Origin of the sequence: Shewanella sp. (assembly GCF_047975355.1) — a bacterium.
In the GTDB taxonomy this organism is placed as follows: Bacteria; Pseudomonadota; Gammaproteobacteria; order Enterobacterales; family Shewanellaceae; genus Shewanella.
On sequence record NZ_JBKEDJ010000001.1, the window covers coordinates 57,672 to 115,342 of the forward strand.

The 57,671-nt window shown below is 49.2% G+C and carries 49 protein-coding genes; 16 read left to right on the forward strand and 33 right to left on the reverse strand.

The genetic code is table 11. From position 1 onward, the window contains the following. Positions 1 to 67: 67 nt before the first annotated feature. Genes pstB through ACK5NH_RS00270 form a run of 3 tightly spaced genes read right to left on the reverse strand, consistent with a single transcriptional unit; the run spans position 68 to position 4,896 of the window. Positions 68 to 886: a phosphate ABC transporter ATP-binding protein PstB gene (gene pstB, locus ACK5NH_RS00260; protein WP_011623310.1), complete on the reverse strand. Its 819-nt coding sequence runs from the start codon at positions 884 to 886 to the stop codon at positions 68 to 70. Positions 887 to 919: 33 nt separating this feature from the next. Beyond that, entirely contained in the window at positions 920 to 2,578 is a 1,659-nt protein-coding gene (gene pstA, locus ACK5NH_RS00265; RefSeq protein WP_416917301.1) for a phosphate ABC transporter permease PstA, read from the reverse strand. A 59-nt stretch (positions 2,579 to 2,637) separates the two neighbouring features. Continuing rightward, complete coding sequence (locus ACK5NH_RS00270; RefSeq protein WP_416917302.1) at positions 2,638 to 4,896, reverse strand: ABC transporter permease subunit; 2,259 nt, start codon at positions 4,894 to 4,896, stop codon at positions 2,638 to 2,640. 199 nt (positions 4,897 to 5,095) lie between these two features. Here ACK5NH_RS00270 and ACK5NH_RS00275 point away from each other — a divergent pair, with 199 nt between their 5' ends. Beyond that, positions 5,096 to 5,596, forward strand: a complete 501-nt coding sequence (locus ACK5NH_RS00275) for a glycine cleavage system protein R (protein ID WP_011623313.1) — start codon at positions 5,096 to 5,098, stop codon at positions 5,594 to 5,596. A 59-nt stretch (positions 5,597 to 5,655) separates the two neighbouring features. On the opposite strand, the gene ACK5NH_RS00280 is transcribed toward ACK5NH_RS00275, so the two are convergent. Together ACK5NH_RS00280 and ACK5NH_RS00285 are read right to left on the reverse strand one after the other, a co-directional pair. Next, positions 5,656 to 6,543 carry a DMT family transporter gene (locus ACK5NH_RS00280; RefSeq protein WP_416917303.1) on the reverse strand — a complete coding sequence of 296 codons (888 nt, stop codon included), beginning with the start codon at positions 6,541 to 6,543 and terminating at the stop codon, positions 5,656 to 5,658. 96 nt (positions 6,544 to 6,639) lie between these two features. Further along, the gene (locus ACK5NH_RS00285; protein WP_416917304.1) at positions 6,640 to 7,800 is read right to left on the reverse strand and encodes an alpha/beta hydrolase; all 1,161 of its coding nucleotides are present in this window, start codon (positions 7,798 to 7,800) and stop codon (positions 6,640 to 6,642) included. 243 nt (positions 7,801 to 8,043) lie between these two features. On the opposite strand from ACK5NH_RS00285, the gene ACK5NH_RS00290 reads away from it, so the two are divergent. Further along, complete coding sequence (locus ACK5NH_RS00290) at positions 8,044 to 8,868, forward strand: DUF2797 domain-containing protein (protein ID WP_416917305.1); 825 nt, start codon at positions 8,044 to 8,046, stop codon at positions 8,866 to 8,868. Positions 8,869 to 9,090: 222 nt separating this feature from the next. Here the strand turns inward: ACK5NH_RS00290 and ACK5NH_RS00295 are convergent, their stop codons facing one another. Beyond that, a complete protein-coding gene (locus ACK5NH_RS00295) occupies positions 9,091 to 9,489 on the reverse strand; it encodes a VOC family protein (RefSeq protein ID WP_416917306.1) in 399 nt (132 codons plus the stop codon). A 219-nt stretch (positions 9,490 to 9,708) separates the two neighbouring features. Then, a complete protein-coding gene (locus ACK5NH_RS00300; RefSeq protein ID WP_416917307.1) occupies positions 9,709 to 10,311 on the reverse strand; it encodes a hypothetical protein in 603 nt (200 codons plus the stop codon). Positions 10,312 to 10,611: 300 nt separating this feature from the next. Here ACK5NH_RS00300 and ACK5NH_RS00305 point away from each other — a divergent pair, with 300 nt between their 5' ends. After that, a complete protein-coding gene (locus ACK5NH_RS00305) occupies positions 10,612 to 11,205 on the forward strand; it encodes a LysE family translocator (protein ID WP_416917308.1) in 594 nt (197 codons plus the stop codon). 27 nt (positions 11,206 to 11,232) lie between these two features. Then, positions 11,233 to 11,781 (forward strand): DUF1415 domain-containing protein, encoded by a 549-nt coding sequence (locus ACK5NH_RS00310; protein WP_416917309.1) that lies wholly within the window; start codon positions 11,233 to 11,235, stop codon positions 11,779 to 11,781. A 3-nt stretch (positions 11,782 to 11,784) separates the two neighbouring features. On the opposite strand, the gene ACK5NH_RS00315 is transcribed toward ACK5NH_RS00310, so the two are convergent. Then, positions 11,785 to 12,138 carry an NTF2 fold immunity protein gene (locus tag ACK5NH_RS00315; protein WP_416917310.1) on the reverse strand — a complete coding sequence of 118 codons (354 nt, stop codon included), beginning with the start codon at positions 12,136 to 12,138 and terminating at the stop codon, positions 11,785 to 11,787. Positions 12,139 to 12,687: 549 nt separating this feature from the next. On the opposite strand from ACK5NH_RS00315, the gene ACK5NH_RS00320 reads away from it, so the two are divergent. Next, positions 12,688 to 14,253, forward strand: coding sequence for a S8 family serine peptidase (locus ACK5NH_RS00320; protein ID WP_416917311.1), 1,566 nt, complete (start codon positions 12,688 to 12,690; stop codon positions 14,251 to 14,253). Between the two features lie 67 nt (positions 14,254 to 14,320). Here the strand turns inward: ACK5NH_RS00320 and ACK5NH_RS00325 are convergent, their stop codons facing one another. From ACK5NH_RS00325 to ACK5NH_RS00355, 7 genes are all read right to left on the reverse strand, one after another. Next, complete coding sequence (locus tag ACK5NH_RS00325; protein ID WP_416917312.1) at positions 14,321 to 15,151, reverse strand: SseB family protein; 831 nt, start codon at positions 15,149 to 15,151, stop codon at positions 14,321 to 14,323. Positions 15,152 to 15,395: 244 nt separating this feature from the next. Next, positions 15,396 to 16,682 (reverse strand): acetyl-CoA hydrolase/transferase family protein, encoded by a 1,287-nt coding sequence (locus tag ACK5NH_RS00330; RefSeq protein ID WP_416917391.1) that lies wholly within the window; start codon positions 16,680 to 16,682, stop codon positions 15,396 to 15,398. A gap of 238 nt (positions 16,683 to 16,920) precedes the next feature. After that, entirely contained in the window at positions 16,921 to 18,042 is a 1,122-nt protein-coding gene (locus ACK5NH_RS00335; protein ID WP_416917313.1) for an ABC transporter permease, read from the reverse strand. Next, on the reverse strand, positions 18,032 to 18,973 hold the full coding sequence (locus ACK5NH_RS00340) for an ABC transporter ATP-binding protein (protein WP_049770343.1): 942 nt from the start codon (positions 18,971 to 18,973) through the stop codon (positions 18,032 to 18,034). The genes ACK5NH_RS00335 and ACK5NH_RS00340 overlap by 11 nt, the downstream gene beginning before the upstream one ends. A gap of 95 nt (positions 18,974 to 19,068) precedes the next feature. Beyond that, on the reverse strand, positions 19,069 to 20,082 hold the full coding sequence (locus ACK5NH_RS00345) for an HlyD family secretion protein (protein WP_416917314.1): 1,014 nt from the start codon (positions 20,080 to 20,082) through the stop codon (positions 19,069 to 19,071). After that, entirely contained in the window at positions 20,079 to 20,780 is a 702-nt protein-coding gene (locus ACK5NH_RS00350; protein WP_416917315.1) for a TetR/AcrR family transcriptional regulator, read from the reverse strand. Before ACK5NH_RS00350 ends, ACK5NH_RS00345 begins: the two co-directional genes overlap by 4 nt. Positions 20,781 to 21,003: 223 nt before the next feature. Next, positions 21,004 to 21,351: a hypothetical protein gene (locus ACK5NH_RS00355; RefSeq protein WP_416917392.1), complete on the reverse strand. Its 348-nt coding sequence runs from the start codon at positions 21,349 to 21,351 to the stop codon at positions 21,004 to 21,006. A 498-nt stretch (positions 21,352 to 21,849) separates the two neighbouring features. Between ACK5NH_RS00355 and ACK5NH_RS00360 the strand changes: the two genes are divergently transcribed. From ACK5NH_RS00360 to ACK5NH_RS00400, 9 genes are all read left to right on the forward strand, one after another. Next, positions 21,850 to 22,707, forward strand: a complete 858-nt coding sequence (locus ACK5NH_RS00360) for a hypothetical protein (RefSeq protein WP_088210687.1) — start codon at positions 21,850 to 21,852, stop codon at positions 22,705 to 22,707. A gap of 10 nt (positions 22,708 to 22,717) precedes the next feature. Next, positions 22,718 to 24,049, forward strand: coding sequence for a DUF4785 domain-containing protein (locus ACK5NH_RS00365; RefSeq protein WP_416917316.1), 1,332 nt, complete (start codon positions 22,718 to 22,720; stop codon positions 24,047 to 24,049). A 420-nt stretch (positions 24,050 to 24,469) separates the two neighbouring features. Continuing rightward, positions 24,470 to 27,697, forward strand: a complete 3,228-nt coding sequence (locus tag ACK5NH_RS00370; RefSeq protein ID WP_416917317.1) for a winged helix-turn-helix domain-containing protein — start codon at positions 24,470 to 24,472, stop codon at positions 27,695 to 27,697. Positions 27,698 to 27,716: 19 nt separating this feature from the next. Continuing rightward, complete coding sequence (locus tag ACK5NH_RS00375; RefSeq protein WP_416917318.1) at positions 27,717 to 28,094, forward strand: DP-EP family protein; 378 nt, start codon at positions 27,717 to 27,719, stop codon at positions 28,092 to 28,094. Positions 28,095 to 28,324: 230 nt separating this feature from the next. After that, entirely contained in the window at positions 28,325 to 29,374 is a 1,050-nt protein-coding gene (locus ACK5NH_RS00380) for a transposase (RefSeq protein WP_416917319.1), read from the forward strand. 266 nt (positions 29,375 to 29,640) lie between these two features. Further along, complete coding sequence (locus ACK5NH_RS00385) at positions 29,641 to 30,660, forward strand: diguanylate cyclase (RefSeq protein ID WP_416917320.1); 1,020 nt, start codon at positions 29,641 to 29,643, stop codon at positions 30,658 to 30,660. Positions 30,661 to 30,720: 60 nt separating this feature from the next. After that, positions 30,721 to 33,411, forward strand: a complete 2,691-nt coding sequence (locus ACK5NH_RS00390; protein ID WP_416917321.1) for an FAD-binding protein — start codon at positions 30,721 to 30,723, stop codon at positions 33,409 to 33,411. A gap of 176 nt (positions 33,412 to 33,587) precedes the next feature. Beyond that, on the forward strand, positions 33,588 to 34,484 hold the full coding sequence (locus ACK5NH_RS00395) for a DMT family transporter (protein ID WP_416917322.1): 897 nt from the start codon (positions 33,588 to 33,590) through the stop codon (positions 34,482 to 34,484). Between the two features lie 103 nt (positions 34,485 to 34,587). Beyond that, complete coding sequence (locus tag ACK5NH_RS00400; RefSeq protein ID WP_416917323.1) at positions 34,588 to 35,118, forward strand: lipocalin family protein; 531 nt, start codon at positions 34,588 to 34,590, stop codon at positions 35,116 to 35,118. A 112-nt stretch (positions 35,119 to 35,230) separates the two neighbouring features. Here the strand turns inward: ACK5NH_RS00400 and ACK5NH_RS00405 are convergent, their stop codons facing one another. Together ACK5NH_RS00405 and ACK5NH_RS00410 are read right to left on the reverse strand one after the other, a co-directional pair. Then, positions 35,231 to 36,823, reverse strand: a complete 1,593-nt coding sequence (locus tag ACK5NH_RS00405) for an ABC-F family ATPase (protein WP_416917324.1) — start codon at positions 36,821 to 36,823, stop codon at positions 35,231 to 35,233. Between the two features lie 445 nt (positions 36,824 to 37,268). Then, a complete protein-coding gene (locus ACK5NH_RS00410) occupies positions 37,269 to 39,530 on the reverse strand; it encodes a heavy metal translocating P-type ATPase (protein ID WP_416917325.1) in 2,262 nt (753 codons plus the stop codon). 146 nt (positions 39,531 to 39,676) lie between these two features. On the opposite strand from ACK5NH_RS00410, the gene ACK5NH_RS00415 reads away from it, so the two are divergent. After that, the gene (locus tag ACK5NH_RS00415; protein ID WP_416917326.1) at positions 39,677 to 40,066 is read left to right on the forward strand and encodes a Cu(I)-responsive transcriptional regulator; all 390 of its coding nucleotides are present in this window, start codon (positions 39,677 to 39,679) and stop codon (positions 40,064 to 40,066) included. Between the two features lie 90 nt (positions 40,067 to 40,156). Here the strand turns inward: ACK5NH_RS00415 and ACK5NH_RS00420 are convergent, their stop codons facing one another. The 11 genes from ACK5NH_RS00420 to ACK5NH_RS00470 form a co-directional block, all read right to left on the reverse strand. Further along, on the reverse strand, positions 40,157 to 42,190 hold the full coding sequence (locus tag ACK5NH_RS00420; RefSeq protein WP_416917327.1) for a prolyl oligopeptidase family serine peptidase: 2,034 nt from the start codon (positions 42,188 to 42,190) through the stop codon (positions 40,157 to 40,159). A gap of 57 nt (positions 42,191 to 42,247) precedes the next feature. After that, positions 42,248 to 42,490 (reverse strand): hypothetical protein, encoded by a 243-nt coding sequence (locus tag ACK5NH_RS00425; protein ID WP_011623342.1) that lies wholly within the window; start codon positions 42,488 to 42,490, stop codon positions 42,248 to 42,250. 207 nt (positions 42,491 to 42,697) lie between these two features. Beyond that, positions 42,698 to 43,456 carry an SDR family oxidoreductase gene (locus ACK5NH_RS00430; RefSeq protein WP_416917328.1) on the reverse strand — a complete coding sequence of 253 codons (759 nt, stop codon included), beginning with the start codon at positions 43,454 to 43,456 and terminating at the stop codon, positions 42,698 to 42,700. Positions 43,457 to 43,471: 15 nt separating this feature from the next. Next, complete coding sequence (gene mmsB, locus ACK5NH_RS00435) at positions 43,472 to 44,377, reverse strand: 3-hydroxyisobutyrate dehydrogenase (protein WP_416917329.1); 906 nt, start codon at positions 44,375 to 44,377, stop codon at positions 43,472 to 43,474. A 101-nt stretch (positions 44,378 to 44,478) separates the two neighbouring features. After that, positions 44,479 to 45,630 (reverse strand): enoyl-CoA hydratase/isomerase family protein, encoded by a 1,152-nt coding sequence (locus ACK5NH_RS00440; RefSeq protein ID WP_416917330.1) that lies wholly within the window; start codon positions 45,628 to 45,630, stop codon positions 44,479 to 44,481. Continuing rightward, positions 45,630 to 46,403: an enoyl-CoA hydratase gene (locus tag ACK5NH_RS00445; protein ID WP_416917331.1), complete on the reverse strand. Its 774-nt coding sequence runs from the start codon at positions 46,401 to 46,403 to the stop codon at positions 45,630 to 45,632. The genes ACK5NH_RS00440 and ACK5NH_RS00445 overlap by 1 nt, the downstream gene beginning before the upstream one ends. 67 nt (positions 46,404 to 46,470) lie before the next feature. After that, a complete protein-coding gene (locus ACK5NH_RS00450; protein WP_416917332.1) occupies positions 46,471 to 47,628 on the reverse strand; it encodes an acyl-CoA dehydrogenase family protein in 1,158 nt (385 codons plus the stop codon). 145 nt (positions 47,629 to 47,773) lie between these two features. Continuing rightward, positions 47,774 to 49,273: a CoA-acylating methylmalonate-semialdehyde dehydrogenase gene (locus ACK5NH_RS00455; protein ID WP_416917333.1), complete on the reverse strand. Its 1,500-nt coding sequence runs from the start codon at positions 49,271 to 49,273 to the stop codon at positions 47,774 to 47,776. 135 nt (positions 49,274 to 49,408) lie between these two features. Beyond that, entirely contained in the window at positions 49,409 to 50,599 is a 1,191-nt protein-coding gene (locus tag ACK5NH_RS00460) for a thiolase family protein (RefSeq protein WP_416917334.1), read from the reverse strand. Positions 50,600 to 51,068: 469 nt separating this feature from the next. Next, positions 51,069 to 52,010, reverse strand: coding sequence for a homoserine O-acetyltransferase MetA (metA, locus tag ACK5NH_RS00465; protein WP_099457843.1), 942 nt, complete (start codon positions 52,008 to 52,010; stop codon positions 51,069 to 51,071). 69 nt (positions 52,011 to 52,079) lie between these two features. Further along, entirely contained in the window at positions 52,080 to 52,514 is a 435-nt protein-coding gene (locus tag ACK5NH_RS00470) for a YbaY family lipoprotein (RefSeq protein WP_416917335.1), read from the reverse strand. A 117-nt stretch (positions 52,515 to 52,631) separates the two neighbouring features. On the opposite strand from ACK5NH_RS00470, the gene ACK5NH_RS00475 reads away from it, so the two are divergent. Continuing rightward, positions 52,632 to 53,375: an SDR family NAD(P)-dependent oxidoreductase gene (locus tag ACK5NH_RS00475; protein WP_416917336.1), complete on the forward strand. Its 744-nt coding sequence runs from the start codon at positions 52,632 to 52,634 to the stop codon at positions 53,373 to 53,375. Positions 53,376 to 53,458: 83 nt separating this feature from the next. On the opposite strand, the gene ompW is transcribed toward ACK5NH_RS00475, so the two are convergent. The 5 genes from ompW to ACK5NH_RS00500 form a co-directional block, all read right to left on the reverse strand. Beyond that, complete coding sequence (gene ompW / locus ACK5NH_RS00480) at positions 53,459 to 54,106, reverse strand: outer membrane protein OmpW (RefSeq protein ID WP_416917337.1); 648 nt, start codon at positions 54,104 to 54,106, stop codon at positions 53,459 to 53,461. A gap of 462 nt (positions 54,107 to 54,568) precedes the next feature. After that, positions 54,569 to 55,156 carry a nucleotidyltransferase family protein gene (locus ACK5NH_RS00485; protein WP_416917338.1) on the reverse strand — a complete coding sequence of 196 codons (588 nt, stop codon included), beginning with the start codon at positions 55,154 to 55,156 and terminating at the stop codon, positions 54,569 to 54,571. Between the two features lie 76 nt (positions 55,157 to 55,232). After that, the gene (locus ACK5NH_RS00490) at positions 55,233 to 55,529 is read right to left on the reverse strand and encodes a hypothetical protein (protein ID WP_416917339.1); all 297 of its coding nucleotides are present in this window, start codon (positions 55,527 to 55,529) and stop codon (positions 55,233 to 55,235) included. 121 nt (positions 55,530 to 55,650) lie between these two features. Continuing rightward, complete coding sequence (gene maiA, locus ACK5NH_RS00495) at positions 55,651 to 56,301, reverse strand: maleylacetoacetate isomerase (RefSeq protein ID WP_416917340.1); 651 nt, start codon at positions 56,299 to 56,301, stop codon at positions 55,651 to 55,653. Between the two features lie 83 nt (positions 56,302 to 56,384). Further along, complete coding sequence (locus ACK5NH_RS00500; RefSeq protein ID WP_416917341.1) at positions 56,385 to 57,371, reverse strand: fumarylacetoacetate hydrolase family protein; 987 nt, start codon at positions 57,369 to 57,371, stop codon at positions 56,385 to 56,387. Positions 57,372 to 57,671 lie beyond the last annotated feature (300 nt).

A 57,671-nucleotide genomic window follows, 5' to 3' on the forward strand; every position in this document is an offset into this window, starting at 1 on the left:
GTTCTAGGCGGTGACTTATTTCGTTAATCGCTTATCACTCACGTCACCACTGCCAAAGGCAAGGTGATTAACCGTAACGGCCGGTAATATAATCTTCGGTTTTACGTTTTTTCGGTGTGGTGAAAATGGTGTTGGTATCGGCGTATTCCACCAATTCGCCCATATACATAAAGGCCGTTTGATCCGATACCCGCGCCGCCTGTTGCATGTTGTGGGTAACGATAACCACTGTGTACTTAGTCTTAAGCTCAGTGATCAGCTCTTCGATGGTTAAGGTTGAAATCGGGTCGAGGGCCGAAGTGGGTTCGTCGAGCAGTAACACTTCTGGCTCAATAGCAATCGCACGGGCAATTACCAGACGTTGCTGCTGACCACCGGATAAGCCAAAGGCGTTATCGTGCAGACGGTCTTTCACTTCATCCCAAATAGCCGCGCCGCGTAGCGAACGCTCGGCCGCTTCGTCGAGTTCACGGCGGTTGTTAATGCCCTGCAGGCGCAGACCATAAACCACGTTTTCGTAAATTGATTTAGGGAATGGGTTAGGACGCTGGAACACCATACCTACGTTGCGGCGCAGTGCGGCAACGTCGATTTTTTTGTCATAAATATTTTGACCGTGCAGCAAAATCTCGCCGTCGATATGGCAGTTGTCAACCAGATCGTTCATGCGGTTAATGCAGCGTAATAAGGTGGATTTACCACAACCGCTGGGGCCGATAAACGCCGTAACTTGTTTCTTTGGGATCTTCATCGACACATTAAACAGCGCTTGCTTGTCGCCATAGCGCAGGTCTAAGTTGCGGATCTCCAGTGCGGTATCGTTCTGGCTCAAGTTTGCTAAGTCAAAGTTGTTGGTTTTCATGGCTGTCGAATCTATAGAAATCATATTCAGTCCTAATACTTTCAGGATAATCGCTGATTAATGCTCAAGCGAACGATATTTTTCACGTAAGTGGTTACGCACACTAATCGCGGTTAAGTTCAGTGCCACAATCACTGTTACCAGCAAGAAGGAGGTGGCGTATACCAGAGGACGTGCCGCTTCAACGTTAGGACTCTGGAAGCCCACATCATAAATATGGAACCCTAAGTGCATGAATTTGCGTTCTAAATGCACGAACGGGAAGTTTAAGTCCAGAGGCAATGTCGGCGCTAATTTCACCACACCCACCAGCATTAACGGTGCCACCTCACCCGCAGCGCGGGCCACGGCTAAAATCAGGCCCGTCATAATGGCTGGGCTTGCCATAGGGATCACAATCCGCCACAGGGTTTCGGCCTTAGTCGCACCCAGTGCCAAACTGCCTTGACGCACCGCGCTGGGAATACGGCTTAAGCCTTCTTCGGTCGATACAATCACCACCGGCAGGGTCAGAATCGCTAATGTTAGCGCCGACCAAATCACCCCTGGAGAACCAAAGGTGGGTGACGGTAAGGCTTCTGCGTAAAACAGTTGGTCAATCGAGCCGCCCATCATGTATACGAAGAACCCGAGACCAAACACCCCGTACACAATCGATGGCACACCCGCTAAATTGATTACCGCGATGCGGATCATCTTAGTGATTGGGCCTTTTTTGGCATATTCATGTAGGTAAATCGCGGCAATCACCCCGAATGGCGTCACGATAATCGCCATCAACAGCACCATAAACACAGTACCGAAAATCGCGGGGAACACGCCGCCCTCTGTGTTGGCTTCGCGTGGGTCATCCATTAGGAAACGACCAACCCCAGTAAACCAATGACCTATTTTACCGATAACCCCTAAGTGATTCACATAGGTTACGTCCAGCACAGAATCAAGCTTAAGTTCTACCTCAACGCCGCGCATATCTCGCACTATGACAGAGTCACGGGCCGCTTCATCACGCAGGGCAAACAGCTCTTTTTCAAGCACTTTATAGTCTTGTTCGAGCGCCAGTTTCGCCGCGGCTAACTCCTGCTTACGACTATCGGTCAGTTCACCATCTAACTCGTAACGACGCTCTTTTAAACGCAGTTTTTCAATCTTGTAGTTAATCGCGCCAATATCTTGTTTTTGCAGCGATAAGGCTTTGTCAGACAAAGCAACGGCACGGTCGATATGCTCCATCAAGGAGGATTCAAGCGCATCGTTTTTAAGATCTAAGCGTTTACCGTTTTCAATCACGGCCACAGGGTAGCCATAAAAGTTACCGTTTTTGGCTCGCTCGAGCATTGCCACATCGGCAGGCTTGCTACGGCTGATAATGTCGGTCGCTAAAATCCAACGGAAATCTAAGCCCACAAACTCACGGTTACCGGTTTTCACTAAGTAACGCGTTACAAACTCACCGGGTGGCTGTTTAAACACATGGCCTGCGGCGGTTAAGCGTTCGGTCGGCACTTCTTCCCTATCGTAGATCTCACCAATTAAAGTTGAACGAGCGCCAGTGTTATCTTCGAGTTCCCATTGATAAATCGTTGCAGGCCAAAAGTAGCTTAATCCGCGCCATGCAATTAGCAGTAACAGGCCTAATACTGCAATCAAACTGATGCTCACCGCGCCACCTGTCATCCAAATCCATGGCGAGCCTGATTTTACCCACTTACCCATTGCACAAACCTCTCAAGGTCATTGGCGAAATAGTATTTAGTATCATTATCTTATCTCCATTACAGCGAGCTATAGCGGTCACGCAGGCGCTGTCTTACCACTTCGGCAATAGTGTTAAAGAAGAAGGTAAATACGAACAGAACGAAGGCCGCGAGGAACAGCACACGGTAGTGCGAGCTGCCAATAGCCGACTCAGGCATTTCCACCGCGATGTTTGCCGCCAGCGTACGCATACCTTCAAAAACGCTCCATTCCATGATGGCGGTGTTACCCGTTGCCATCAGTACGATCATGGTTTCACCCACAGCGCGGCCAAGCCCCATCATCACCGCTGAGAAAATCCCTGGGCTTGCGGTCAACAGCACAACACGAGTCAGGGTTTGCCAAGGCGTTGCGCCCAGCGCCAAACTGCCGTTCGATAAATGGCGTGGCACAGAGAAAATCGCGTCTTCGGCAATCGAGAAAATCGTTGGAATAACCGCAAAGCCCATGGCGATACCCACTACCAGCGCGTTACGTTGGTCGAAGGTGATGCCTAATTCGTTAGTGATAAATTGACGAGTGTTACCATCGAACAGTGCCACTTCGATCATCGGGCTGATGGCAAAGGAGAACCAACCCACAAAGCAGATAACCGGGATCAGCATCAGCTCCTGATAGACTTCAGGCAGACGTTGCTTCCATGTACCGGGTAGCTTGCTCCAAGAATAGGCCGACACCAGAATCGCCGTCGGCAGCAGGATCAGCAGTATTAGGATGCCCGGCAGATGTTCTTCAATCAGCGGTGCTAACCAAAGCCCCGCGAGGAAACCTAAGATAACCGTCGGTAAGGCTTCCATAATTTCGATAGTCGGCTTAACAATGCCGCGCACCTTTGGCGACATAAAGTAAGCAGTATAGATGGCGCCCGCAATCGCTAATGGTACGGCAAACAGCATAGCGTAGAACGCCGCCTTCATGGTGCCATAAGCCAGTGGCATTAAGCTGAGTTTGGCTTCAAAGTCATCGCTACCCGAAGTGGATTGCCACACAAACTTAGGCTCAGGGTAACCTTCGTACCACACCTTATTCCACAACGCGCTCCAAGACACTTCTGGGTGCGAGTTTTCCACGTGGAAGATATTCAGTTGCTTGTTCGCTTCAACCACTAGGCCGTTAGAACGGGGGCTAAAGCCCATCACACCTGGGTTTTTAAGGTCAAACTTTTCATCAAACAGTTCGCGCTCACTGGTGGTATACAGGAGTGATAACTCACCCTCTGGGCTCACCACGGCAAAGCTTTTACGGTAGAACTCAGAGGCAATCGAGGCCACTGGCGCTAAGTCGGTAAACTCACGGATCTCTTTGTATAAACGGCCTTTTGGACCATTCACTTGGAAGTACTGGGTTACCACACCCGTGTCGTAGCTCACCAGAATCGAGCTGGCACCAGCGAGTAAGGCAATGTTGTTAACCTTAGACTTTTCCTTTTCCGCATCAATTACCTGCATTAAATCCAGGCTCTCAATATCACGGATATTGTAGATAAACACCTTGTTGCCCATTTGCAACATCAATTGGCGTTGGTCTGGCGTCATCAATTGGTGCGCGACTTTTTTAGGTGCATCGGGCAGCAGCGCACTTGTGGTCGTCCATTCCACCTCTTCGGTCATCATGTTTTCTTGACCTTCGAGACGGCTTAAACGCCAAGCGCCATTGTCATCTTGGTAGGCGAAGCTTATTTTATCGTTGCTGTAACTAAAGGCTAAATGATGGATAGCGCTGCCCGACTCATCGATAGTGATCGGCGCTTCACCCGCGCTGTAACGCAGTTTTGGGGTAATGAGGCGCTTGTTGTTAGGGTAACTTAAGCCAAACTCAATCCCTACGATTAAGGCTTGACCGTTACTTAACCCCAGTGCGAAGCGTTGCTCACTCGGCGCGGCAATCGCGGCGCTGGTTACGTTCACACCCGCAGGTAATGGCTGTATAAAACTGGAGAGTAAGCTGCCATCGGCAACAGTGTAGAAATCCACTTGGCCATCGGCGGCCACGCGATACATAACCTCATTTTGCTCGTCGGCACCGACCATCAGGGTCGTGACTTCAGCATGTTGATAACTCACGCTTTTTACCGGAGTCACATCCGCGCTGTCGAAAATGGGTTTAATCACGTACAGCAAATAGAAGAAGATCAACAATAAGGCGACAAACACCATAGTGCCGCCAATTGTGACCCCAATTTGAGCCGCTTTATCCTTAAATGCCCTGCGACTTGAACTTCCGCCTTTCAGCATACTTTGCGGCGCAGAACCAGGTTGAATGACCTGACTTTCCATTAAGAACCTCTATTATTAAAGCCTGTGAGTTTTTTCGCTAGGAATTGCGAAATGCTATGCTTACACTGTTTGAGCATAAACTGAGCAATAACAACACCCTTCATTCTAAGTGCGTTGAATTATATGACGCAAAGATGACAGTTGTGTTACACCCGATTTTAAAACAGGTGCCTTTTACAAAAAATAGGAGTCAGTCGCCATGCTACGATATTTAATCACGCTTCAAGCACCTGATAGAAAAGGATTAGTCGAACAAATCGCCCACGCCGTGAGTCGCCATGGCGGTAACTGGTTAGACTCAGAGTTGCGCCATATCGACGGGATTTTTGCCGCCATATTGTTACTCGAGGTGCCGTCCCTGAAAATGGACGAGCTGATTGAAGCCTTGGAATGTATCGACGGCCTCACCCTCACCTATTCAAAAACCTCGGTCGCCCTCAAACCCGTTAAGCGGCTCACCTACAGCCTAGTGTCCTACGACAGACCCGGATTAGTGCTGGATATTTCCAATCGCATCACCGCCCTTGGTATCAATATCGAACAGTTTAGCAGCCAGTTTGAGACCGCAGGCCATACGGGTATCGCACTGTTTCGCGCCACCATTGGCTTGGGCCTAACCGATCTCGCCCAAGAGGAACAGTTAGTGCAGTCCCTCTACTCCCTCGGTGATGACTTAGTGCTGGATAAACTCAGCCGTTAATCCTCAACACCTTCAACAAAAACGCCGCGGGCAATCCCAGCGGCGTTTTTTATGGCAAGCTAACTGACTTTCTGGTGCCTAGACTTAATCAAATAGCGCAGCGGCACTTGGGAAATCAACATCCCCAGCAGCATCAAGCCGCACCCAAACAAGGCGCGTAGTCCTAAGCTTTCACCAAGGAACAGAATACCGCCGATGGCGGCAAACACGGTTTCTAAACTCAAAATAATCGCCGCGTGCGCAGGATGAGCATGCTTTTGCGCCAGCACCTGTAAAGTGTAGGCAATACCGACTGAAATTAGCCCCGCGTAGGCCAGTGAGCCCCAAGCAGCAATCACTTTATCGACAGTCGTCACCTCAATGGCCGCCGACACCAGCAGGCTTAATACGCCGCATACCAAAAATTGCATCATGGCGAGTAACACTGGCGAAATCCGCTTGGCAAAATGATCCACCGCCAAAATATGCATCGCCCAAAACAGTGCGCCAATCAATTGCAGCGTATCGCCATAACCGAGGTGAAAGCCGTCTTTAATGCTTAAAAAATACAGCCCCACCAAGGCGATACCACAGCCCACCCAGGTATTGGCGCCAGTAACATGTTTCAGGACTAAGCCCAATATCGGTACTAACACGATATAAAGCCCAGTGATAAAGCCCGCGTTAGCGGCCGTGGTATAAAGCAGTCCCACCTGTTGTAGCGATGCGCCAGCAAATAACAGTCCGCCCACCGCAACACAGCCAATGGCAAAATCTTTGGGCGTACCGAGATGAATTTTACCTTGCCGAGCCAAGTACCACACCAGAGGAACGAGTGACACAGTACCAATTAAGAAACGTAGCCCGTTGAATGCAAAGGGCGATAAATGCTCCATCCCTAAGGTTTGGGCAACAAAGCCAAAGCCCCAAATGGCGGCGGCGAGCAGGAGTAAAAAATTGGCAGGCAAGATACAGTCTCTGTTGTTAAAAAGGATGACAAGATTACCCAGATGCCGGGCTCTTGTCCAAATCTGTTGCGATACTGTTAGCGTTTAAGCCGCGCCCTACTGGCGAGTCTTGCGTTGTAGACTTTTGGCCTGACTCAAGATTTCATTTAAAAACACTGAATCGGATTGCTTTGCCAACATCACCGCTTTATTGGAAGCTTCAATGGCGAGTACGGTTTGACCATCAAGATCGTAGGCGGTTGCTAAGCTATCCCATAGCACCTCAGACATAGGAAACACCTTTGTCCCTTCCTGTAAAATCTCCACGCCCCACGCGGTTTTTTGCTCATAGCTGGCCTTGAGACCATAGACATTATATTGCTGGGCAGAAAGCGGAAACTCATATCCGAAGACCGCCGTTTGCTGGTGATAGAACTGCTTTAACGCCTTTAGCGGCATCACCGCGATTTCGGGCACCGCATTCCAATTCGCAAACAGCATCTTTAATGCCTCAACATTGCCAATAAGCGGGGTGCTGTCATGGGTTTCTTCGGGGAAGCGTTTATCAAACCATTGCAACATTTGGGCTGAAGGAGGCTTCACAGACGGGCTATTACCTAAGGTATTTTGCAATTGGGTGATTTGGGCAGCAAAGGCGCTGGCCATCTCGTTGGGTTCACTGGCCATACTCAAAAACCAGCGCATGGGTTTTGTCCGTTTGGCAACGGCTAACTTAGCGGACTCGCGGACAAGCCAATTATTGTCCCACCAAAGGCTTGGGCTGATGGATATCGCCGCATTAAACCGAGTATCGGGCGTCAGAGCCACATAACTGCTGAATAGCCCGCCCAAAGAGTGCCCCGACAGTATGTGGTAATCGGCAATGCGATATTTCTGGCCCAAGCTGCTGAGTAGTTCTGTTTCTAAAAACTGCCTGTAATTCTCTGCTCCGCCACTTCGGTCTTTAAACTGTTCTAATTGGGTCGGCGTAAACGACTTTAAACGATTATTCGAGCTGACCCCCACGACAATCAGCTCAGGGATAATGGCATAACCACTTAAAAAACCGACATTCGCGGCAATATGCTCAAATTGTGTCGAGCCATCCAAGACAACTAAAACTGGATAACGAAAATCGCTGGAATGACCATAGGTATCGGGGAGTTTGATTTGTAAGTTAATGTCATCATTCAATATTTCAGAATGGATCTGCATCTTGTCTGCCTGCGCCATCACCTGCATCGACAAGAAAAAAATCAGCCCTAATACTATCCGCATCGTTTACCTCCATGAATAATGTCAGCTAAGTTACTGGTTTTTATCAAGACACTCAAATTATTAACACTATTACGTTACGAGAAAGCCCAGATTAGCCACAAATGGCAGTAAGGTTCTCAATCGAAAATACCTATCTAAACTCGGCGGGATAATCTTGTATACTTCACCCCACGCAATGACGAATGCATAAGTGCGCTGGATGCCTTACCAACCCCAGTGACACCATAAAAACTAGGAACACCTATGTTAGGAACGCTAAAAAAGCTGCGCGCACACTTAGATGAGGCGCAACAAGTACAGTATCAACTGGTTGTTGGCGACGAGTTGCTGCCACTGAATCCCTTAATCGGCAAGCCGTTAACCCTGACCCACACGGGTAACATCTTCTGCTGTAACTGCGGTAAAAAGACCAAAAAGAGCTATTCGCAAGGCCATTGCTTTGTGTGTATGCAAAAGCTCGCCAGTTGCGATATGTGCATTATGAAGCCCGAAACCTGTCACTTTGACCAAGGTACTTGCCGCGAGCCAGAATGGGCGCAAAGCCATTGTTTTGTGCCGCATTATGTTTATCTATCCAATACTTCGGGCATCAAAGTCGGCATCACTCGCCACACGCAATTGCCTACTCGCTGGATAGATCAGGGTGCGACTCAAGGTTTACCGATTTTTAAAGTGTCGACACGACAAATCTCGGGTCTAGTGGAAGTGGAGTTAGCCAAACTCATCAACGATAAAACCCACTGGCAAACCATGCTTAAGGGCCACGCCGACGATATCGATTTAAATGCTAAGGCTGCGGAACTGATCCCGCAAATCGAAGCCAAGCTGCACGAAATCGGGATGCAAAAAGGCGATTACAGTATCGAGCGTTTAGATGAAACGATTCAGTCGATTCACTATCCTATCGACACCTTTCCGAAGAAGATCACTTCCCACAACTTAGATAAAAATGAGGTGGTAAGCGGGATTTTACAGGGGATTAAAGGCCAATATCTGATCTTCGATACGGGCGTTATTAATATTCGAAAATTCACATCCTATGAAGTCAGCGTAGCGTTAGCTAACTAATATCAGGTAAAACTCCTGTCAAATGAGTGTGTTGAACGCCGTTATGGCTGTCAGTACACTCATTGCTCTTATTGCAAAACCGTGAGATGAGCAAAGTGAAGCGGCTAGATAGCTTCACTTGGCATAGCGGCGTAGTGTAAAGCATAAGCCCCACGCAACGCTCGCCATTCTGGGATAAGCCTGATTCAGATGAGATTGAAGCTATTGAACTGAGGCTTTGCCCTAACCCACTTGCGCTGCCATATGAACAAGTTCCCAGATATGTCCATCGGGATCTTCAAACGCGTGGCCGTACATAAATCCTTGATCTTGCGCTTGACGATAGGCTTTGCCGCCATGCTGCTCGGCAAGCTTGACCAATTGGTCGACACGCTCACGACTGTCGCAATCTAGGCAATTGAGCACCTCTGTCGTGGTATGGGCATCGGCAATAGTCTTATCCGTAAATCCAGAGAAGAAAGGCTTCGCAAGCAGCATCACATAAATATTATCCGCAATCACTACGCAAGCAGCCTGCTCATTGCTGTATTGCTCATTGATACCAAATCCTAAGCCAGCGTAAAAAGCCCGTGATTGTTGAACACTTTCAACCGCTAAATTAACAAAGATACTTTGCGCCATCATAATCTCCCTTTATAGATCCTCAGCGGACGTCACATCCTGTCCTGTAAAAATACCTGTAACTGTAAATAGCTCAGAGAACAGTCTAGTCAATCATTGCGACATCCTAAACTCGTGTTCCTGCAACATCATAAGGCGAGTATTTTACTCGCCTTATCACTGTCACCTTATGACTGTCACTTTATAACTATCACTAATAATGTTGCCAAGATAACTGCGCTATTGCACCGCATGGGTGGCGGGTAGCGATAACAACATTTCATCGATTAAACCATCGAAACGGGCCTTAACTTCGTCCATATCTTTAATGTTGGCAAAGCCTTGGGCAAGGACTCGCCAGACCATTTCGGTAGGTTGACCTACGACTCCTGTCGGCTTAAAAAAGCTAATCAGCACTGAACCTTTGTCGTATTTTTTAGGATCGACACCTTGGTCTGACAGCCCCGGCACTAAGCCTGCGGCGGCGAGTATCTGTTCATCCGACATTTGTGTACCCATGGCAACCCCGAAACCCACTTGAAAGTCCGCAAGCTGCGGATCTTCGACCCAGCGATACCCTTTAGTCAGCAGTATTTTTTTAAGCGTATCCCGCATATGTTGCTGGACTTGCTGTTTATCGAGCCTGCGGTCAACAAAGATCTTCTGTAATGTGGGATGCCAGGTATAAGTCATGGCACTCGGCGGTAATTGACTTAAATCCCCCGATGTCACGACTGTGGTTCGCTGCGCCTGCGAATCATCCACACTCATACAGGCCGTCAGCGCGGCAAAGCCTATGGTTAATAGCGTCAATAAACGCCCAATCGTTTGTGGTAAAGACATACTTATTCCTTTATTGCGTTTTTTACAGCTTAAGGATAGTTGTTATTTTTCAGACTGAAAGTCGATATGCATCATAGTGTTAAATAATGGTTATCGACAAGGATTGCGGCAAATTAACCCCAAGGTACTCACCTCTGCCCAATTCGTTATGATTTGTTACTTTATAATGCCCGCAGGGCGTATAGGCGCGGCTCAATTTACTCGCTAAAATGCCTCGCCAAGCGTCTGTGCCGCTTGTTAGCCAAGGCTAAAATTCAATCACTATGCCAAAAACGACAACAAAAGGTGTGAAATAGATCTATGGAGTTAATACTCGCTATCGCGTTGTTTGCCTTCTCATCGGGGATCACCCCTGGGCCTAACAACATTATGCTGATGACCTCAGGGGTCAACTTTGGCGTTAAACGCAGTATTCCGCACCTGATGGGGATTAGCCTTGGATTTCCCACCATGATCCTCGCCATCGGCCTAGGCTTAAGTGCCATATTCCAAACCTATCCGATTATCCACCAAGTGATTAAAGTGATTGGGATTGTGTATCTCTTGTACCTGTCTTGGCTGATTGCCAACAGCAGTAGCAAGATGGAAGGCAAGAGTATCGCTAAACCCTTTAGCTTTCTGCAAGCTGCCGCATTTCAATGGGTTAATCCTAAAGGCTGGATTATGGCCGTGGGCGCGATAGCCACTTTTACCTCGGTACAACAGGATCTCACGCCGCAAGTCATCACTATTGCCACTGTGTTTTTATGTGTGGCCTTTCCCTGCGCCGTGGTATGGCTTGGGTTTGGCGTGGCGCTTAAACGTATTTTGAAAAACGAACGCCAGCAGAAAATCTTTAATATCACTATGGCCGTCTTGCTTGTGGCGTCTATCATCCCTATGATCGCCCCCTAATTTTGGCCGTAAGAGTTAAGCACTAGCATGAATGAGATAGATCTGATCATTGAACAAACCGATAACTGGGTGAAAAAAGTGATCATGAAATACAATATTTGCCCCTTCGCCAGACGTGAGGTCGAGCGTGGCAGTATTCGCTATCTCGTGGTCGAACAAACCAAAGTCAAGCTAGTGCTTAAGGCATTGATTGAAGAATGCCAATACCTAGATGCGCACCCCGAGGCCGAGACCTCACTATTTATTCTGCCGCGGGGTTTTGAGGGCTTTTACACTTACCTCGATCTCGTCGATATGGCGAACGATGCCTTATTCGACAACGACTATGAAGGCGTGTATCAACTCGCACATTTTCATCCCGATTATTGCTTTGAGGATGAACCACAGGACTCGGCCGCCAATTTTACCAACCGTGCGCCCTACCCAACCCTGCATATTATTCGTGAAGCCAGCATGGAGTTAGCCCTTGCTAACTACAACGACCCCGAATCGATTCCCGAGCGTAACATTCAGTTTTGTGAGCGTAAGGGTAGCGAGTTTTTTATTAAATTACTCGCTGAGTGCATGGGGAAATAGCCTTTATTTCAAAGCTATAAACTCAATAATCTCTAGACTTAGGCTTTGGAAAAGGTCGTACTGTTTTACACCCAGTGCTCTCCATTTCTCATTGCCATAGCGACGATTCTTATAGCTATCGATACGCCATTCATCGGCTTTTTTGAGGACGATAAACAGATACTCATCTTCAAAAGGAGTGTTGGTTTTAATATAGATTTCGGCTCTGTTTTTATTCTTAAAGCTCACTTGCAACTCAAGGGGATGGTCGCAGCCATTAAACTTTGAAGGAAAACCAAAGCAGTTGCGAACTTTACCGCCGTAAACACGGGGCTTATCGGTACAAAACCCATCGAATAAGGGGGGAGATTTGTTCATTGAGCAGTGCAAACCAATCGGTCCGCTCTGCATAGTGGAACTCAGTTTCGGGCACGGCCTTGCTTAAAGCTTCTTCCTCTGCTTGATGTTTGGCGTAGAGATTATTTTCAATGCCATTCCAGCTTGTGCAGAAAGATAAAATACGCTGTGTTAAATACGCTTTTAATTCAATGTCATCCGTGTCGATTATCTTGTCCTCTCCTAGGGATACTTACGGCCGACACTATAATCAAACGGCCAGTTCGTCACAAGTCTTGTCCTTGAGATACTATTTATAAAAACATAAATAGAATTCATTGGCTTAGAGTCATTTATCCAAAGCATTCTCCTCGGTATTTCGGCACTTTTTTCTCCTCTATCATTGTCACCCTTTTTTTACAGCTTAATATATTTACAAATTGCTACCTATGTTGTTTATTTGTTAAATACAGTTTCCTGTGTTAGGTTGAAATCGCCTAAGTCATCAGACGCCCGTCTGTCCATAGGAGCGCAAGTAGATGCTCCGTGTCGCTTAGGTCTTACAACCTTGATAACAATGGAGCAAGCACAATGAAATTAACCAAAATCGCCAGTGCCGTTATTGCCTTATCTGTGGGCGTTATTGCCCAAGCCCATGCAGATGACAATCGTTATGTCATTCAAGTCGAAGCGGGTCATAAAGGCATTGTTAAGGCCCTTGCTAAAAAGCTCGGTGGTGAAATCAATCTTGAAGGGGATGAATTTATTGCTGCGACTTTTACAGGTAAAGATCTCGCCCAAGTAAAAGGCCTGCTAAACAACCCGCATATCACCCTGATTGAGGAAGACGTTCGCCGTTATCCTATGGCGCTGTATAATGACGATGCGGGCAATCCAATGACCCAGCAAGTCACGCCCTATGCGGTATATCAATCCCATGCTAATCAAGTGACCTTTAACCCAAATGCGGGCATGAAGGTGTGTGTTATTGACTCAGGTTTAGATAGCTCAAACCCAGATTTTAACTGGAACAACATCACTGGCGACAACGACCCTGGAACGGGTAACTGGAATCAGAACGGTGGCCCACACGGCACTCACGTGGCGGGTACCATTGGCGCGGCAGACAACAATATCGGTGTAGTCGGTATGGCGCCTGGCGTACCTATGCACATCGTAAAAGTATTCAACGCATCGGGTTGGGGTTACTCCTCTGACTTAGCCTATGCGGCAAACAAATGTAGCAATGCTGGCGCTAAGATCATCAGCATGAGTCTAGGTGGCGGCGCAGCCAACAATACCGAAAAGAATGCCTTCGATGCCTTTACTGCTGCCGGTGGTTTAGTGGTCGCGGCTGCGGGTAACGACGGTAACTCAGTGCGCTCTTATCCAGCGGGTTATCCATCGGTAATGATGATCGGTGCTAACGATGCCAACAATAACATTGCCGACTTCTCCCAATACCCAAGCTGCGTGAGCGGTCGTGGGAAAAAAGCCGTCAACGATGATGGTATCTGTGTTGAAGTTACCGCAGGTGGTGTCGATACCCTATCAACCTACCCTGCTGGCATAGCAACGGCCTCAACCTTAACCGCCGATGGCGCGACAGTTGCGTCATCAGCAATGGAAAACCCAGGTTCAGCCACAGGCAATACCTACTTTATGGGCACGGCTCAGGCAGTGGATTCTGGCGCGAACGGTAAGATTTGCGTAATCGATCGCGGCGTGATTTCCTTCCACGATAAAGTACTTAACTGCGAAAACTCAGGCGGTGTCGGTGCAATCGTTATCAACAACGTCGCGGGCATGCTCTACGGCACTTTGGGTGATACCAACGCCACCACCATTCCTGCAGTTGGCGCTGCATTTGAAGATAGAGCGAGCCTAATCGCTGCACAAAACGCAACGGTTTCAATCGATTCGGTTGACTACGGCTTTATGAGCGGTACTTCAATGGCCACACCAGCAGTATCGGGTATGGCGGCACTGGTATGGTCTAACCATTCACAATGTACTGGTACACAAATCCGTAAGGCACTCAAAGCAACGGCAATGGATGCGGGCACTGTGGGCAAGGATAACTACTTCGGTTATGGTATCGTCAACGCGAAAGCGGCCGATGCTTACCTCACTACCTATGGCTGCTCTGGCAAATAGTATTTAGCCAAGATAATCCCAATAAAAAAACCAGCACTTGTGCTGGTTTTTTTATTATCGACAAGGTTTACTTAAACCAGCCTTTAATACTCGCAAGTAATGAGCGACTGTAAAAAGGCACGCTCTTGGCTTGGCAAAATGTCGCGATAGGCTCGACGCTGTCGCCATGTAAATGATGCACTTTGATAGGCCAGCTGTCCTGCCCCAGTTGACGCTCGAGCAACTTCACATCGCCACGAATACGATTAATATCCTCTGATTTTTCAGCGGGTAACTGGATCACTAGGCTTAAGGCATGGTCCGAAGTACTTCGAATAAAGTCCAAGCGTGACGATTCCAGCAGATAGGCCTTCTCGACGGTTTTATAGTTCGACAATAACCCTTTGAGCTGGGCGAAATGGGGATACTCATGGGGCTCGATATTACCAAATAACGAGAGCGCGCCCCTGTGCTCCACCAGCTCAAGCTGCGATGACAACATCAAGCGCACTTCGTGTGCATCCAAGGATTTCGACATATTGCTGTTAGGATTCAACGCCATATCGCTCCCCGATTGCAGCAACACTTGGAACAGCGTCTCGGCATCGAGCGTCATCACCCCATGGTGCGCAGTGCCTTCGCTCTTCATCAATTCGATGGCCTTATCGACGGCAGTTTGAGATGTGAAAATCGGCGTAAAAGGATGATCACTACCATCCTCGAGGGGGACATACCACTGGGTGATGCCGATAGCCATCGCACCTTCACCAGCCTCGGGCGCCTCAGTGCTACTCTCACTCAAGATAAACAGGGTTGATTGGCTAAGTTGTTGATAAAACTCGGCCGCAAAGAGATTGTCTTGGAGGGCCTTCACAAAACTTTGTTCGAGTGGAGTTGTCGCTTCTAAGGTGTACAACATTGGCAAACTTCCTGTTATTAAGCGGTTCAGTCCTTTACTATCAAAAAGTTAAAAATAATTTTTAACCATTCGATTCACACTGACCAGATTAAATCGCGTGGGCATGGTAAAACATTGAGGGCGTCGAATCGAGTAAAACATCCCACAATTGGAATCAAAGCAGGCACTTAGCACTATACCGAGCCTGCGCAGTCGCAAACTCGGCACTCACTGACTCGGCAATCAAGGATAAGGCTAGGATTGATTAGAGACTTAATCCCCACATCTCGAAGGCATCGCGGCAAAGCTGCTCACGAAAATCCGGATGGGCGATATTGATCAGAGCCTGCGCCCGCTCGTGCAGGGAGCTGCCACGCAGGTTCGCCGCGCCATACTCGGTCACTATGTAATGCACATGGGCACGCGTCGTCACGACCCCAGCACCGGGCGATAACACAGGAGCAATGCGAGAAATCTTGCCGCCCGAGGCGGTACTTGGCAAGGCAATCACTGAGCGGCCGCCTTCGGACAGCCCTGCGCCGCGAATAAAGTCCATCTGCCCGCCAACACCCGAATAAATCTTAGTGCCTATCGAATCGGCGCAAACTTGGCCCGAAAGATCGACCTGCAATGCCGAGTTAATCGCCATCACATTGGGGTTTTTACGAATGATGGCTGTATCGTTCACCTGCTCGATATCCATAAAAATGACCGCAGGATTATCATCCACATAGTCGTATAACTTCTGGCTACCTAAGGCAAAACCTGTGACCAGTTTTCCGGGGTAAAAACGTTTCTTGCTGTTGTTAATCACACCCTTTTCGACCAACTGCAAAATCCCGTCAGAAAACAACTCGGTATGCACACCTAAGTCTTTATGCTCGGTCAGGCAAGACAACACTGCATCGGGAATCGCGCCAATGCCCATCTGCAAACAATCGCCATCACGCACTAATTCGGCCACGTTTTTACCTATCGCCAAACTCACGGCATCGCCGGTGGCAAAGGCATGGATGGGTAAACTGGCGCTCTGTTCATACACGGCGGCGAAACGGTCGATATGAATGAAACCATCGCCGTGGGTGCGGGGCATTTGCGGGTTGATATGGGCGATAATTTTACCCGCCACTTGGCAGGCGGCTAAGGTGGCTTCCACCGAAATCCCTAAGGAACACATGCCGTGTTTATCGGGCGGCGACACTTGGATAATCGCGGTATCGATTTTTTGCTCGCCGCTGCGGAACAGTTTAGGCACTTCCGAAAGGAAAATCGGCACATAATCGGCGTCACCGCTTTGCAATAACGGCCGAGTCGGCACTCCACCAAAGAAACAACGATGGCGCAAATGACCTCGTAAATCGGGATGACTTAAGGACTCGGCGCCTTCGGTATGTAGCTGTAATAAGGTGAGATTTTCAAGGGTGAGCGCATGTTTTGCCAGCGCATCCAATAAGACTCTGGGGGTCGCCCCCATGGAATGGGTCCACAGGGTTTCGCCACTTTGAATGAGCGATACCGCTTCGAGGGCACTTTGACACACAATCGCAGGCATACTGAATTCCTTCGCTAAACTGATCCCCATCCCTTTGCGCTTCTTGTGGCGAGGATGCGCCACACGCTTTGCATCTCCGCTCCCCCAAGGGATCCGCAAAGCCAATACCGCAAAGGAACATTTTATTAGCAGCAGTGTAAGCGAGTTCTAAAGTAACTAACATCCATTTCAACGACTTAGTCCGATTCTTTACTAATACTTTGCGTTAAGTCAAAACTCGCACCCAAAGCGAGAGCCGTTAATCCAAACGTTTAGAGAATCGCAGGCTCGCCACCAGCAGGCCTAAACAGGTAAAGCCAATCATCCACAGCGCATCAAATTGCAAGTCACTCACCTCGGCATCCCTCAGCACAATCGCGCGGGACATGCGCATAAAGTGCGTCGCGGGTAACGCCTCGGCAATCCACTGCGCCGCCACGGGCATAGCCTCGTAGGGGAACATAAAGCCCGACAACAGAATCGACGGCAGCAGGATAAACACCGTCATCTGCATCGACTGTAACTGGGTTTTCGCTATGGTCGAAATCACTAGACCTAAGGTCAAACTGGCGCAGATAAACAACATGGCCGCCAGCGCAATCGAGTCCAAGCCACCACGAATCGGCACGGCAAACAGCAAATGTCCAGCGGTAAGAATAATAGCCAGTTGCACAAAACCCACTAATACATAAGGGGTGATTTTCCCAAGCATTAGCTCGAGTGGCCTCACCGGCGTGGTGATTAAAAACTCCATATTGCCCTGCTCACGCTCACGCACAATCGCGGCCGAGGTAAACATCACCATGGTCATAGTCAAAATCACCCCCAAGAGGCCGGGGACGATATTCACCACAGAACGCTGCTCAGGGTTAAAGTACTGCACCACCTCAAAACTGGGGGGATTCGATTTGACCGCCCTGCCCGCGATTTCATCCAGCGGCATTTGCCTTAAACTGCGAATAGTGGAGGCGACCACGGTATCCGAGCCATCCACTAACCATTGACCCACGGGCTCGGCAAAATAGGCCTGCCCCGCAAAGGTTGGATGCCGCACTAAACGCTCGTCGAGATTGGCGCCTAAATACAGCACGGCTTTCACTTCGCCCCGTGTGATGGCCGCATCCGCCTCGGCGGCACTCAGATAGCGATTTTTAAAATCAACGACTTGAGTCGCTTCTACCGCCTTAACTAAGGCGCGGCTATAGGCGGAGTCGCTTAAATTAACTAAACCTGCGGGCAAATGGCGCGCATCGGTATTGATGGCATAGCCAAACAGCATCAACTGCACTAAGGGGATCATCACTATCATGCCGAAGGTCATGCGATCCCGCGATAACTGCCTGAGTTCTTTGACCACCACGGCCCAAATTCTACGTAGCATCTTGAGCCTCCACTGTCGTGGCCTGACTGCCGTTTGGCGGCATTAGCTGGGCACGTCCACCCGTGCAGGTGACAAACACATCCTCAAGGCTTGGGCGCACTTCGGTCAGTGCTCGCCCCGCAACCCTTGGGCTTAACCAAGCCAGTGGATCTGCAATCGAACTTTGCACTAATACCCGTAAACGACTGCCAATCTGCGCCGCCGATAACACGTTGGCGTCGCTGATAAGCGACTGTTTAAGCTTACGTAAATCTTCCCCCGACACTTCAATGACCCGCGCACCCATGGCCGCCATTAATTGTTGCGGCGAGCCATCGGCACGTTTTATCCCTCTCTCTAGGATGGCTAAACCATGGCAACGCTCGGCCTCATCCATATAATGGGTCGAGACTAAAATCGTAGTACCTTGGGCGCAAAGATCGAATAAGCGCTCCCAAAACTCGCGGCGATTTTCAGGGTCGACCGCCGATGTCGGCTCATCGAGAAATAACAGCTCGGGGTGATGCAAGGTCGCGGCGGCTAGGGCTAAACGCTGCTTTTGCCCGCCACTCATGGAGCCCGCCATTTGCTTCTCGCGCCCCGCCAAATCGTAAAGGCTTAATAACTCGGCCAAACGCGCCTTGGTTTGGCGACGATTCAGCCCATAAATTTGCGCCACAAACTCGAGGTTTTCCCGCACCGACAGGTTGTCGTAGAGGGAGAATTTTTGCGTCATATAGCCAATGCGGCGGCGCAGTTTTTCCTCGGCACCGGGCAAGGTTTCCCCCAGCACCCGAATATCCCCTGAGGTTGGGCTGAGCAGCCCAGTCAACATTCGAATGGAGGTCGATTTGCCACAGCCATTGGGGCCTAAAAACCCATAAATCGTGCCCTTAGGGATCGCCAAATCAAGGTCTTCGACCGCATTGATGCCGCCAAAAGCGCGGGTCATACCGCGGGTTTCGATAGCAAATTCAGGAGTCGCGCTTGATGTTTCTGCCGCTGATGTCCCAGCGACTGATACCCCTGCTGAAACCTGTTGAGCACTCATGGCAGCTGTACCTCAAGGGCCATTCCGGTGGGTAAACCCTGCCCTTCTGGCGCAATATCGATATCGGTGAGATACATCAGTCTCGCCCTATCGCGTTCATTTAAGGCATAAAAAGGAGTGTAAGCCGGTTGACTGCGGATATTACGCACTGTGCCTGCAATAGGCTGCGCGCGGCCATCGACAAGGATCTTCACTTGGCTACCCGCCTTGACCCTATCGAGCCAAGTCGCAGGCAGATACACCCGCACATAGGGATGCTCAATTGCCAATAAACCAATGAGTTGACTGCCTGCGGCCACCCTGTCGCCCACCCGCCAAGGTAAGGTATCCACTACTGCGGATCTTGCTGCCACTAGGCTTAAATCCTTGAGGGCTTTTTGCTCTTGTGCCACGCCAGCCATGGCCGCCTCGACTGCGGCTCTGGCCTGTTCGAGTTGCTCGCTGCGGGTACCGTTTTGCAGCAGTCTTAGGCTCTGCTCGGCTTCGGCCTGCTTGGCAAGGCTGGTATCACGCGCTGCGCGCGCCGCATCTAAGTCCGCTTGGCTAAGCACCTTAGTCTTAAATAACCGCTGCGTGCGCTCAAAATTCTGCTGCGCCTCTTTCACGCTGGCATTGGCACCGTCGAGGCCGGCGCGGGCTTTATCTATATCTTCCGAGCGAGCACCCGTCACGGCTTCCTCTAGCTTGGCCTGCGCCTGTTTAAGTTCGGCCTGACGCTGGCCAAGGCGCGCCTGAGCGGCTGTACTATCCAGCTCGAGTAACACTTCCCCTGCCTGCACTTGCTGGCCTTCGACCACATTAATCCGCTTGATCAACTCCCCCACGGGCGCGGTGAGGGTTAACCTGTCACGCTCGACGGTGCCCAGCACGCGGGGCGATTCATCGCCGCAGGCCGTCAATTGCAGCAACAACGCCGCGCCCAATAGACTCGCCACCAGCTTGCCCCATCCTCGGGGAGAAGGTTGCCGCGCCTTAACCGACCTAACTATTAACCTATTGGTTAAAATCATAATTCACTCCTAGGTTCACGCATCACCCCCTGCGTGAATACCTGCATATTGTGTAGCGCTAACCGTTGTAAATCCGTGCCACTGGTACTAAACAGGCCAAACTGACGCATTAAAACCGGGGGCGCGATCAGCGGAAACACCATCAAACTGACAAAACTGAGGCGCACAAAATTTGGATCTAGCCCCTCCTTGAGAATGCCTGCGCTAACAAATGAAGCTTCGAGCCATTGGCGCGAGAGGGACAACATTTGCTCAAACACAGACAGCATGATCCGATAGGCTTCGGTGCCATCACTCTCCTGCAGCACACGGACAATCAATCGCGGTAATCCGGGGTTGGGCGCCATCACCCGATAATAGGTTTGCATTAAATCGCCCACATTATTAGGCGCTTGCGCCGTGGACACTTCTCGTAAACGGGTAATTACAGGCTCGAGGGTTTCGCGCACCATCTGCTCAAACAGCCCAGCCTTAGAGCCAAAGTAATAACGGATAAGCGCCGAATCCACCTCGGCCACTCGGGCAATTTCACGGGTCGACACTGTGGGATAACTGCGTTCACTAAAGAGGCTGACGGCGGCGGTGATCAGCCGTTGGCGCGCATCTGAGTTGCCCTTAGGGCGGCCTGCCGCCTGGGAGGTGTCGGCATGAGTAGCAAATGGAACCACCCCACGGGGGCGGCTGGGAATAAGCGACATAACCAGCTCCAGCAGAATGCATCTATTGATGAATATACTGAAAAGCTGCTGGAAAAGGCAGCAGTTAAATTCCTCATTTTGATTCAAATTGAGGAATTTAACCTAAAAGGCTTAAGGTAGAGGTTTCAGCCGCTTAAGCCACTTTTACCTCTCACTGAACGGCTTAAACGCAGGAGTTAAGCTTAAGGCTCAGGCTTGAAGGCTGAGATTTTAGCCCTACAGCTTATGCCCCTTTAACGATGGCGCTTAAACGTGCGATAAATTGCTGCACAGCTTCAAGGGTATCGAAACTAAACGCCAATCCGTAGTGGGTTTCGTTAAGGCTCTTATGTAACCGCTTGGGGAATCGCGTCATTTCCGCATTATGGTAATAGTCATACTTAGCATGTACGCCCGCTAAGGTGACTAACTCGCTGGAAAACACCTCAAAGGCCGGGCGAATAACCAACTGCGCGGTTTTGCCCTCCATATGCAGATAAAATGCTTCCTTGGTTTCCGGCAACATATATTCGGTAATGCTCTTCACCGAAAAATTGCTGCGACAATTTAGCTCGGTTAAACAGCGGCTCATTTCCTGTTGTGTAATAGCCAAAAGTGCCTCCTGAAAGTGTAAACATCTTGATATACAGAACAACAAACTGATTAGTCGTTCAGTGTTAATAAAAATAATTTCCCACAGCTTTAGGCAAATTTAAACAGCTTAATACGCCATGCGTTTTATTAGCGTTTACTGATCAAGTAATTAGCGTGTCCATCCACCCTATTAAAACACAGTCAAAAGATTGTCGCTATGTCATTAAATTGTATGGTGAATTTTTGCTTGCCAGCAGAAAATGTTGCGACTAGGTTAATAACCCAGAGTGGAAGTCGGGCCAGTTTACCCCCCGATGCTAAAGCCTAGTAATGATGTGTTTTCGGCTTCCATTCCCAAGGTTTCGCCGTATTGATTAAACCTGACAAAAGATTGCCATGCCGAACGCTGCGACTTAACGCCATTCACCCGACACTCAATGGCCATTAGCAATGGACTGCAAGGCCGTGCTCAATCACTAAGAGATGAGAAACACCCATGAAGATAAAAAACACCTTAATGCTCTTGGGTCTGTTAGCTGTCAGCCCCGCGGTATTTGCTGCAACGGGTATCGCCTTTGTCCACGGAACGGGGCACCAAACCAATGCGTTAGCCGACTATTGGACATCGGAGTTTGTTAACTCGGTACGCCAAGGTATCCCCGTTCCCAATAATTACACTGTTATCAACTGTGACTTCGACCAATATATGTGGGAAGAAACCGCCGCAGGCTGTCTTGCCACTCAGCTCAATAGCTTTATTCAAGCGAAGAATATTGATGATTTAATCCTGCTCACCCACTCCAATGGCGGCAATGTGGTGCGCTGGATTTTATCCAATCCCACCTGGGACAGCCGCTATCCAGCGGTGATCAACGCCACCTCCAGAGTCATCGCCCTCGCGCCATCGAGTGGCGGCACGCCGCTGGCCGATGCGGTCAATCAGGGCAATGTGTTCGAAACCAGCCTAGGTTGGCTCTTAGGCTATGGCAGCAATGCGGTCAAACAACAGCAAGTTGGCTGGATGGCAAACTACAACAACACCTTGCTCTACGGCACAGCTGGTCGCCCGAGTTTAGGTAAACCCTTCGAGGTGGTTGTCGGCTCGGATGTGGATTCCGCCATTTGGGACAGCGACAGCTACTGCGCAGGCTATCAATATCAGGTCGCCCTCGAAACCACCCAAAACTGGCTCGATAGCTGCTCCGACGGCTTCTTAAATTGCAGCTCCCAAAAAGCCGCAGGCACAGTCTGGTTTACCGATAAACAAAAGACTCGAGGCCAAGAACCGTTAAGCCATCAGCAGAGTCGCCGTGCCTGTTTTAACTTAGACACGCTGATCCGCAACCATATTTAAGGAGCCAACTATGCCACCTTTCACACTCCGCACCTTAAGCAAAGCGGTCAGCTTGGTCATCTTAGCTGGCCTGCTCGGTGCTTGTCAGGATGAATCGACCACGCCTGAGCCACAAAAAGAAGCCAGCCCAATGTATGCCAAGGGCTTAACCTTATCAGCGCCAACAGATAGCGATCTTGTCGATACCAATATCGCCGCTCCAACCCTCGCGCCGATTAACACCAGTACCGATTATGTCAGCTTTATCACCCCGCTCTATGGCGAATACCAAGCCAGTCAGCCCGTGCTTGAGCAGGCAAGCCAGAGTGATGAGTATTGGCTTAATGTCACCGGCGCCGAGCTGAATGCGGGCGTACAGCTTAACTTGAGCCAAGCGGGCAGCTTAGTGCGGATTGCGCCCCGCGGCGATGTCAGCACAGGCGCCTTAATGCATGCCGATGCCGTAGCCCCTGAGCGGGTGCAAATTCAGCGGATAGGCCACACGCCGCAGGGGAAAAACGCCAGCAGCCCGCAAGCAACAGAATCTTTAGTTAAATCGCTGGTGAGCGCCGACGCCTTAGCCAGCGCGGGACTCGCCGATGATTCCAGCGCACTGCAAATGTCTGAAAAAGCCACGGCCGGAAAATATCGCCTACAAGTCAGCCAGCCCTTGGTCGCTAAGGCCAACTATCTGGTCAACGTGAAGGAAAAAGGCTCGCCCTATCAACTGAGCATCAAGGCACCGAGCGCGATTGCGGCCGATGCCCAAACGCTTGGGGTAAAACTCGCCTTAAGCCAAAGCGATAATCAATTTGCGCCTCAGGCCAAACTCAAACAAGCCGATGGTACAGAGCAAGCGCTGGCCATGGTGAAACAGGGGGATGAATGGCAGGCTTTAGTGCCCGCAGACTTGCCCCTTGCCAGCAGTAATGCGGGGCTGAGTGAAATCGAAGTCACAGTCCAGACTCAGGTCGATGGCCGCCCAGTGCAGCGCACGGTGAAAACCGCCTTTAAGTCCTATGTGAACTCGGCCAGCATCAAGCCAGAAGTGCTGACCGTTTGGGACAAAGGCGTGCCGAATCAAGTCAACTTTGAGCTAAATGTCGCCGAGGCGGGACGCTTTGGTTTGAGTGGTGTGCTCACGGGCACCAATTCCGAGGGCCAAAAAGTGGCGATTATGCGCACCCAAGCGGCAACTTGGTTAACGCCCGAATCCCCCAAACTCAAGCTGATGTTTGACCCAACACTTATCCAAGCATCCGGTCTGCAACCGCCCTTTGAACTCAACGAGCTTGAGTTGCAAGACCAAGGGCAAATGGCGCGGTTAAGTTTTCAGGCCAACGCACTGGTACTTAGCCGCTAACGACTGTGTTTAGCCGCTAATTCACTTTTCATTTTCCACTTCTCCCTTCCCAACCGTTTTGAGTGCCCACCCGGGCACTCTTTTTTTTAGCTTGATGCTGTCAGCCTCAGTTAAAGCCACACAGACAAGGCACCAGATAAATGGCTAACAAAGGTTTCCAAAATGCCGCATGAGATCACAAATGAGTGATAAAGCAGGTGCCAGAGGACGCAATATAGTCACAATAACGATATAAAATTTACATTGATTACCGAAGGTTATTCCTTTTAAATAACAAAGTGTCTAGGCATAATGTCAATGTTTTGACGTCATGCAAATTGATGACACTCAATCTACAAAACGCGCTAACTATAAAAATAACAATGGCTAACGGCACCGCGATTCCCCCGCCTTAGTCGATGCTTAAGCAATGGAAATCCTATGAATGACAGCACATTTTTTTTGGGTGAATGGCAAGTCAATCCCAGTGCCAACAGCCTACTCCTTGGTAAACAAGTCAAACAACTTGAACCTAAGGCGATGGATGTATTGTTGTTTCTCTGCCAAAACGCGGGTGAAGTGGTCAGCAGCGACGAAATTGTTAGCCATTGCTGGCCGGGAGTCGACACGGGCGACAATCCACTGCACAAGATTATCAACCAGTTACGTCGCGCCTTAGGCGATAGCGCCACCGAATCCCGTTACATTGAGACCATTCGCAAACGTGGCTATCGCACCTTAGCCGAGGTTCGCTTTCCCGTCGGCCATGAGGCCAGCGCCACGCCACAAACTTGGCAAGGTGGCTCGCCGTTTCCGGGCCTGCAAGCCTACAGCGCCAACTATGCCGACGTATTCTTCGGCCGCAGCGAGCAAATTAGCACGCTGCTGAATCGCATTAGCCAACAAATCCAGTTTGGCCGCGCCTTCTGCTTAATTTTGGGCCCGAGTGGCAGCGGTAAATCCTCCTTAATTAATGCCGGTGTATTGCCTAACCTCATGGCCGCCAATGGCTTTAATGGCGTTGGGGTTGTGGCCTACAGCAGCCTCGATTTTGCCGATGTCAGTAAGGGACAACTGCTCACCGTACTGGCCAGTGCCATGCTCGACTGGGAGCTAAACAACACCCCAGTATTTGAGGGAATGAGCGCAGACTCGCTTGCCGCCAAGCTTGAGCAAGATCCACAGAGCATTGTCGACACATGTAAACAAAGCCTTAAAAATCATGCCTTTGCTACACCACGCTTCGCCTTATTTATCGACCGATTAGAAGTATTATTATCATCGCCGCTGTTTAGCGACGCCGAGCGCAGCGCCTTTATCGAGCTATTAGAGTGCCTTGCCACTTCCCATGCGGTGTTAATTTTAAGTGCCTGTCGCAACGACTTTTATCCGCTGTTGGTCAATTATCCCAGCCTGATGGCGGGCAAAGCGCGCGGCGCCCATTTCGACTTAGCGCCGCCCACTCGCACCGAGCTGTTGCAAATGATCCGCCTGCCAGCCGTTGCCGCCAATTTAACCTGGGAAATCGATAGCGATACTGCCATGCCGCTCGATGAAATGCTCTGTAGCGATGCCGCCAGCAACCCAGATGCGCTGCCTATGTTGCAATACACCTTGCAGGCGCTGTACTTACAACGCAGTGACGATGACAAACTATTAGTCTCTGTGTATCGCACCTTGGGCGGCATCGAAGGCGCTATCGGTAAAAATGCCGAGCAGGCCATCTCCCATTTAACCGAGGCCGAAAAAGCCAGTCTGCCGCGGATTTTGTCCCTGTTAGTCACCCTGCGTGAGGATGAAAAATCCATCACCAGCCGCACCGCCCGCTGGTCACAGTTGCAAAGCACGGCCGAAACCGCCCTAGTGCAAGCCATGGTCGATAGCCGCTTATTTGTGTCCCATCTGCAAAATGGTGAACCCTGTTTTAGCATCGCCCACGAAGCCCTGCTGCGCCGCTGGCCAAGGGCGACGGCGTGGATCAGCGAACATAGCGACAGCCTTAGCATTAAGAGCAGACTACAGCATTTATCCCAACGCTGGCTCAGCGAAGCCAAACACAGCGCCTACTTATTGGCTGAGGGTAAACCCTTAAAAGAGGCCCAAAGCCTCAGGCAAAACCCCTTATTTGACTTAGACGAGCGGGAAACCGACTTTATTGCCGCCTCCAGCAAACGCGCCACTATGCTGCGCTGGACGAGACGCGTTACCGTCGCCCTGCTGTGCGTACTCACCTTAACCTCAGTCATTATGAGCGTTCGCAGTATCGAAGCCGAAAAGCTGGCCCAGCAAAAACGCCTCGCCGCCGAAGATCTGCTCGGGTTTATGGTGGGTGACTTCGCCGATAAGATGCGCGGCATCGGCCGAATGGACTTACTCGACGGGATCAGCAATAAGGCATTGGAATATTTCACGGATTTCTCCAGCCAAGACGATGAGAAGTACTTAAGCTTCGACGCCCGCTTCCAGCATGGGCAGACCTTAGAGGCCATGGGCGAAGTCGCCTATTCACGCAATAAAATCGATGAAGCCCGCAGCGCCCTACTCGCCGCACAGGAAAAAATGCTACCGCTGCTCGAATTGCAGCCAGAAAACTTAGCCCTGCTAAAAACCTTAGGCGCCAATGCCTTTTGGTTGGGTCAGCTTAAATATGATGTGAAAGATTGGGCGGCATCTCGCCCCTTCTTCGAGCAGTACTTAGCCTATAGCCAAACCATGTACACCCTAGCGCCAGAGGATAAAGATGCGCTGATGGAGCTGTCCTATGCCCATAACACCTTGGGCTCAGTGTCGATGAAGCAACAGGACTTTGCCAAGGCACAGCAAGATTTTGAAGAGTCATTACGATTAAAGCTATTGGCACTGGCCAAAGCCCCCGAAGATAGCCAACTGATTGCCGATGTTGCTAATGCGCGTTCTTGGTTAGCAAGTGCAGCGCTCGCACAAGGGGATTTGCTATCGGCGATAAATATTCATATTCAACTCCAACAAGAGCTGAGCAAAAATATTAATCAACCGTATATTTTAGATAGGCTGTCAGCGAGCCATCAAATTCTAAGTGAGTTATATGATTATCAAAACCAAATCGACTTATCTCTACGTCAAGCTCAACTTGGTTTGAAAGCAATTTCAAGAGCGTTAGAGCAAGACCCTGGGAATGATATATGGATCAGACAAAAGTACACTTTGAACTTTAATCTACTCGCAATCTCAGATGCAGAGTCAAATGATGTTTATAACTTAAAGGATTTACTAGATTCCGATATGAAATTAAGTTCATCGACAAAAAGAGATGAGATTTACGCAAGTTATTTTCTGGCGGCAGCAAAACACTTTCAACGACAAGGACTGATTACTGAAAGCAGATATTATGCATCTGAGGCAAGACATGAATTCCAGAAAATATCAAAAAAGTTCAACCAAAGCACAAACTTCACATCAAGTTTAGCTGAGAGCATATTATTGGAAGCAAAAACTGTTCAAGATAAAAAAACAAAGAATGAGTTATGTAATACTGCGAAGAATTTAATATCACCAATACTAGAAAAAGATAAATCACCAGACTTTACTGTCATCTATATAAAGTCACTTGACTGCCTTGGTGAAGTTGTCAATGATGAAGACTTAAAAAACTTATTATTTGAATCTCATATAGTTAATACTAAATTTTAATCAAAAAAAGGAAGTTTATATGTTAGTACCACAAGGCTCCGCTCAATTTATCAAAGTGAATGTCACCCTAGAAAATGGTGAACCTGTATTTATCTATACCGATGCCAGCGGCGAGCAGTGCCCAGGTGATGTCACCATCACCCAAGCCAGCACTGTAACCTATTTACTTAATGACCAAACCGGTAAAGGACTAAAATTTGTCGGTGTGGGTTTTGTGACTCCATTCGATGAAGTTGTCGATGCAGTGACCATCAGCAGCGATGGTATGTTAGTGCAACTTGTTGACCTCGATAGAACGCCAGGCACGACTAAGTTCCAATTTGTGCTGAGCAATACCACCAATACTCTGCTGATATTAAGTCCTGATCCAGAAATTATTAACCGTCCAGAAAACTAATCTTTGTTAAAAGAGGACTGCTATTCAGTCCTCTTTTTCTCTCACAGCTCACCATTTCGCCACAACCCAATAGCAAAGCAGGGACCAATAAGTGGGGACAGCCAATAAGTGGGGACAGCCATATATCTCCCTCACGACCAAAAAAGCAGGGACAGCCATATCTTTTTGGCCTTTCGCACTATCTCGACTAGGCTTTACCTTATCTCGGGTTTGCCTATCTGGAGTGTATGATGACCTCGGCCAGAAGAATGCTTATCGATGCTAATACTACACCCTTCTACCATGTGATTAATCGCTGTGTCAGAAGGGCTTTTTTATGTGGTGAAGATAAACTCACAGGCCGCAGTTATGAACATAGACGAGGCTGGATTGTAGATAAAATCAAAGTGTTATCCACTATTTTTTGTATTGATATTTGCGCCTATGCGGTGATGAACAACCACTATCATCTCGTCCTCAAAATTGATCTTGATAAGGCGAAATCCTTAACTCCAAAAGACATTATCAGCCGCTGGTGTCAGATCACTAAAGGCCACGGCGTTGCCACTAAATATATCAATGGTGATGCCTTAATCGAGGGTGAGCGACTGCTGCTCGATGCCTTAATTACCGAGTGGCACGAGCGATTAAGCAGTATTTCTTGGTTTATGCGTTGTTTAAATGAAGAAATTGCCCGTAAAGCGAATCGAGAAGATGAATGCAAAGGCGCCTTTTGGGAAGGTCGTTTTAAATCCCAAGCACTGTTAGATGAGCAAGCATTACTAGCTTGTATGATGTATGTCGATTTAAATCCTATTCGAGCGGGCATTGCCGATTCTTTGCAATCCTCTGATTTTACATCGATTCAAGAACGTCTAAATACACTTAACCCTGATAGCGTTGCCCCCCAGTTGGCCAAAACTACCGCAGATAACCCACTGCCAATATCACACAAATCCCTCGCAAAATTTGATGGTGCAACACATCTTAATCAGCAAACGGGTATTCCCTTCCATTTTGCCGATTATCTCGAGCTCATTGATTGGACTGGCCGCGCGATTCGCCATGATAAAAAAGGGTTTATCGATAATCAGCGGCCAAAACTGCTTAATGAGTTAGGGATTGCATCCGATGCATGGTTGCTTTCAGCCAAGGAGTTTCGCCGCCAGTACAGTGGTATAAGTGGTCGATGGGATGCCATGTGTGCTTTCAAACTCCAACAAGGTGGCAAATGGTGCCGAGGAAAATCCCATAGCCAAGCGCTACATCCAAGCCGTATTGACGGGCTCGCGTTGAGCTAAATTAGACCGACAACGCGCATTCTGCTCCATCTTAGTTCTTAGGATTAAATGCTTTTTGTCCAATTTGCTATAGGAAAAAGCAAACTACCGCACTGCTATCTCACTTCAAAGCATAATTCCCAACTCAGAAGGTAAAATTTAAAGCATTTAAAATCATAAAGTTAAACCAGAAGGTAAGCAGAAGGTATCTTTTCTTCCACCAGAATAAAGTCATCCTCAGAAAAGCGCCAAGCGCAGATGATTAAAGTTCACGGAGAAAGATAACAATGACAAACTCACCGAAACTGGCACGCCAACACCCCGCCTTATCCATTGTCGATGATGCTGCATTGCCCGCAACTCAGCATGTAAAGGCTGCCGAGCTACCGCTGAACTTTTTCGAGCACTCCTCTCTCGAGACCATTGAACTCTTTATCCAACATTTAACCGAGCCAGTGATCCTAGTGAATGCCAACGGTTTTATCCGTTCGTGCAATCAGCGCAGTGCCGAGCTACTCGATTGTCCACAGGCGAGTTTAAAGGGCCAAGACTGGCGCAATTTTTTGACCGAACATCATCAAGCGCGCTATGACAGCCTGCTGAGCCACGATGTGCAATTAGGCACTAATTGTGGTCACCCCGTGCAGCACCCTGCGCAGGAAACCACGCTGATCTGCGCGTCCGGCAAGGCAAAAGATATTGAGTTATCTATCTCTTATATTCCCAGCCATGAACCCGTATTTGTGATGGTGATGCACGATTTAACTCACCATAAGGCGGAAAACCTAAAGCTGCGTAAGTTGGCCGCCACCGACTCCCTCACCCAACTGGCGAACCGTCGCTATTTTGATGAAATGCTGCAACAGCACTGGGAAGAATGCACCGCCAAACTGCGCCCTATCAGCGTAGTCATTATCGATGTGGATTATTTTAAGGTGTTTAATGATCAGTTTGGTCATATCCAAGGTGATGAATGCCTTAGAAAAATTGCCAAAGTGATCGCCACTATTGTGCCTATCGAAATCGGTCTTGCGGCCCGTTACGGCGGCGAAGAGTTTGCGCTGATCCTGCCTAACCACAATGCCAAAATGGCGCTGACCATAGCGCAAAAAATCCAGCAAGGGATTAATGACATTCGTTTTGCTGACCAAGGACTCTGGGATTATGTCTCGGTAAGTGCCAGCCAAGGGATTGCCAGTGAAGTTAATGGCCAGTTCCGTACCTCACTCGCCATGGTGTGCGCCGCCGATACTGCGCTTTACCGCGCCAAGGCCGATGGTCGTGATCGGATAAACGCCTCACTGTAGGCAGTGGTGATTGCAGCTTAAGCAATCGTAAGGGAATGAAATTAAACAAGGATGTTGCCTATGAAAACACCGAATACACCCCATAACACTTCGGATACCTCGACTAACACTGTGGCTCAAGCACAGGGTCAAGAGACAGCAGCCTCAATGAATTCACTTTCCTTAACGCCATTTTCTCTCAGTCAGACCCTAGATGTGTTTACCTTCCAAGCTTGGGTTAATACTCAACAGGGCGGGACGGTATTTCAATATTGCGACCAAGCCAATAATCCCTGCTTTGTGGTGCAAATAACGCCACTTGGGCATATCGATATTCGAGTAAACAGCCAGTTATTACAGATTGACACTATATCCACCTTAGGCGGCTTAAATGATGGTTATTGGCATTTATTATCCATCACCTATCAATACCATGAATTAAGCTGTTTTATCGATGGCGATCAAATCCATTTACAGCAGCATACAACGCCCTTAACGGATGAGGCTAAATTAAAAACCGAAAAACAGGCTACTGCGAATTTCGATGGAGAAATTGTTAATATTAATTTGATTGAAACCTGTTTAACCGACACAGAAATTTTAGATTGTTATTTACATCCACAGCAACAAGCGGCGCTGATTGACAGCAACCTATATATTTACCCAAAACAACATTCAAAGCAGACTCTCAACTTAATGCCAGCTCAATTGGCAAGACAGGAAGTCATGCTGATTATTTTTAATGATACCGAATATAATTTTAGTAAGCAGAACTTAAACAGCAATAACTTTAACAAGCAGCTACCGAGTATTATCCCCGCCCATGAACGCTGCGCTTATATGATTGAATCCATCAGTGATAGCTGGCCACATTTTATTTACAAGGCGAACTATCAAGCCAAAGAAAGTACCGATATAAAACTGAGCTTTGATATTTTAAAATCCCTCACGCCCCATCGTTCACAGATTGATTTACAGCTGAGCAATGAGCTGGAATTTGATTGCTTTATCAGCCAATCAACTTCGAACCGATTAACGGCCGAGATCCGTATCAGCGAAAATGTGGTCACCCGCCAAGCCAAGCATTTTATGCGTTTTATTAATGAAGTACGCAGCCACATTGCCAGCGACAATATCATTACCGATGGCCAGTATTATGCCGAGCAGGATTTTTGGGTAAGCACGGGACAACAGATGCTGGCCTACGAAAACGCCTGCCAACTGTTTAATCGCCGCCTGCAAAAAAGGCCCCTCGCCATCATCAAATGCCGCACCAGCCAAGAAGTCAAACTGGTCTACAAGACGGCGGTCGATTATCACTTAGCCATTAGTGTGCGTTCCAGCGGCCATGATCATGAAGGGGAAAGTGGCGAGACCAATAGCATAGTGATCGACCTCTCCTTGATGAACAGCATCGAACTCGACCCCATCAGCGGCATTGTCGCCGTTGGGCCAGGTTGCACTATGCAAGCCTTAAGCAGTTATCTGGCGCAAAAGGGCTTAATGCTGCCCCACAGCACCAGCGCCTCCCATGCCTTAGCGGGCTTTATTATGGGCGGCGGCTGGGGACCTTGGTGTCGTAAATACGGCATGTGCTGCGAAAGCTTAGTGCAGGCAGAAATCGTGTTGGGCGTAGGTGAAACCCAAGTGGTGTCGGCGGCCAATAAGCCCGAACTCCTCTGGGCGCTCAAAGGGGGAGGCGGTTTAAGCTACGGTATTGTCACTCGTTTTTTTATTCAAACTTTTGCCCTGCCCCCAAGCCTGCTGAAATTTGAACTGGAATGGAACCCGTATCAACAGGATAGCCAACAGCTACGAGAAACCACCCCGACCCTAAGATTATTGGAGCGTTGGGAGCAGATTATTTTGGCCGATAATCTGCCTTGTTTGCTGGGCACCAATCTTAAAATCCAAGCCAAACCCACCGTTTTGCCAGGGGTAAAACCGCCATTAAACACTGGCGTGCAGGATCCCCAAGAGGTTAAACATAACTGCATTATGTACGGCTATTGGGAGGGAAATCCCGCGAGCCTTGCGCACTTTATCAAGACCCAGTTTAGTGAGGTCGGCTTAAAACCCAAAAGAGTGCAAATGGCGGCCATGGGCGGATTAAGCCAATCCTATGGCGATGAATTGATGGAGAGCTGGAACCGCGAAGCCATTCGGGATTTACAACCCGTCTTAAACCATCGAATGGCCGAACTGCTTAATGATACGGATATACAGCTGTATGAAAATCAGCGCCAACATTCGCAGGATTTGCTCAAGCCCGCGCCCCATAGGGTGACATCGCGCTTGGCCCATGCACAGGGGCTAAAACAGGGGCATATCGCGCTTATCGACAGCCTTACCTCATCCCAACTGATTGATGGCAATCGGCAATTAGGCTTGTTTACCTATGTGACCCTAAGCGCCATTGCCGGCGATTTTTATCGCACGCTTGGTGAGGTACAAAAAAGCCAGAGCGCCTTCCCTTACAAGGAGCAGGCTTACATTATTCAGTATCAGGCATGGTGGAACAGCGAACTCCAAGAGCAAGCCTTAATGCAGGTGAACTCTGTGTATCCTAGAGTGAATAAGGCGCTCGACTGGATAGACACCTGCCGCGATGCCAACATTGCCAATAGCTCAGGCGCCTTTATCAGCTTTAAGGACAATACCATCCCTACCGCACGCTACTTTGGGCAAAATTACCAAATGTTGCAGCAGGTTAAGGCCAGTTATTGCCAAGATCCCTTAAATCATTTTCGCTCGCGCAAATCCATTGTGTAGCAGAGGATTGATGGCTTGCTAGCGCAGTCAACTCATCAATCTCTGCTGGTGTGGGGCGTTCAGCAACTTTGCAACACCACGCCAACACGGCGTTCGCAATAGCGCTCGCCTAGGCGGCATTTTTAAGGCAAACTCAGCTTCCTTCGTCGTTGAATTATTTGCATTAAAGGTGATACATGACACCGCCACCCGCACTGGCCATAGTGCTTGCCCTGCTGGCAGCGAGCCTAATGGGCACCATTGGCGTATTCGCCCGTTTTGCCGCCCTGCCCGCCGAACATATTACCTTTTACCGCCTGCTACTCGGCGCGCTGTTTTTAATGACCTATATGTTGTTAACGGGTAAGGGACGGCAAATTCGCCATAAACCGAGCAAGCGCACCTTAATAAATGGCGCTATGTTGGCGGGATTTATGGCTTTTTATATCGAGGCCATTGAATACACCCAAATGGCAACGGTGATCATGATTATCTATCTCGCCCCTGTGCTGGCGTCACTCTTTGCCCATTTTGTGTTTCACGAAAGGCTTAAGCGTTCCAGCATCGCCACTGTGGTGCTCGCCTTGATGGGTTTTATGCTGATGCTGCCCGTGACCTCGAGTCAGTCACTCTATAACAATGAAATTATGGGATATTTTTATGCCCTGCTCGCATTGCTCACCTATTGCGGCTTTATCTTAATCAACCGTAAACCGAGCGCCGCCTCACCCTATCAAAGTACCTTAGTCCAGCTCAGTGTCGGCGCCCTCTGTTTACTGCCTTTAGTGTTAACGACGCCCTTAGTGCCGAGTCTGGATCAATTTGCTTGGCTGCTGGCGATTGGCTTCTTTCCGGGCTTTTTAGCTATTCTGTTTGCAGTAAAAGCCCTCGCTCAATTACCTTCGGTCACCTATGGCACCCTCTCCTATGTCGAACCTGTGGTAGTGGTCGCACTCGCTTGGTGGTTATTTGATGAGGCGCTCACAACGCAGCAAATGCTGGGGGTGACGCTGATTATGTTGGCGGGCATGGCACAGGGCTACTTAAGCCAGCGCCACACGGCCAGCAGAACCTTAAAGGATTGCCCGACTTAAACGTACAGTTAAGCGCATCGTTAAAGGTAAGTTAAACGCAAAGTTAAGCGCACAATTAACCATATAACTAAAAATGGACACTCGGGTTTAACAGGAGTCTTAAGTGAAAAAACTACTCTTACTTATCAGTGTATTAGTGTTATCGGGTTGTTTGGGCATGCCACGCAATGTCGAACCCGTTAAGGATTTTGAGCTCGAGCGTTACTTAGGCAAATGGTATGAGATTGCCAGGCTCGACCATTCCTTCGAGCACGGATTATCCCAAGTCACCGCCGAATACAGCCTTAAAGCCGATGGCGGGGTGAAGGTGATTAATCGGGGCTATTCTGCCGATACCCAGCAATGGAAAGAGGCCGAGGGTAAGGCCTATTTTGTCAACGGCGATGGCGAAGCCTACTTAAAGGTCTCCTTATTCGGGCCGTTTTATGGCTCCTATGTGGTCTTTGGGCTCGATCAGCAAGGTTACCAATATGCCTTTATCTCGGGGCCTGATACGGATTATTTATGGCTATTGGCAAGAACTCCGACCGTATCCCCAGAGGTGATGAAGCAATTTGTCGAGATGGCAAGCGCCCGCGGCTTTGATACCAACAGCTTGATTTATGTTGAGCAAAAAGCTGAAGTTAAGCCATAACCGCTTATCCAAGCGCAAACACTCAAGGCCAACGCTCGAGGTAAACGCCAGCAACAAAAACGCCGCTAATAAGCGGCGTTTTTTATCTGAACACTTAAGGCAAAACCAGTGATTAGCCTTCGATGCCCTTGCTCACGAGGAACTCATCGTAGGTGCCCTTGAAGTCATTCACGCCATTCGGGGTGATTTCAAGGATACGGTTGGCCAGTGACGATACGAATGCGCGGTCGTGACTCACAAACAGCAAGGTACCTTCGTATTTTTCCAGCGCGTTGTTTAATGATTCGATCGAGTCCATATCCATGTGGTTGGTAGGTTCGTCGAGCATCAGGATATTTGGTTTTTGCATGATAAGCTTACCAAATAACATACGCCCCTTTTCACCACCCGACAGCACTTTAACTGACTTTTTGATGTCGTCGGCGCTAAATAACATACGGCCTAAAATACCGCGAACCGCTTGGTCGTCGTCCTCTGGTTTACGCCATTGGCTCATCCACTCGAAGAGGGTCATGTCGTTTTCGAAATCAGACTCATGGTCCTGCGCGTAGTAACCGATGTTGCTGTTTTCAGACCATTGGATCAGACCTTCATCCTGAGGAATATCATGGATTAAGGTACGCAGCAGTGTGGTTTTACCCACACCGTTCTCACCGAGGATGGCGATACGCTCACCCACTTCGACGATAAGGTTCAAATCTTTAAACAGCGGCGTATCGTAACCTTTGGCTAAGTTTTCAACCACTAATGCGTTACGGAACAGTTTCTTTTCCTGATCGAAACGAATGAATGGGTTAACACGGCTAGAAGCTTTAACTTCTTCCAGCTTGATCTTATCGATTTGACGCGCGCGCGAAGTCGCTTGTTTTGCCTTAGAAGCGTTCGCAGAGAAGCGCGCCACGAAGGTTTGCAGCTCAGAGATTTGCGCTTTCTTCTTGGCATTATCGGCCAGCAAACGCTCACGGGCCTGAGAGGCCGCTTGCATGTATTCGTCGTAGTTACCTGGGTAAACGCGCAGTTCACCGTAGTCTAAGTCTGCCATATGGGTACAGACAGAGTTTAAGAAGTAACGGTCGTGCGAAATGATGATCATGGTGCTATCGCGTTGGTTCAGTACGTCCTGTAACCAGCGGATGGTGTCGATGTCCAAGTTGTTGGTGGGTTCGTCGAGCAGCAGTACGTCAGGATCAGAGAACAGCGCCTGCGCCAATAATACCCGCAGTTTTAAACCTGGAGCGATTTCAGACATCAGACCGAAATGGCTTTCGATACCAATACCGACACCAAGCAAGAGTTCACCGGCGCGAGATTCGGCGGTGTAACCGTCCATTTCGGCAAATTCCATCTCAAGGTTTGCCACGGCAATGCCGTCTTCTTCGCTCATTTCTGGCAGAGAATAAATACGGTCACGCTCTTGCTTCACCTTCCACAGTTCACGGTGACCCATGATCACTGTATCGATAAGGGTGAATTCCTCATAACCGAATTGGTTCTGGCTTAACTTACCCAGACGCTCGTTGACGTCTAAGGATACGTTACCGCTGCTCGGCTCTAGATCACCGCAAAGGATCTTCATGAAGGTTGATTTACCGCAGCCGTTCGCACCGATAAGACCGTAACGGTTACCGCCGCCGAATTTAACTGAGATGTTTTCAAACAGTGGCTTAGAGCCAAACTGCATGGTGATATTCGCTGTAGTGATCAAAATGAACTTCCAAATCGAGTTAGGTTGGCCGGACGTCTGGCAAGGCAACTAAGTATAAACCTATTTGCAAAAGCCAAGTTGTCTAACCTGAGGGGGTAAAAATAAACGTGGCACTATAGCAGTTTGGGCTAAATTATCAACTAAAAAGGCCTACTTAGCCGCGAATCGTCAAGCAAAATAACGGGCTAGAAGGCTTATTTAAGTGCAGATATGAATCTAAGCTAACGGCTTATTTCAGCAACATTTTTACCGAATGATTCAAGCTAATAGAATGGGATGACAGCAGGATGAATCCGCAAAGTGATTCGCGAGTCGGATGTATTGTTTCGGCTGAGATTTATGTTTAAACAATACAGCCCGCAAAATGCGGGCTGTATTGGGAGTGCTTACTCACTGCCTCTCTATTTAACGAGGCAAAGTGTTATTACTCATGCGAGCTCAAGCGTTATAACTTTTGCTGTCTTAACCGATTCGCATTGGTGACCACAGTTAGGGAAGACAGCGCCATCGCCGCCCCGGCAATCACAGGGCTTAACAGCATACCCGTGAGCGGATACAGCACACCCGCCGCCACCGGAATGCCTAAACTGTTGTAGATAAAGGCCCCAAACAAGTTCTGCTTAATATTGGTAATGGTCGCGCGGGAAAGTGCTAATAAGTTAGCAATCACTATCAGCTGATGCGACAGCAGAGTCATATCCGCGCTTTCGATCGCCACCTCAGTGCCCGATCCCATGGCGATCCCCACATCGGCGCTCATCAGGGCGGGCGCATCGTTGATACCGTCCCCCACCATGGCAACCACATGGCCTTGCTGTTGTAAGGCTTTAATATGCTGTTGCTTTTGCTCGGGTAACACGCCCGCAATCACTTCCTCTATGCCCACTTGAGCCGCCACCGCCTGCGCTGTTTGCGGATTATCTCCGGTCAGCAGCACTACGCGAATCCCCTGTGAGCGGATGGCGCTGATCGCTTCTTTAGCGTCGGCCTTGATCGGATCGGCAATGGCGATAGTGGCCACTAACTTGCCCGCCTTGGCGACATAAATCGCCGTCTTGCCCTGTTTGGCAAATTGCGCGGCGGCTTCTATCGCAACGCCTGAGTGGCTACCTGTCACGCCCTTCTCTGACTGCACATCAAATGCCGCCATTAAGGCTTGATTACCGACTAAAAAGTCGGCGCCATCGACTCGCCCTTCGATCCCCTTGCCCTGATGATTGCTAAAAATATCGGTCGCTGGCAGTGGAATCGATGCCTGCTTAACATAGCTGACTATCGCGCTTGCCAGCGGATGCTCAGAATGTTGCTCAAGACTTGCAATAGCGCCAAGCAGTGCGCGCTTATCTTCATCGGTGAGTCTTTGCTCATTGTCTTCAACCCAATGGATATCGGTGACTTCGGGTTTACCCTGGGTCACAGTGCCAGTTTTATCCAGCACGACACAATCGACCTTGCTGGCCGTTTGCAGTGCTTCACCATTTTTAACCAGAACCCCCATTTGAGCGGCGCGGCCAACGGAGACCATGATAGACATAGGTGTCGCCAAACCTAAGGCGCAGGGACAGGCAATGATCAGCACGCTGGTGAGCACCACAAGTGCATGACTAAGCGCAGGTTCTGGACCAACAAAGTACCAAACCGCAGCCGCAAGTAAGGCGACCACTACGACTGTTGGTACAAACACTGCCGAAATTTTATCGGCTAAGCGGCCAATCGGCATCTTTGAGGTTTGCGCCTCCTGTACCAGCGCGATGATTTTGGCAAGACGCGTGTCCTGCTGCCCTGCGGTCACCCGATAGACTAAACTGCCGTTACCATTGACTGTCCCCGCACTGAGATTATCCCCAACATGCTTAGGCACGGGAATGGGTTCGCCCGTCAGCATGGCCTCATCGAGTAATGATTGGCCGGACTCCACCACGCCGTCTAAGGCTACCCTGTCGCCTGGGCGAAGTCTGAGTTTATCCCCCAGTTTAAGCTGGTTGATTTCAACCTCTTCATCGCCATTTTCGCCAATACGAATTGCGGTAGAAGATTGCAGGCCGAGTAAGCGCTGCACCGCTTCGCTGGTCTTGCCCCTAGCTTTGAGTTCGAGGGCGTGACCTAAGTTAATTAAACCTAAGATCATCACGCTCGCCTCAAAGTAGACGTGACGAGTGTCCATTGGAAACGCATTCGGGATAAGCACCACCAGCATGGAATAGAGCCATGCCGTGCTAGTACCTAACACGATTAAGGTGTCCATATTGGTGGTTTTAGCTTTAAGCGCGCGCCACATTCCCTGATAGAAATGACGCCCGGTACCGACTAAAAGTGCCAAGGTAACTAAGCCCATGATGCCCCAACCTAGCTGCATGCTAGGGCTATTAATCATCATTTCGCCACCGAGTAATCCCCATAACATCATCGGGATACCGACTGCGAGCGCGACGATGGCCTGACGCATACGCAGGCGATACTCTGTCGCATCTTCAATACGTTTTTCTTCTGCGGCCGCCTTAGCATCCACAATCAACTGGGCGGGGTAACCCGCCTTATCCATCACCGCCAGCGCCTTATCAGTGCTCATCTTGCCATCCACAGTCACTTGCTTATCGGCGAGATTAATACGGGCACTGACATTCGGCTCGGCCGCAAAGGCCTTTTCAATTTTGGCCACACACCCTGCACAATTCATGGTGGCGACATAGAGTTTTATCTGCGACATGGGAGATCCCTCACTTGAACTTAACTGCTATAGGATTAAGATAAAGTCTCCCATCACGGGAGAGTCAAGCATGTTTTTGTGGCAAATATCACACTTGTCTGCACGAGTGTTGAGATAACAGAAAACAGATAAGAACCGAGGTCAGAATGAAAATTGGCGAAGTGGCAAAGCACACAGGGTTAAGCGTAAAAAGCATACGTTATTACCACGATATCGGCCTCGTCTGTGGCGAGCGTAACGCGGCGGGATACAGGGTGTATCGCCATCAAGATATTGAGTCACTGAAATTTGTACATCAATGTCGCGACTTAGGCTTTAGCCTTGAGGATTGCAAACTCCTGCTCGGTTTACGCAATAACGATAGCCGCAACGCCGAAGATGTTAAGCAACTCACCCGTAACCATTTGGCCTACGTCGAGGAGCAAATCAGTAAGTTACAAAATCTTCGTAGCCAATTACAGCAAATGGTCAGCGAGTGCCAAGGCGGCGAACAGCCTCACTGCACGATTATTGATAGCCTTAATCACCAGCAATGAGTCATCAACCAGCCGCAATAAGTTCTTACCCTCGACGCCGCAAGAAAAAAGCCTGCTTAGATGCTGGCTTTAAAACGAGTCTTTTTGAATCTAGTGCTTTAGCGCCGCCACATTATCCAGCTGCAAGGCAGGCAATTTACCCGCTGGGGTAAACTTAAATACTTGACCATAGAAGGCTAATTCGGTTTCTAGGCCTGCGGCTTTATGCTCAGGGGTACGCCCCTCGTCGGAATCGTCACCATAGTCGATATAGGCCGTCGGTACACCTTTGGCTTTCAGCGCATCATAGATTTGCCGCGACTGCGCCGTCGGCACAATCTTGTTTCTCAAGCCTTGGAAAATTAGTAGCGGTTCATTTAAGCCATCTAAGTGATTGAGTGGCGATAACTCGCGATAACGTTCCTTCTTCTCTGGATAGGGGCCGATAAGCTGGTCTAAATAACCCGACTCAAATTTATGGGTGCCCTTAGCGAGCTGCTCAAAATCACTGATGCCCTCATAGCTCACTCCCGCTTGAAACACATCATAAAACGCCAAGGAAGACATGGCAGTTAAACCACCGGCGCTGATCCCACGGATCGCCAGTTTTTTCGCATCGACCCAGCCCTTAGACACTAAATACTTGGCCGCATTGACCGCATCTTCCACATCGCTTACACCCCATTTGCCATACAGGCTCTGGCGATAGGCGCGGCCAAAACCACTGCTGCCACGGAAGTTTAAATCCAGTACCGCAAAACCACGGCTGGTCCAAAACTGGATCTCGCTGCGATAGGCAAGTGAAGCCTGCGCCGTCGGCCCGCCATGTAGCATCACGATAAGTGGCGGTCTGGTGTCATTCGTTGCGATGTAATTAGGGTTCACTGGGCCATAAAAATAACCGTAGGCCTGTTGATTTTTGCCAGTATTGAAGGCGATATTTCTCGCCCGCGACACATAATTAGGGTCAAGATTTGGCAGCGCAGGGGCATAGACTAACTCAGTGCCACGGCCGACAACCCGATAAATGCCCTTCTCTGGGGTCGCCTTAGCACCGACAAAGTAAACCCCATCTTCGCCCTTCACCACCTGAGTAATTTCGGCAAAATCGACGGCAAGGGATTCGGTTAACCCTGAATCTAAGTGCATGCGCAGCAATGCCGCCTGATTGCCTTCAACATAGCTTGCAATCAAGGTCGAGGCATTTTCAAAGGCATAGTTATGATTGCCTAAGCGCCAATCGGGCACTGCAAACTCGGCATTTTTACTCAGTACCGGCTCTAAGGTTTCTTTTGGAGTGACACGGTAAATGTTCCACCAGTTACTGAGATCGGACACCACATATAAGTTGCCGTCTGGGCCAAATAAGGGCTGAGTCACCGAAGAGTCCTTGGGCGTACTCACCTTACGAATATTGTTTAACTGGCCTTTGCGGTCAAGATCCCCAAGCCAGAGTACGCTGTTATCCCATGGCATATAGGGATGTTCCCAAGTGATCCACGCCAATTGCGTGTTATCGGGCGAAATCGTGGGAGAGGAAATAAAGTCATGGCCAGTGACAAAGGTATCGCCTTCACCAGCAAAGTTTAAATTGATGGTTACCAGGCTGGCTTTGGGTTCACCGCCTTGGCGATGATCTTCCCGCACACAGATGATCCGTGAGCCCTTAGGATACGCGACACAATCGGCATGGCGGGTGCCATTGGGAGTTAATGGCAATGGCGGTTGATTAGGGGCAAAACGGTAAAACAGCTGATCCTGTAATTTGGTGGCAAATAGGCTCTGGCCTATGCCCAAAAATGCCGCGCCGCCATACTCATGCACAGTAGATTTGACATTAAAATCAGGGGGAACCACTTCGGTCACTTTGCCAACGCCATCGAGACGTTTAATGCCAACTTTACCCTGTGCGCTGCCACTCGATTCGGCAAAATAAATCGCATTGCCAACGCTTTGCAGCTCGGCAATATCATCGGCCCGTTCGAACACCTCGGCCGCAGACAGAGGTGATTGCCAGCTACCATAGGGAGCAACAATTCTATCGCCGTTTTCCTTGGCGGGTAAATCTTGTGTATCCGTACGCTCACACCCACCAAGCAGTAAAACCGCACTCAGCAGATATGGTAAATAGCGTCCTAACCCCATTGTATTCCCCAAGTTTGCCAACTAAACAAACTGAAATATGCAACTGCCCTTTTCGGGCTATTTTTTCACTTTTTTGATAAACCACTTGAGCACATTGGCCTGCTGCACTTGCGTAAGACCAAAGTAAATACAAATCCAAGGCGATAGCAGAAAAAACCACGGGATCACCGCGACCGAACGACCTGTGAAGAGAAGAAAAAAGAAGCCGCCGTAGATCACTATGACACCTAAGACACCCACGATCAGCATCATGCGCTTAGTGATTTTTTCAAGCCAAAGGGCCTTATCCTGCCATGACATTCAGATAATCAACTCCATCACTATAATGTCAACCCTATTTGTAAAGTTATGTAAAAAAAGTGGAGTGCGATTGTTGAAGGATAGCCAGTAAATGTCAACTCCGATCCAGCGCTGCCCGGCGCTTAAATCGCCCACCACACACAAATCTTTACCAAATAAAAAACCGAGCAAATGCTCGGTTTTGTTTAATATCAATAAGATACCATATTAAAGGCGGATGCCGCCATCCACTTCAAAGACACGACCATTTACATAATCGTTTTCAATGACAAAGCGTACGGTAGAGGCTATTTCCTCCGCTTGGCCTAAACGGCCAACGGGCACGAGCTTCTCTAAACGCTCTAAGGCCTCAGGCTTCATCGCCGCAGTCATTTCAGTGGCAATTACCCCAGGTGCTACCGCTGCGCTACGGATATTGTAACGGGCTAACTCTTTTGCCCAACCCACAGACATGGCCGCCACACCCGCTTTAGAGGCAGCGTAGTTAGATTGTCCTACGTTACCCGCTTTGGCGAGGCTAGAAATGTTCACAATCACCCCAGCTTGACCCGATTCGATCATCGCCGCAGCCGCCTCACGGCCACAGAGGAAGGTGCCAGTGAGGTTAACATTGATCACCGATTGGAATTGGTCGAATGACATGCGGTCAGTCACTTTGCCGTCTTTGGCTTTGACTAACATACCATCACGCAGGATACCGGCGTTATTGACTAATACGTTGATTTTGCCGAAATCTTCTAATATGTAAGCAAAGCCTGCGACTACATCTTCTTCGTCGGTAATATCTAGCGCATAACCTTGGACTTCTGTGGATAAGCCTAAATCGGCACAGGCGCGTTCTAACTTTTCTTGATCCACATCGATAAGCGCCAACTTAGCGCCCGCCTGCGCAAAATTGTGCGCCATTGCTAAGCCTAAACCACCCGCGCCGCCAGTGATGACGACAACCTTATCTTTTAAATCCATCTGGTTATCCCTTGTTTATCTATTTTTAAGTGGTGAAAATTGTTCAAAAATACTGGAGAAGTCTCGGCGACCATTGCCTTGTCTTGCATGATTCACATACAAGCTGCGCGCGAGTGCCCCCATTGGTGTACTCGAATTGCTCAATAATGCGGCTTCTTGAGAGAGGCCGAGATCTTTAACCATCAAATCTACCATAAAGCCGCCCTGATAGCCCTTAGAAGAAGGCACATTCTCCATCACGCCTGGGCAAGGATTGTACTTCTCTAACGTCCAGTTACCACCGCTGCTGACCTTCATAATATCCGACAGCACTTTAGGGTCGAGACCATGGTCAATCCCCATTTGTAACGCTTCGGAAGTGCCGACCATCAACACGGATAACAGCATGTTATTGCAGATTTTTGCGACCTGTCCCGCGCCTGCGCCGCCCGCATGGAAGATATTCTTGCCCATGGCGTTAAGTACAGGTTGTGCCCGCTCAAAGGCAATGTCTGAACCGCCACAGATAAAGGTCAAGGTACCCGCCGCCGCGCCTGCCGTACCGCCCGATACTGGCGCATCGATAAATTCGATACCACTCTTAGCCGCTTCAGCCGCCACCAATTGAGCGCTTTGGGCATCAATGGTCGAACAATCAATCAACAAGGTATCGCCAGCGACTACGTCGAGTAGGCCCTTCTCACTACCATTGCCTAAGTATAAGTTTCTGACATGCTTACCCGCAGGCAGCATAGTGATCACCACATTGGCCCCCGCCGCCGCGCCACATGCTGTGCTCGACACTAAGGCACCTTGGTCGGCCAAGGCTTGCATGGCTGCTGGCACTAAGTCGAAGACACGTACCGTCATGCCCGCTTTTAATAAATTGGCCGCCATTGGGCCGCCCATATTACCTAAACCGATAAATGCTACTGTACTCATGCCATCACTCCTGTGTTCTGGTGTCTTTATTGTTCCAGATAGTTTTTATTCCAGATAAAAAATGGCAGGCGAAGCGCTTGCTTTGCCTGCCATCGATTGGCTTAGCTTAATTGGCTTAAGGGATGTTCTTCTCCCCAAGGTGAGGTCAAAATGTCCTCGATAACGCTGTTTGGCACGGATTGCGCATCGGTAAACTGCCACTTTGGCTGTTTGTCTTTGTCAATCAGCAGTGCCCGTACCCCTTCACAGAAATCGCCCTTGGCGCAAACATTCACGCTGACGGTTAATTCCCATTTAAAACATTGTGCTAGGCTGAGTTTAGTACCGAGTTGAGTTTGGATATACGCCAAATGCCAACTGATAGGGCTGCCCGCGAGCATGGTCGCGCAGGCCTTATTCAACCAAGCCTCTTCGGTGCTTAAGGTCGACATACGGTTGACTATATCGGTCAAACTGCCCGCCATCAGTCGGTCGATCATCTCTTGGCTTTCGGCCAGTAAACTGTCGCCCTTAGGCATATCCACTTGGTTCGACAGCTCGTTGATCATCGAGTCGAGTCTTTGATGGTTTAGCGCAGGCGTGTCGCTCCAATCTAGAGTCGCCATGGCATCAAACATCAGCTCTTTGTCGTCACGATTCAGATAATGATCGGCAAGACCAACGTAACAGGCATCGGCTGCATTCATTTGATAGGCCGTTAGGCCTAAAAACAGCCCCATTTTGCCCGGCATGCGGTTGAGGAAATAACTACCGCCCACATCGGGATAAAGCCCGATGGTGACTTCAGGCATGGCGATACGGGAGGTTTCAGTCACGACTCTATGACTCGCGCCCGCCATCAGACCCAGACCGCCACCCATCACTATGCCATCACCCCATACCAGCACAGGTTTGCCATAGGTATGCAGTAGATAATCGAGACGATATTCTTCTTCGAAGAAGACTTTAGCGACCTCAGTCACTTGTCCCTTAGCGGCAACAGACGCGTGGTATAACGCACGCACATCGCCACCCGCACAAAACGCCTTTTCTCCGCTGCCATCGAGTACCACACAGGCGATTAACGGATCTTTTTTCCACAAATTGAGCTGCACCGTCATGGCTCGAACCATATCGAGATCCAAGGCGTTGAGGGCTTTTTCAACATTGAGCGTCACCACCCCAACTAATTTACACGAGGCGGTGGCTAAGGTTTGAAAAACCACATTTTGTGTGGTGGACGTGTGTGCAGCCTTATCTACTAAATTAGTCATTAGCGGTTCTTCCAATCAGCTTTACGTTTTTCCAAAAACGCGTTCACGCCTTCGGCCTGATCTTCAGTATCGAACAATCCGACAAACAGTTCACGCTCTATCGGTAAGGCTTGGTTACGCGGCATTTGGCGCCCAGCTTGGATGAGTGTCTTACAGGCGGTGACACTGCTTGGGCTCTGATTCGCCACTTTAGCGGCCAGTGCAATCGCCGCATTTAAGGCTTCACCCGTTTCGACCACTTCCTCGACTAAACGCAAATTCAGCGCTTGGGCGGCATTCACACGCTCACCGCAGAGGATCATCCGCTTGGCCCAACCTTCGCCCACTAAAGCGGTTAGGTTTTGGGTACCGCCCGCACAGGGCAGCAAACCAACGGTAGCCTCAGGCAGCGCCATCACGGCTTGGGTTTCGGCGATACGAATATCACAGGCCAGAGCGACTTCTAAGCCGCCGCCCATGGCATAACCGTTAATGGCGGCAATCGACACGCCGCGGAACTGGCTTAAGGTTTCAAATGCTTCGCCAAAGTGTTTTGCCATGCTCGCCGCATTGCCCTTATCACCGTCGCTAAACAGTTTTAAATCGGCACCCGCGGAGAAAAACTTGTTGCCCTCGCCTGTTAACACCAGCGCGTAAATGTCCTTGTTGGCATTAAGCTCCAGCACTTTGGCCTTGAGCGCCTGCAAACTCTGGGCGGTCCAAGTGTTGGCAGGCGGATTGTTCATGGTCAGAATGGCCGTGTGGCCTTCGATACGCTCAACTAAATATTCCATCTGTTTCGGCTCCCTAATGTTATTGCCAATCTGTTATCGCCAAATCCTACAGTCCAATTAGGGCAGCTTAGAGGATTTGTCCGGCATTTTCGTCGAGTAAACGACGGGCGATAATGAGGCGCATAATCTCGTTAGTGCCCTCTAAAATCTGATGTACGCGAACATCACGGAAGTGACGCTCTAAGGGGTACTCCCTGATATAACCATATCCGCCATGAATTTGCAGCGCAGCATCACAAACTTGGAAGCCCACATCGGTGGCAAAACGCTTCGCCATCGCACAATAGGCGGTGGCTTCTGGGTCACCACTGTCGAGTTTAAAGGCAGCCAGACGCACCATTTGACGAGCAGCCACTAATTCGGTCGCCATATCGGCGAGCTTAAATTGCAATGCTTGGAAGGCCGCCAGCGGTTTACCAAATTGCTGACGCTCATTCATGTACTGAGTTGCACGCTCTAAAGCCGCCTGCGCCGTACCGACAGAGCAAGTAGCGATATTGATACGGCCACCGTCTAAACCTTTCATCGCAAAGGTAAAGCCTTGGCCTTCTTCGCCAAGCAGGTTCGCGACAGGCACACGCACGTTATCAAAGGTAACTAAGCGTGTCGGCTGCGCGTTCCAGCCCATCTTATCTTCGGCCTTGCCATAGATAATGCCTTCACTGTCGGCAGGAATTGCAATGGCCGAAATGCCTTTTGGTCCGGCTTGCCCGGTGCGGCACATTACGACTAAAAGCTCAGTTGAGCCTGCGCCCGAGATAAACATTTTAGAGCCAGATACCACATATTCATCACCATCACGCACCGCTTTGGTTTGCAGTGATGCCGCATCCGAGCCAGCGCCTGGTTCAGTTAAGCAGTAAGACGCCAGCATTTGGCCCGTGGTCAGTGGCTCAGACCAGGTTTGACGCAAAGCTTCTGTACCCCAAGTGGTGACCATCCAAGTGGCCATATTGTGGATCGTCAGCATGGCGGTTGTGGCAGTACAGCCCTTAGAGAGCTCTTCGAAAATAATCGAGGCATCTAAGCGCGACAATCCCATGCCGCCTTCTGATTCGGGGGAATACAGGGAGCAGAAACCCAGCTCACCGGCTTTTTGGATCACATCCTTAGGGAAATGATGTTCTTCGTCCCATTTGGCGGCAAAGGGGGTGAGTTCATCCGCCGCAAACTGACGCGCCAGATCGGCAAATTGGCGTTGGTCTTCGTTGAAATTAAAATCCATTTGGCTCTCCTATGACTCTTTGGTCATTTGCGTAATAAACCGTGAGTTTATCAGCAAGTTATTCATCAATAGGCACCGACAGGGCGCCTCTCTTAAGACTGAATAACTCGCTGTTTCACAATACTTAAAACTGTTTTTAAACCGCTTAGCGCAAGTTAATGCTCATATTTGGACCTGCCGCCACGGCAATGTCCGACTCGAACCAGCGAGAGGTAATGGTTTTAGTTTCAGTGTAGAAACGTACCGCTTGCTTACCGTAAGCGTGTTGGTCGCCGTAGAAACTGCCCTTCCAACCCGTGAATGAGAAGAAAGGTAATGGCACAGGGATAGGCACGTTGATACCGACTTGGCCGACTTCGATTTCGTGTTGGTATTTACGGGCGGCAGCGCCACTTGCGGTAAAGATAGAGGTGCCATTGCCGTATGGGCTGGCGTTAACGAGCTCGATGGCCTCTTCTAATGAATCGGATTCCATACAGCAGAGCACAGGGCCGAAGATTTCTTCTTTGTAGATGCTCATATCGGTCGTGACCTTAGTGAACATGGTTGGCCCTACCCAGTTACCCGACTCGAAACCTGCCACACTAAAGTCGCTACCATCGAGTAAACACTCAGCACCTTCTTCCTTACCTTGAGCGATAAGTTTGAGCACGCGCGCTTTGGCGGCTGGGCTAATTAGCGGGCCGTAACCGGCGCCTTTATCGTCCCATAAACCTGGGCGGACCTTCGCTAGCGCTTCTTTGAGTTCTGGGATCCACTCTTTGGCTGCGCCGACAAATACCGCGACCGAAATCGCCATACAACGTTGTCCCGCCGCACCGACAGAAGCGCCCACTAGGTTGTTGATCACTTGCTGCTTATTCGCATCAGGCATGATCACGCAGTGGTTTTTCGCCCCAGCAAAAGCTTGCACGCGTTTTAAGTTATCGGTACCGGTTTTGTAGATGTATTGACCGACAGCCACAGAGCCCACGAAGGAAATGGCTTTCACCGCAGGATCGGCCAGCAGAATATCTACCGCCGTTTTATCACCATGCACCAGTTGTAACACGCCCTTTGGCGCGCCCGCTTCGACAAACAGCTCAACTAAGCGCTGCGGCGTCATTGGGTCTTGCTCTGATGGCTTAAGGATAAAAGTGTTACCACAGGCAATCGCCAGTGGGAACATCCACAGAGGGATCATCGCCGGGAAGTTAAACGGCGTGATGCCCGCACACACACCAAGAGGCTGAGTGTAGCTGTAGGTATCAATAGAGCGCGCAACGTTCTCAACGGTTTCGCCCATCAATAATGAGGCAATGTTGCAGGCATGTTCAGCCACTTCAATTCCGCGCCACACATCGCCCTTGGCATCTTCAAAGGTTTTGCCGGTTTCTTTGGCAAGGATAATCGCCAGTTCGTCGTGGTGTTCTTTAAGTAAGTGTTGGTAGCGCAACATGACACGGGCACGCTCAGACACGGGCACTTCTTTCCACGTCTTAAAGGCCGCCTTGGCACTGGCAATGGCCGCGTGCACTTCATCGGCTGTAGCGCTATTGATAAGGGCGATTGGCTCATTATTGGCTGGATTGGTCACCACAATTTGTGATGTCCCTGTGCCTGTAGTGAATTCGCCATCAATGTAATGCTTAACTTGTGTGGTCATGTTGCAATCCTTTTCCTTGTTTAGGGTCGAGCTGGCGGTGCGATATTATGTTTATCCTCAGCGGGATGTTTGCCCTTGCCAGCTCAGTCTTGGTCTTGTTGATTGTTTTGCCGTTATTCGCGATTAAGCCTTTGATTAGACTTCGATAGCCATAGCGGTCGCTTCACCGCCACCGATACAGAGTGAGGCTACGCCGCGCTTAAGCCCACGGGCTTTAAGTGCATGAATTAAGGTCACCAGCAAACGTGCGCCCGAGCAACCGATAGGATGACCTAAGGCGCAAGCGCCGCCATTCACGTTCACTTTGGCCATGTCTAAACCTAATTCAGAAACCGCCAGCATAGTCACCATGGCAAAGGCTTCGTTGATTTCGAACAGGTCAACCTCATCCTTAGACCAGCCCACATTGCTCAGCAGTTTTGCCATAGCGCCAACAGGCGCCGTGGTAAAGAGTGATGGCTCCTGGGCATGTGTTGTGTGGCCCTTGATGGTGGCGAGCACAGTTAAGCCTAACTGCTCGGCATTGGCGCGGGTGGTTAGCATCAGCGCCGCTGCGCCATCGGAAATTGAGCTTGAGTTTGCCGCAGTAATAGTGCCGTCTTTAGCAAAGGCTGGGCGCAGTGCAGGGATTTTTTCAGGACGGGCATTGCCTGGCTGCTCATCGGTATCGATAGTCACATCACCACGGCGATCGCTAACGGTGACGGGCACAATCTCCGCCTTGAAGGCTCCAGAATTAATGGCCGCGTTGGCTTTTTCCAGTGAGCTTAAGGCAAAAGCATCCATTTGCTCGCGGGTTAAGCCGTATTCATCGGCGGTTTTCTGGGCGAATGTGCCCATGGCGCCGCCGGTGTAGGCATCTTCTAAACCATCGAGGAACATATGATCTAATACTTTGCCATGGCCCATACGCATGCCAGCGCGCGCTTTATCTAGCAAGTAAGGGGCTTGGCTCATGCTTTCCATGCCACCCGCAACCACCAACTTAGCACTGCCCGCTTTGAGTAAATCGTGGGCAAGCATCACGGTTTTCATCCCTGAACCGCAGACTTTGTTCACTGTAGTTGCGCCCACAGACAGAGGTAAACCGGCACCTAAGGTCGCCTGACGCGCTGGTGCTTGACCCAGACCCGCTGGCAATACGCAGCCCATTAACACTTCATCGACCTTGTCGCCGGCAACTTGGGTGTCGGCTAACAGGGCTTTGATGGCGGTGGCCGCTAAGCTCGGAGAAGTGACGCCAGACAAACTTCCTTGAAAGCCCCCCATTGGGGTGCGTTTAGCGGCAACAATAACGATCTCTTGGTTAAATTGTTCAGTACTCATGGGGACTCCAGCTAAATGTGCCTTGGCGGTAACACTCACCAGTGGCGGATAATATAGTGACAATGAAACCACTCTGACGTTTACGCGAACGTAAAGCAAGTATTCCTTGGTCTAATGTGTCGATAAAATCCCACAAGAATTGTCAGTCAGGATTTACAGTCAAGGGAATGAAATATTGAAGTAACGCGGCGAAGTGGAAGATGCAAAAACCGCAAGCGGTTTGGCTTGTGGCCAAAAGACGAATTATAAAAGAGGCTTATAACGCGAGTGAAAGATCAATCAGGACTCAGAGGTTAGGATTGGGTCGCTGTGTAAACCTTGCTGTTATGCAATCAGCTCGGTGATTTAAGCCAAGCAGAGATCCAGTCAGTGAAATGGGAGCCATAGTCACTTGATAAGAAGTGTGGCATTGCTTGCCCAATGCCACACTAGTAAAACGAGCACCCAAATAAGCGCTAAGAGGAAAAAACTACTGCGATTCCCATGGCGTCATGGCCGTCATATCACTCAGATCGTAAGGCGTTAATTGGTACACGTAATAGTTAAGCCAGTTACTGACCAGCAAACTGCCATGGCTATGCCAACGGGCGATGGCATCGGCCTTAGGATCGTCGTTGCGATAATAGTTTTGCGGCACATTTGGGTTTAACCCCTGCGCCAAATCCCGATGATATTCATCGTTTAAGGTAGATTTTTGATATTCGGGATGCCCCATGACAAACAGGTTGCGATTGTTGCGACTGAGGACTAAATAGGCCCCTGCCTCATCGGATTCTGCCAGCACCTGTAGCTCAGGGTGCTGTTTAAGCTCCTCGATATCCATCTCGGCAAAACGGGAGTGCGGCGCAAAGAATTCATCATCAAACCCACGCAGCAGCGGGAAATGTTGGCAGGTCCGGCGATGGACAAACACTCCAGAACGCTTTTGCTGCAGGATCTTACGATTTAAGCCATAGAGATGGTAAAGCCCAGCATGGGCCGCCCAACAGAGGAATAAGACTGACGTGACATGTTGCTGCGACCAATCGATAATTTCACGGATATGGTCCCAGTATGTGACTTCTTCGAAATCGATTTGCCCAAGGGGCGCGCCCGTGATGATCAAGCCGTCGTAATTTTTATGTCGCACATCCTCAAAATCACGGTAGAAGGTGTTCATATGATCGATTGAGGTGTGCTTCGACTCTTTATCGTGGATGCGCAGTAAATCCACATCCACCTGCAAAGGCGTGTTACCTAATAGGCGTAGCAGCTGGGTTTCTGTCTCGATTTTATTGGGCATCAGATTCAAAATCAGCACCTTCATCGGCCTGATATCCTGATTGGCAGCCCGAGTTTCGGACATTACGAAAATATTTTCAGATTCTAAAATCCCTGCTGCAGGCAGATGATCTGGAATTTTAACTGGCATACCGCGCCTCTTCTGTTTAACAATCAACGGATCCGGCGCGCGTATGCCACTCATCAAAGAGCAAACAAATTAGCGACCGACTTTCTCAAGCAGTATCGTCATAGGCTCTGTCGAATTGAGGTCGACATGATAGGCTTGAGTATTAATAAACAATAACTTATCACCGAGCATTATCCTTGCCCCAACGGCATAGGTATGCCCCGCTTCAAACTGATCACGCCCCATCGAAAAACTAAACGGCGTTGGGGTTTTCGCCCCTTGGGAAACGCGCTCTGCCATCACCACGGCGGGCACATCCATCTTAGAGACATCAAGCAACTGCACAATCAACTTGGCATCGGCGGGTAATGCGATACGTTCGCGGTACATGGCCTCACCCTTAATCTCAACAATCGCATTGGGTGTCGCACAACCTGAAATCACCGTGGTGACGGCGAGTAACACCATAGCCGCCAGTTTTTGCCATGCAGATGTCAGTCCGCTAATCCTTAACCCTTGTCTCATTTCATTTCTCCTAATCATACATAAAGACTTCTGGATGTCTATACGCCTAAGCTATAAATCTTGTCATGCTGGGCATATCTTCCTATGATAAGCCACCATTTCGTTGTCGAAAAATTTATGACCCAAGCAACTGCGATAATTGTGGGCGCTAGCTCACATTTAAGCCGCGAACTTGCCAAACAATTGGCCGATCAGCAGGTTGAATTAGCCCTTTTTGCTCAAGATGTCGAATCACTCCGGGAATTTACTTCAACCCTGCCCACTAAAGTTCAGGTTTTTTCTCTGCAAATTGAACAGCCGAGCGCCATCATCAAACAGCTTGAAAGCGTCTGGCAACAATTAGGCGGCGCCCATTTAGTCTTAGTGAATACCGGACTCAATAGTTACGATCCTGAACTACCATGGCTACCTGAGCAGGATATTATCGACGTCAATGTGCGAGGCTTTGCCGCTATCTGCAATACGGCATTTAGATTATTTCGCGAACAGGGTTATGGCCAGCTTGCCACCATCAACTCGATTGCCGGTCTGCGTGGTGGCCCGAGTGTGGCTTATCATGCCTCTAAAGCCTTTGCGCAAAATTATTTAGAGGGCTTAAGCATGCATGCCCAGCGACTTAAGTTGCCCATTACCATTACCGATATCCAACTAGGTTTACTGGATAAAGCCGCCATGCAGCAAAGCACGCTGTGGCTTGCTCCGCTCCCACAAGTGGCAGCGCAAATTATTAAAGCCATGAAGCAAGGTAAACGCCGTGTCTATGTGACCAAGCGTTGGCGCTTAGTGGCTTGGCTTACTAAATTACTGCCTGAGTTTATCTACAACACTCGCCACTGGAAGCCTAAAAAAGCCAAAAAATAGTTTTATTGAGCGTCTCACCTCATAAAACTGCGAAAAACAAAAAGGAGCCTATGGCTCCTTTTTGTTACTTTAAAATCAGATCATTAGAAAGTGTAGCCTACGCTCACCATATAAACCCATGGGTTAATATCGGTATCGATTACGACAGTATCACCCCCTAATTTAAACTTCACATCGCTGCTGATTTGCGCGTACCACACAGAGGCGTTCACTAACCAGTTTTTATTCACTTGGTAATCTAGACCCACTTGCGCCGCTAAGCCCCAAGAGGTGCTCATGCTTAAGTCAGTTAAGGCACCATCTAAGTCGTTGGTGAATTCATTATCGAAGAAGTTAGTGTAGTTCACACCAACACCCACATATGGACGTAATTTAGATTGGGCATCACCAAAATAGTATTGTGCCACTAAGGTTGGTGGTAAGTGCTTAGTTTCTGCGATTTTACCTACGCCTTTTAAAGAAACATCGTGGCTAAAAGGTGTCGCCGCTAATAACTCTACACCGAAGTTATCAGTCAACATGTAGCCAAAGTTCAAGCCCAGTTGAGTGTTATTGCTGATTTGAAACTCACCAAACGTAGCAACTGGATCACTAGATTCACTTGGCGCGACAACCACAGCACCAGCACGAACAATGATATCGCCCGCTTGATGGGCTGAAACAGAAGCAGAGAAACCAGCGGCTAAGAGGGAGGCAGCAAACAGTGTAGAAACAGTAGTTTTATTCATCATCATACTCCATATGTACAACATAGGTTTTTGTTTTACATTACATCCTTAACAATTGACGCCTACACTGCCAGATAAACTCGTTTACCTTATTGATCCAAATCAAGATTAGGTCGTGATACTTATTTTGAGGTATGAGTCATGAGATCCATGTCACGCTATCTAAACATTTATTGATAATACCAGTTCATTTTTTGTGACTTACCGCATTAATTAGTCACAACTAATTACCTCCACAAGGAGTAATGATATCATCGCGCTGTTTACAGAATGTTTACATCACTATTGGGAGAAATCGATGACCACTAGTGGTATTAAGCGGGCATAAAAATAGGGAGGAATGAATTAGACACAGACTTAAGCCATTACACGAGTCATCACACTCAAACTCGGTTATCTGGTGTGATTGATACACTCTTTTAGCCACTAACGAGTAAATGAGCCTGACTTTAACGATTGATGCACTTACTCGGCCAAGGTCAGTCGCGGATATTGCGCAAGCCAACCCTTTGCGACAAGGCGCTGCTCGAATACCACCAACGCGCGCTTGTGATTATGGGTTAACTGCAAGGCAAATAATGAACTTAAGCCAAAGGGAGCGATGATGTGTAAGCCCTCGATGATTGAAGATAATGCTTTAGGCTTCTGTTCAAGAGACACACCGACAGCGGTTTCTATTTCGGGCCAATAACACATCGCATCCTGCGTGGATTGATAGGGATTGTCGTGATTACTAAGGTGCATTCGCGCCTGATTTTTTACCGACCAAGGTAAGTCTGGGGCCAGCGTTTGCAGGTAAGCTTCTATCGCCCTATCCCGCTCGGGACGAGTGTCTAAGGGGCAATAGTAAATCAGATCAATATCGTTTAACGGACGCAGCTTATTATCGTGTAATTTGTCCCACACCAGATTGCGGACAAAACCCGCGGCGAGACACCACTGCGGTATGGCATACACTTGGGCGCATTGCTGCGCCAATTCAAGCGCTCTCATCCGAAGCTTATCTTGGCTTAGCCATGTGCGTAATAATGCATTTAGTTCAGTTTCAGTCATGCCTAGAATCCGCAGCTATATCAGAATCGGATAGAACACAAAAAGTGGCATTCAGTGGCTGCCAGTGATAATCGACTCACGTCACTTCGTTATCGTTATTAGAATCAGCGCACTTAATCACTTGATAACAGAATATGGCCATTAACGAATAAATCGGCATCATCACCCAAAAACATAGCCAAAAACCATACACCTCTTTATCTAACAGATTCATGCTCACAGTGAACGTCGGCACAAACAATAACATCCATTTGATAAAGTTGAGTTTATACAAAATCGGTTTATCGCAATGTGGACATAACCCCTGTTTAACGGGCAGTGCCTTAAAGCCGATTGTAGTTTGGCAATGCGGACATTTTTTACTGAAAATCATTTTTTACTGATAGCCATTCTATCTATAACCATAGCAACTCCATCGCTAAGATAAGACTCGTCAAACGAGTCTTATCATCCATACTTAAGCACAAGCCGTCTGTTAATTATTATGCTATTGGTTAAACCGCGTCGGCTTGGCGCTCTGGCGCCGCATCCGCAAAGGCTGGCAACAGATTACACTCAGCCCAAACTCGCATGATATTTGGGTACGGCGTTAAATCCACATTAAAACGCTGGGCGTTATATACCTGCGGCACTAAACACAGATCCGCCAGCGTCACTTTATCCCCAAAGCAATAACGACCACTATGGCGCGCAAGTTGAGTTTCGAGCGCTGCAAACCCAGTAGCCACCCAGTGGTGATACCAAGCCGTTTTGGCTTCTTCGTTGACGGTGAGCTTCTGAGTTAAGTACTGCAGCACACGCAGGTTATTGAGAGGATGAATTTCACAGGCGATGGTTAACGCCATGGCACGAACATGGGCACGCTCCAGGGCCGATGCGGGCAAGAGTGGTGTCTTTGGATAGAGCTCATCCAGATACTCAATAATCGCTAAGGATTGGGATAAGGCATCACCATCCTGCTCATCATCTACCACTAAGGTTGGCACCAGTTCCTGTGGGTTTAGGGCGATATAGTCCGCCTTGTGCTGCTCGCCACCATCGCGCACTAAATGTACCGACAGCTGCTCCGCGCTCACGCCTTTAAGATTGAGGGCAATACGCACACGATAGGCGGCGCTAGAGCGCCAATAACCGTATAGTTTCATCTCACTCTGTCCTTATGTCATGCTGAAAAAACGGGGCTAAAAGCCCCGTCAATATTATCTGTCGCTGTACTTGCGAAAAAGTGTTACGCCTTGTACTCAACCACTTTTTGATCGATAGAGCCAAAAATAGAGGCACCATTATCATCGAGCATTTCGATGCGCACTGTGTCTCCAAAACGCATAAACGGCGTGCTAGCTTTGCCGTCGTTAATCACTTCGAGCATACGTTTCTCGGCCAAACAGCTTGAGCCGGCACTGCGGTCATAGTTAGAAATCGTACCCGAGCCAATGATTGCGCCCGCGCCTAACGGACGGGTTTTAGCAACATGGCTAACTAACTGGCTGAAGTTAAAGGTCATATCCACACCCGCATTCGGACGGCCGAATAGCTCGCCATTTAAATGGGTGATAAGTGGTAAATGCACCTTTGAATCTTCCCAGCGGTGGCCTAACTCATCTGGCGTGATAGCGACAGGTGAGAAGCTGCTCGAAGGTTTAGATTGGAAGAAACCAAAGCCTTTGGCCAGCTCTGCGGGGATCAGGTTACGCAGTGACACATCGTTCACTAACATCAACAGCTTAATGTGCGCTGTAGCATTTTCAACGCTCACCCCCATAGGCACATCATCGGTGATCACGGCGATTTCCGATTCGAAATCGATACCCCAATCTTCGCTCGCCAGCGGAATGTCCGCCTTTGGCGCAATAAAGCTGTCAGAACCGCCTTGGTAAAACAGCGGATCGGTCCAGAAGGTTTCTGGCATTTCAGCGCCACGCGCCTTACGCACTAATTCCACATGGTTAACATAGGCGCTACCATCGGCCCACTGATATGCTCGTGGCAAAGGTGATAAACATTTGGCTTCATCGAAGGCTTGCGCGTTCGGTAATTTGTCTTCGTTAAGCGCATCATACAGTTCTTGCAATTGCGGCTTGAGCAGATCCCAACCATCGAGTAATTGTTGCATCGTGTGGGCAATCGCGGGTACGGCAACCGTTTGAGTAAGGTCGCGGCTCACTAACATCAGCTGGCCATCACGGCGACCATTGTTATAACTGGCAAGTTTCATATCTGCTCCTGTGCTTCTACGGCTCGGCGTACTGCGCTTTTTATCTATTTATGGTTAGCCAATAGGCTCAGCTAACGGGAATGGGTGACAACGAGTGCGGGCAATCTAGCCTTTTTAGACTCGGCATTAGGGTTTGCTGCGCGTAGAAATACCCGAAGCGACGGTGGATTCCTATAGCGTGAGCAAAATCACATTTCACCCTATTATTTCACATTTTGTAAACTAATCATTACGTTTCATACCCTGCTGCCGCTTGTCACTATTTCGCAGAACGATATGGTGAAAAAGTCGGCAACAAAG

Coding starts and splice junctions, on each gene's coding strand:
- ACK5NH_RS00300 (WP_416917307.1), bottom strand. CDS start 10,311: ATGTCTTTACCACAAACGATTGGGCGTTTATTGACGCTATTAACCATA.
- ACK5NH_RS00415 (WP_416917326.1), top strand. CDS start 39,677: ATGAAAATTGGCGAAGTGGCAAAGCACACAGGGTTAAGCGTAAAAAGC.
- ACK5NH_RS00325 (WP_416917312.1), bottom strand. CDS start 15,151: ATGTTGTACACCTTAGAAGCGACAACTCCACTCGAACAAAGTTTTGTG.
- ACK5NH_RS00425 (WP_011623342.1), bottom strand. CDS start 42,490: ATGTCATGGCAGGATAAGGCCCTTTGGCTTGAAAAAATCACTAAGCGC.
- ACK5NH_RS00440 (WP_416917330.1), bottom strand. CDS start 45,630: ATGACTAATTTAGTAGATAAGGCTGCACACACGTCCACCACACAAAAT.
- ACK5NH_RS00420 (WP_416917327.1), bottom strand. CDS start 42,190: ATGGGGTTAGGACGCTATTTACCATATCTGCTGAGTGCGGTTTTACTG.
- ACK5NH_RS00430 (WP_416917328.1), bottom strand. CDS start 43,456: ATGGATTTAAAAGATAAGGTTGTCGTCATCACTGGCGGCGCGGGTGGT.
- ACK5NH_RS00355 (WP_416917392.1), bottom strand. CDS start 21,351: ATGAGCCGCTGTTTAACCGAGCTAAATTGTCGCAGCAATTTTTCGGTG.
- ACK5NH_RS00470 (WP_416917335.1), bottom strand. CDS start 52,514: ATGAGACAAGGGTTAAGGATTAGCGGACTGACATCTGCATGGCAAAAA.
- metA (WP_099457843.1), bottom strand. CDS start 52,010: ATGCCAGTTAAAATTCCAGATCATCTGCCTGCAGCAGGGATTTTAGAA.
- pstB (WP_011623310.1), bottom strand. CDS start 886: ATGATTTCTATAGATTCGACAGCCATGAAAACCAACAACTTTGACTTA.
- ACK5NH_RS00450 (WP_416917332.1), bottom strand. CDS start 47,628: ATGGATTTTAATTTCAACGAAGACCAACGCCAATTTGCCGATCTGGCG.
- mmsB (WP_416917329.1), bottom strand. CDS start 44,377: ATGAGTACAGTAGCATTTATCGGTTTAGGTAATATGGGCGGCCCAATG.
- ACK5NH_RS00305 (WP_416917308.1), top strand. CDS start 10,612: ATGGAGTTAATACTCGCTATCGCGTTGTTTGCCTTCTCATCGGGGATC.
- ACK5NH_RS00320 (WP_416917311.1), top strand. CDS start 12,688: ATGAAATTAACCAAAATCGCCAGTGCCGTTATTGCCTTATCTGTGGGC.
- ACK5NH_RS00455 (WP_416917333.1), bottom strand. CDS start 49,273: ATGACCACACAAGTTAAGCATTACATTGATGGCGAATTCACTACAGGC.
- ACK5NH_RS00410 (WP_416917325.1), bottom strand. CDS start 39,530: ATGTCGCAGATAAAACTCTATGTCGCCACCATGAATTGTGCAGGGTGT.
- ACK5NH_RS00270 (WP_416917302.1), bottom strand. CDS start 4,896: ATGGAAAGTCAGGTCATTCAACCTGGTTCTGCGCCGCAAAGTATGCTG.
- ACK5NH_RS00500 (WP_416917341.1), bottom strand. CDS start 57,371: ATGAAACTTGCCAGTTATAACAATGGTCGCCGTGATGGCCAGCTGATG.
- ACK5NH_RS00375 (WP_416917318.1), top strand. CDS start 27,717: ATGTTAGTACCACAAGGCTCCGCTCAATTTATCAAAGTGAATGTCACC.
- ACK5NH_RS00285 (WP_416917304.1), bottom strand. CDS start 7,800: ATGCGGATAGTATTAGGGCTGATTTTTTTCTTGTCGATGCAGGTGATG.
- pstA (WP_416917301.1), bottom strand. CDS start 2,578: ATGGGTAAGTGGGTAAAATCAGGCTCGCCATGGATTTGGATGACAGGT.
- ACK5NH_RS00275 (WP_011623313.1), top strand. CDS start 5,096: ATGCTACGATATTTAATCACGCTTCAAGCACCTGATAGAAAAGGATTA.
- ACK5NH_RS00365 (WP_416917316.1), top strand. CDS start 22,718: ATGCCACCTTTCACACTCCGCACCTTAAGCAAAGCGGTCAGCTTGGTC.
- ACK5NH_RS00295 (WP_416917306.1), bottom strand. CDS start 9,489: ATGGCGCAAAGTATCTTTGTTAATTTAGCGGTTGAAAGTGTTCAACAA.
- ACK5NH_RS00485 (WP_416917338.1), bottom strand. CDS start 55,156: ATGACTGAAACTGAACTAAATGCATTATTACGCACATGGCTAAGCCAA.
- ACK5NH_RS00380 (WP_416917319.1), top strand. CDS start 28,325: ATGACCTCGGCCAGAAGAATGCTTATCGATGCTAATACTACACCCTTC.
- ACK5NH_RS00340 (WP_049770343.1), bottom strand. CDS start 18,973: ATGACCCGCGCTTTTGGCGGCATCAATGCGGTCGAAGACCTTGATTTG.
- ACK5NH_RS00390 (WP_416917321.1), top strand. CDS start 30,721: ATGAAAACACCGAATACACCCCATAACACTTCGGATACCTCGACTAAC.
- ACK5NH_RS00335 (WP_416917313.1), bottom strand. CDS start 18,042: ATGCTACGTAGAATTTGGGCCGTGGTGGTCAAAGAACTCAGGCAGTTA.
- ACK5NH_RS00330 (WP_416917391.1), bottom strand. CDS start 16,682: ATGCCTGCGATTGTGTGTCAAAGTGCCCTCGAAGCGGTATCGCTCATT.
- ACK5NH_RS00345 (WP_416917314.1), bottom strand. CDS start 20,082: ATGATTTTAACCAATAGGTTAATAGTTAGGTCGGTTAAGGCGCGGCAA.
- ACK5NH_RS00290 (WP_416917305.1), top strand. CDS start 8,044: ATGTTAGGAACGCTAAAAAAGCTGCGCGCACACTTAGATGAGGCGCAA.
- ACK5NH_RS00460 (WP_416917334.1), bottom strand. CDS start 50,599: ATGAGTACTGAACAATTTAACCAAGAGATCGTTATTGTTGCCGCTAAA.
- ACK5NH_RS00370 (WP_416917317.1), top strand. CDS start 24,470: ATGAATGACAGCACATTTTTTTTGGGTGAATGGCAAGTCAATCCCAGT.
- maiA (WP_416917340.1), bottom strand. CDS start 56,301: ATGAAACTATACGGTTATTGGCGCTCTAGCGCCGCCTATCGTGTGCGT.
- ACK5NH_RS00385 (WP_416917320.1), top strand. CDS start 29,641: ATGACAAACTCACCGAAACTGGCACGCCAACACCCCGCCTTATCCATT.
- ACK5NH_RS00445 (WP_416917331.1), bottom strand. CDS start 46,403: ATGGAATATTTAGTTGAGCGTATCGAAGGCCACACGGCCATTCTGACC.
- ACK5NH_RS00315 (WP_416917310.1), bottom strand. CDS start 12,138: ATGAACAAATCTCCCCCCTTATTCGATGGGTTTTGTACCGATAAGCCC.
- ACK5NH_RS00395 (WP_416917322.1), top strand. CDS start 33,588: ATGACACCGCCACCCGCACTGGCCATAGTGCTTGCCCTGCTGGCAGCG.
- ompW (WP_416917337.1), bottom strand. CDS start 54,106: ATGATGAATAAAACTACTGTTTCTACACTGTTTGCTGCCTCCCTCTTA.
- ACK5NH_RS00310 (WP_416917309.1), top strand. CDS start 11,233: ATGAATGAGATAGATCTGATCATTGAACAAACCGATAACTGGGTGAAA.
- ACK5NH_RS00490 (WP_416917339.1), bottom strand. CDS start 55,529: ATGATTTTCAGTAAAAAATGTCCGCATTGCCAAACTACAATCGGCTTT.
- ACK5NH_RS00350 (WP_416917315.1), bottom strand. CDS start 20,780: ATGTCGCTTATTCCCAGCCGCCCCCGTGGGGTGGTTCCATTTGCTACT.
- ACK5NH_RS00475 (WP_416917336.1), top strand. CDS start 52,632: ATGACCCAAGCAACTGCGATAATTGTGGGCGCTAGCTCACATTTAAGC.
- ACK5NH_RS00360 (WP_088210687.1), top strand. CDS start 21,850: ATGAAGATAAAAAACACCTTAATGCTCTTGGGTCTGTTAGCTGTCAGC.